Annotated in this window: 41 protein-coding genes and 2 pseudogenes (1 of these 43 running past the window's edge); 24 read left to right on the top strand and 19 right to left on the bottom strand. The window is 68.6% G+C overall.

Features of this window, described 5'->3' with window-relative positions; genetic code table 11:
- The 7 genes and pseudogenes from AC5P09_RS37475 to AC5P09_RS37445 all read left to right on the top strand — a co-directional run.
- A protein-coding gene (locus AC5P09_RS37475; RefSeq protein WP_493878171.1) for a hypothetical protein crosses the window boundary here: on the top strand, window positions 1–698 show its 3' portion. The gene continues 85 nt to the left of window position 1, outside the view; the window shows 698 of its 783 coding nt (coding positions 86–783); the start codon falls outside the window, past its left edge; it ends in the stop codon at window positions 696–698.
- 110 nt (window positions 699–808) lie between these two features.
- Window positions 809–2531: pseudogene (locus AC5P09_RS37470) on the top strand (IS1634 family transposase).
- A 50-nt stretch (window positions 2532–2581) separates the two neighbouring features.
- The gene (locus tag AC5P09_RS37465) at window positions 2582–3211 is read left to right on the top strand and encodes a KAP family P-loop NTPase fold protein (protein WP_493878170.1); all 630 of its coding nucleotides are present in this window, start codon (window positions 2582–2584) and stop codon (window positions 3209–3211) included.
- Window positions 3180–4307, top strand: coding sequence for a P-loop NTPase fold protein (locus tag AC5P09_RS37460; protein WP_493878169.1), 1128 nt, complete (start codon window positions 3180–3182; stop codon window positions 4305–4307). The genes AC5P09_RS37465 and AC5P09_RS37460 overlap by 32 nt, the downstream gene beginning before the upstream one ends.
- On the top strand, window positions 4307–5155 hold the full coding sequence (locus AC5P09_RS37455) for a hypothetical protein (protein WP_493878168.1): 849 nt from the start codon (window positions 4307–4309) through the stop codon (window positions 5153–5155). The genes AC5P09_RS37460 and AC5P09_RS37455 overlap by 1 nt, the downstream gene beginning before the upstream one ends.
- Window positions 5152–6423 carry a hypothetical protein gene (locus tag AC5P09_RS37450; protein WP_493878167.1) on the top strand — a complete coding sequence of 424 codons (1272 nt, stop codon included), beginning with the start codon at window positions 5152–5154 and terminating at the stop codon, window positions 6421–6423. The genes AC5P09_RS37455 and AC5P09_RS37450 overlap by 4 nt, the downstream gene beginning before the upstream one ends.
- Window positions 6407–7171, top strand: a complete 765-nt coding sequence (locus tag AC5P09_RS37445) for a TatD family hydrolase (protein ID WP_493878166.1) — start codon at window positions 6407–6409, stop codon at window positions 7169–7171. The genes AC5P09_RS37450 and AC5P09_RS37445 overlap by 17 nt, the downstream gene beginning before the upstream one ends.
- Window positions 7172–7227: 56 nt before the next feature.
- Here AC5P09_RS37445 and AC5P09_RS37440 read toward each other — a convergent pair whose 3' ends face one another.
- On the bottom strand, window positions 7228–7896 hold the full coding sequence (locus AC5P09_RS37440) for a pentapeptide repeat-containing protein (RefSeq protein WP_493878165.1): 669 nt from the start codon (window positions 7894–7896) through the stop codon (window positions 7228–7230).
- A 511-nt stretch (window positions 7897–8407) separates the two neighbouring features.
- Between AC5P09_RS37440 and AC5P09_RS37435 the strand changes: the two genes are divergently transcribed.
- From AC5P09_RS37435 to AC5P09_RS37420, 4 genes are all read left to right on the top strand, one after another.
- Window positions 8408–9583, top strand: a complete 1176-nt coding sequence (locus AC5P09_RS37435) for a hypothetical protein (RefSeq protein WP_493878164.1) — start codon at window positions 8408–8410, stop codon at window positions 9581–9583.
- Between the two features lie 162 nt (window positions 9584–9745).
- Window positions 9746–10621 (top strand): endopeptidase, encoded by an 876-nt coding sequence (locus tag AC5P09_RS37430; protein WP_493878163.1) that lies wholly within the window; start codon window positions 9746–9748, stop codon window positions 10619–10621.
- Window positions 10618–15138 carry an AAA family ATPase gene (locus AC5P09_RS37425; protein WP_493878162.1) on the top strand — a complete coding sequence of 1507 codons (4521 nt, stop codon included), beginning with the start codon at window positions 10618–10620 and terminating at the stop codon, window positions 15136–15138. Before AC5P09_RS37430 ends, AC5P09_RS37425 begins: the two co-directional genes overlap by 4 nt.
- 370 nt (window positions 15139–15508) lie before the next feature.
- Entirely contained in the window at window positions 15509–16471 is a 963-nt protein-coding gene (locus AC5P09_RS37420; RefSeq protein WP_493878161.1) for a hypothetical protein, read from the top strand.
- Between the two features lie 111 nt (window positions 16472–16582).
- On the opposite strand, the gene AC5P09_RS37415 is transcribed toward AC5P09_RS37420, so the two are convergent.
- The 5 genes from AC5P09_RS37415 to AC5P09_RS37395 all read right to left on the bottom strand — a co-directional run bounded on the left by AC5P09_RS37415 (window position 16583) and on the right by AC5P09_RS37395 (window position 23053).
- Entirely contained in the window at window positions 16583–17647 is a 1065-nt protein-coding gene (locus AC5P09_RS37415) for a hypothetical protein (protein WP_493878160.1), read from the bottom strand.
- 89 nt (window positions 17648–17736) lie between these two features.
- Window positions 17737–18882 (bottom strand): ATP-binding protein, encoded by a 1146-nt coding sequence (locus AC5P09_RS37410; RefSeq protein WP_493878159.1) that lies wholly within the window; start codon window positions 18880–18882, stop codon window positions 17737–17739.
- A 35-nt stretch (window positions 18883–18917) separates the two neighbouring features.
- On the bottom strand, window positions 18918–21143 hold the full coding sequence (locus tag AC5P09_RS37405; protein WP_493878158.1) for a transposase family protein: 2226 nt from the start codon (window positions 21141–21143) through the stop codon (window positions 18918–18920).
- Window positions 21140–21853, bottom strand: coding sequence for a TnsA-like heteromeric transposase endonuclease subunit (locus AC5P09_RS37400; protein ID WP_493878157.1), 714 nt, complete (start codon window positions 21851–21853; stop codon window positions 21140–21142). The genes AC5P09_RS37405 and AC5P09_RS37400 overlap by 4 nt, the downstream gene beginning before the upstream one ends.
- Window positions 21854–22042: 189 nt before the next feature.
- Window positions 22043–23053 carry a TniQ family protein gene (locus tag AC5P09_RS37395; RefSeq protein ID WP_493878156.1) on the bottom strand — a complete coding sequence of 337 codons (1011 nt, stop codon included), beginning with the start codon at window positions 23051–23053 and terminating at the stop codon, window positions 22043–22045.
- Between the two features lie 245 nt (window positions 23054–23298).
- On the opposite strand from AC5P09_RS37395, the gene AC5P09_RS37390 reads away from it, so the two are divergent.
- The 4 genes from AC5P09_RS37390 (at window position 23299) to AC5P09_RS37375 (ending at window position 28752) form a co-directional block, all read left to right on the top strand.
- The gene (locus tag AC5P09_RS37390) at window positions 23299–25614 is read left to right on the top strand and encodes a helicase associated domain-containing protein (RefSeq protein ID WP_493878155.1); all 2316 of its coding nucleotides are present in this window, start codon (window positions 23299–23301) and stop codon (window positions 25612–25614) included.
- Window positions 25615–25872: 258 nt separating this feature from the next.
- Window positions 25873–27186 carry a pentapeptide repeat-containing protein gene (locus AC5P09_RS37385; RefSeq protein WP_493878154.1) on the top strand — a complete coding sequence of 438 codons (1314 nt, stop codon included), beginning with the start codon at window positions 25873–25875 and terminating at the stop codon, window positions 27184–27186.
- 694 nt (window positions 27187–27880) lie between these two features.
- On the top strand, window positions 27881–28153 hold the full coding sequence (locus AC5P09_RS37380) for a hypothetical protein (RefSeq protein WP_493878153.1): 273 nt from the start codon (window positions 27881–27883) through the stop codon (window positions 28151–28153).
- Window positions 28150–28752 (top strand): hypothetical protein, encoded by a 603-nt coding sequence (locus AC5P09_RS37375; protein WP_493878152.1) that lies wholly within the window; start codon window positions 28150–28152, stop codon window positions 28750–28752. Before AC5P09_RS37380 ends, AC5P09_RS37375 begins: the two co-directional genes overlap by 4 nt.
- A 146-nt stretch (window positions 28753–28898) precedes the next feature.
- Here the strand turns inward: AC5P09_RS37375 and AC5P09_RS37370 are convergent, their stop codons facing one another.
- The 6 genes from AC5P09_RS37370 to AC5P09_RS37345 all read right to left on the bottom strand — a co-directional run bounded on the left by AC5P09_RS37370 (window position 28899) and on the right by AC5P09_RS37345 (window position 34258).
- Window positions 28899–29309 carry a hypothetical protein gene (locus tag AC5P09_RS37370; protein WP_493878151.1) on the bottom strand — a complete coding sequence of 137 codons (411 nt, stop codon included), beginning with the start codon at window positions 29307–29309 and terminating at the stop codon, window positions 28899–28901.
- Entirely contained in the window at window positions 29306–30076 is a 771-nt protein-coding gene (locus tag AC5P09_RS37365) for a hypothetical protein (RefSeq protein ID WP_493878150.1), read from the bottom strand. Before AC5P09_RS37365 ends, AC5P09_RS37370 begins: the two co-directional genes overlap by 4 nt.
- Entirely contained in the window at window positions 30073–32103 is a 2031-nt protein-coding gene (locus tag AC5P09_RS37360) for a hypothetical protein (RefSeq protein WP_493878149.1), read from the bottom strand. Before AC5P09_RS37360 ends, AC5P09_RS37365 begins: the two co-directional genes overlap by 4 nt.
- Window positions 32100–32945 carry a hypothetical protein gene (locus tag AC5P09_RS37355; RefSeq protein WP_493878148.1) on the bottom strand — a complete coding sequence of 282 codons (846 nt, stop codon included), beginning with the start codon at window positions 32943–32945 and terminating at the stop codon, window positions 32100–32102. Before AC5P09_RS37355 ends, AC5P09_RS37360 begins: the two co-directional genes overlap by 4 nt.
- Before the next feature lie 102 nt (window positions 32946–33047).
- Window positions 33048–33707, bottom strand: coding sequence for a Crp/Fnr family transcriptional regulator (locus AC5P09_RS37350; RefSeq protein ID WP_493878147.1), 660 nt, complete (start codon window positions 33705–33707; stop codon window positions 33048–33050).
- Window positions 33708–33745: 38 nt separating this feature from the next.
- The gene (locus AC5P09_RS37345; RefSeq protein ID WP_493878146.1) at window positions 33746–34258 is read right to left on the bottom strand and encodes a Pycsar system effector family protein; all 513 of its coding nucleotides are present in this window, start codon (window positions 34256–34258) and stop codon (window positions 33746–33748) included.
- 558 nt (window positions 34259–34816) lie between these two features.
- On the opposite strand from AC5P09_RS37345, the gene tap reads away from it, so the two are divergent.
- Both tap and tpg read left to right on the top strand, forming a co-directional pair.
- Entirely contained in the window at window positions 34817–36919 is a 2103-nt protein-coding gene (tap, locus tag AC5P09_RS37340) for a telomere-associated protein Tap (RefSeq protein WP_493878145.1), read from the top strand.
- 6 nt (window positions 36920–36925) lie between these two features.
- Window positions 36926–37480 carry a telomere-protecting terminal protein Tpg gene (tpg, locus tag AC5P09_RS37335; protein ID WP_493878144.1) on the top strand — a complete coding sequence of 185 codons (555 nt, stop codon included), beginning with the start codon at window positions 36926–36928 and terminating at the stop codon, window positions 37478–37480.
- A gap of 291 nt (window positions 37481–37771) precedes the next feature.
- Here tpg and AC5P09_RS37330 read toward each other — a convergent pair whose 3' ends face one another.
- From AC5P09_RS37330 to AC5P09_RS37315, 4 genes are all read right to left on the bottom strand, one after another.
- Entirely contained in the window at window positions 37772–39241 is a 1470-nt protein-coding gene (locus tag AC5P09_RS37330) for a UvrD-helicase domain-containing protein (protein ID WP_493878143.1), read from the bottom strand.
- 71 nt (window positions 39242–39312) lie between these two features.
- Complete coding sequence (locus AC5P09_RS37325) at window positions 39313–39792, bottom strand: hypothetical protein (protein WP_493878142.1); 480 nt, start codon at window positions 39790–39792, stop codon at window positions 39313–39315.
- Window positions 39789–40655, bottom strand: coding sequence for a DUF6083 domain-containing protein (locus tag AC5P09_RS37320; RefSeq protein ID WP_493878141.1), 867 nt, complete (start codon window positions 40653–40655; stop codon window positions 39789–39791). Before AC5P09_RS37320 ends, AC5P09_RS37325 begins: the two co-directional genes overlap by 4 nt.
- 158 nt (window positions 40656–40813) lie before the next feature.
- Window positions 40814–41077 (bottom strand): helix-turn-helix transcriptional regulator, encoded by a 264-nt coding sequence (locus AC5P09_RS37315; protein WP_493878140.1) that lies wholly within the window; start codon window positions 41075–41077, stop codon window positions 40814–40816.
- Between the two features lie 623 nt (window positions 41078–41700).
- On the opposite strand from AC5P09_RS37315, the gene AC5P09_RS37310 reads away from it, so the two are divergent.
- From AC5P09_RS37310 to AC5P09_RS37285, 6 genes and pseudogenes are all read left to right on the top strand, one after another.
- Entirely contained in the window at window positions 41701–42279 is a 579-nt protein-coding gene (locus AC5P09_RS37310; protein ID WP_493878139.1) for a hypothetical protein, read from the top strand.
- Window positions 42280–42517: 238 nt separating this feature from the next.
- Complete coding sequence (locus AC5P09_RS37305; RefSeq protein WP_493878138.1) at window positions 42518–46651, top strand: hypothetical protein; 4134 nt, start codon at window positions 42518–42520, stop codon at window positions 46649–46651.
- Between the two features lie 165 nt (window positions 46652–46816).
- Window positions 46817–47488, top strand: coding sequence for a hypothetical protein (locus AC5P09_RS37300; RefSeq protein WP_493878137.1), 672 nt, complete (start codon window positions 46817–46819; stop codon window positions 47486–47488).
- Complete coding sequence (locus tag AC5P09_RS37295; protein ID WP_493878136.1) at window positions 47488–49563, top strand: hypothetical protein; 2076 nt, start codon at window positions 47488–47490, stop codon at window positions 49561–49563. Before AC5P09_RS37300 ends, AC5P09_RS37295 begins: the two co-directional genes overlap by 1 nt.
- 43 nt (window positions 49564–49606) lie before the next feature.
- Window positions 49607–51622 (top strand): hypothetical protein, encoded by a 2016-nt coding sequence (locus AC5P09_RS37290; RefSeq protein ID WP_493878135.1) that lies wholly within the window; start codon window positions 49607–49609, stop codon window positions 51620–51622.
- A 155-nt stretch (window positions 51623–51777) separates the two neighbouring features.
- Window positions 51778–52023, top strand: a pseudogene (locus AC5P09_RS37285) (WXG100-like domain-containing protein); the annotation flags it as partial.
- Window positions 52024–52160: 137 nt separating this feature from the next.
- On the opposite strand, the gene AC5P09_RS37280 reads toward AC5P09_RS37285, so the two are convergent.
- Entirely contained in the window at window positions 52161–53552 is a 1392-nt protein-coding gene (locus AC5P09_RS37280; protein ID WP_493878134.1) for an RIP homotypic interaction motif-containing protein, read from the bottom strand.
- Window positions 53553–53811: 259 nt separating this feature from the next.
- Between AC5P09_RS37280 and AC5P09_RS37275 the strand changes: the two genes are divergently transcribed.
- A complete protein-coding gene (locus AC5P09_RS37275) occupies window positions 53812–54195 on the top strand; it encodes a hypothetical protein (RefSeq protein WP_493878133.1) in 384 nt (127 codons plus the stop codon).
- A 185-nt stretch (window positions 54196–54380) separates the two neighbouring features.
- Here the strand turns inward: AC5P09_RS37275 and AC5P09_RS37270 are convergent, their stop codons facing one another.
- Both AC5P09_RS37270 and AC5P09_RS37265 read right to left on the bottom strand, forming a co-directional pair.
- On the bottom strand, window positions 54381–56804 hold the full coding sequence (locus AC5P09_RS37270) for a helicase associated domain-containing protein (protein ID WP_493878132.1): 2424 nt from the start codon (window positions 56802–56804) through the stop codon (window positions 54381–54383).
- 261 nt (window positions 56805–57065) lie between these two features.
- Window positions 57066–57509, bottom strand: coding sequence for a hypothetical protein (locus tag AC5P09_RS37265; protein ID WP_493878131.1), 444 nt, complete (start codon window positions 57507–57509; stop codon window positions 57066–57068).
- Window positions 57510–57671: the final 162 nt, after the last annotated feature.

Here is a 57671-nt window from a genome sequence, read left to right as displayed (position 1 = left end):
CCCACGAGCTGAGCGTCCAACTCGCCGTCGGAGTGTCGCCCTTCATCGAGGCCGGGAAGATCCTCGCCCTTGAGACGGACCTGTTCGGCTTCGACACGACAGGGCAGCGCCACCGGCTCGCCCGGACCACGGCGAACCTGGCGTACACCCCGAAGATCACCGTCCACCGCGTGAACCTGTCCTTCGCGCTGACGTCGCTGCAAGTCCATGCGATCGAGGAAGGCCGCACCGGCGACGTACGGTTCGAGATCGACCTCAACGCGACGCTGCCACAGGCGCCCGGCTACCCGGGGAGCGCTCAGGACACGGTGCACATCACCATCGCCAAGAGCCGGTGGGAACAGCAGCTCGCGCAGCTGGGGCCGTCCGCGGCGTTCGAGATGGCCGTACCGTATCCGCTCGGCGACCCGGAGAGAGACGAGGTCGGCAGGACCCTGCGAGAGGCGCAGCGTCTGCTGACCATGGGCGAGATCCCCGCGTCCATCCTGCAGATCAGGCGGGCACTGGAGTGGGTCCGGGAGAACGCAGGCTGGGACAACCCCGGCAGGAAGGTCCCCAGCCAGTGCAGCCAGACCGAGCGGTGGTGGCGGATCCAGGACGCCCTGTACAGCCAGACGTGCGGCGCGCTGCACAATGACGCGGTCACCAGGGCCTGCGTTCCGCGCAATTCAGGGGTTCTGGAGTCCATGCCGAGGTGAAGGTGCAGGTCAGCAGGCTGGAGTCTGGTGACACGGCCGGATTCGCCTAGAGACGCGATTTTCCGGATTCACCTGCGCTGAACTGGTCTTGCTCCGTATGTTCTGGAGTCGTGTATGTGAAGACGACGAAGCGGGAGAACAAGTCCGGCACGGTCCGGTACCTGCACCTGGCTCACAACGAGTGGGATCCGGTGAAGGGCCGGGCGGTCCCCAAGGTGCTGTTCTCGTTCGGCCGTGAGGACGACCTCGACCGGGACGCGGTGAAGCGCCTGGTCGCGTCTCTATCGCGGCTGCTGGAACCGGGCGAGGCACTGGCGTCGACCGCGGCGGGTGACCTGGAGTTCGTCTCGTCGGTCCCGTTCGGCGGCACCTACGTCCTCGATCATCTGTGGCGGCGGCTGCAGATCGACAAGATCGTCGGGCGGGCAGCCCAAACGGGGCCGACGCCGGGACATGTCGGTGACCGAGCGGGTGCTGTTCTCCATGGTCGCGAACCGGGCCCTGGCCCCGTCGTCGAAGCTGGCCGCCGCGGACTGGGTCACGCACGACGTGCATGTCGACGGCCTGCCGGCCACCGACGACGACGCCTGCTACCGGGCGATGGACTGGCTCCACGATGTCCAGGACGACCTGGAGAAGCGGGTGTTCGACGAGGTCGCGAACCTCCTCAACCTCGAGGTCGACCTGCTGTTCTTCGACACCACCAGCACCTACTTCGAACTGGAGGGACCGGATGAGCCCGTCGCCCGCGACGACAAGGGCCGCCTCCTGACGGACGACCGCCCAACCGCTGAAGAGGACGGCGAGCCCGCCGACCAGGCCGGGTTCCGCACCTTCGGCAAGTCGAAGGACTCCCGCGACGACCTTCCGCAGATCGTGATCGGAATGGCCGTCACCAGGGACGGCATCCCGGTCCGCGTCTGGTCCTGGCCCGGCAACACCGGTGACCAGAAGCTGATCCGGCAGGTCAAGGACGACATGCGGGACTGGACCCTGAGCAAGATCGTGTGGGTCACCGACCGGGGATTCTCCAGCGAACGCAACCGCCGCTACCTCCGCCAGGGCGAGAACGCCTACATCGTCGGCGAGAAACTCCGCTCCGGCAGTCCGGAGGTGAAGGCCGCCCTGTCCCGGCAGGGCCGTTACGGCGAGATCGCCCAGAACATGCGGGTCAAGGAGGTGCGGATCTCCGACACCGAACGGTTCGTGATCTGCCACAACCCCGAAGCCGCCACCCGTGACCAGCACATACGCGAACAACTCGTCGCCCAGCTCACCCTCCTGATCGAAGACACCGACAAGCTCAGCGAGTTCAAGCGCGGCGAACTCCGCGGCAAGATCGCCGACAAGCCCGGCCTCAACCGCTACCTCCGCACCACACCGGCCGGCAAGCTCCGCATCGACACCGCGAAGATCAAGGCCGAGGAGAACCTCGACGGCAAGTACCTGCTGCGATGCTCCGACCCCGACCTGTCCGCCGAGGACATCGCGCTCGGTTACAAGCAACTCCTGGAAGTCGAGCGGGGCTGGCGGGACATGAAGCAGATCATCGACCTGCGGCCCGTCTATCACCGCCTCGAGGAACGCATACGCGCACACGTCGTCCTCTGCTGGCTCGCCCTGTTGCTGATCCGCATCACCGAGACCACCACCGGCGCGACCTGGCCGACCGTCCGCCGCGAACTCGACCGGCTCCACCTCGGCACCTTCACCGGCCCCACCGGCCTGTTCCGGCAGGTCACCGCCCTCACCAAGCCCCAGACCGACCTCCCGGCCAAGCTCGGCATCCCCACACCGAAGCAGATCATCGCCCTCGAACCCACACCCCGCTGACCAGCACGAACACCAACGCCTAGAGAAACGCCTCTCAGGCGCCCTCACCCATGTCCGCGCAGGTCAGGCCCAAGATTCGTGACTCTAGGCCGCTGAATTACGCGGAACGCAGGACAACGGTCGGCCTTCTGGGGTTCACCTCAATCGTCGACACCGTCGCGGCTGCCCTGCAGTCCCGCTCCCTGGACCCCGTCACCATCGGGATCAACGCTCCCTGGGGCGGAGGAAAGTCCACCGTTCTGGGCCTGCTGCAGGACGAGCTTGGCCGTCAGAGCGGCTACCGAGTCATTCGCCTCGATCCGTGGGAGTTTGACGACCAGTTCGATGTGCGCGGCGCCGTTATCGGTGAAGTCCTGCAGGACCTCCTCACGACCTATCCGGATGAAGGACTCGATGACCGGGTCAAAGACCTGTTGGAGCGCATCAGTTGGTCACGTGTCGCCTCCAGCATGGCTCGTGGCAGGCTAGTAGCACAGACCGAAGAGCTCGTCCAAGCACTCACGCCCCGATCGAAGGAGAACGCCAGGAGCCTGGCGGGCTTTCGCAGTGAGTTCGCCAAGCTGCTTCAGGACCTGGCTCCGCTGCAGCGGCTGGTCGTACTGGTGGACGACCTCGACCGGTGCCTACCGGACGCAGGTGATGGCCACGTTGGAGGCCATCAAGCTGTTCCTGTCGGTTGAGAAGGTGGCCTTCGTGCTGGCGGCTGATCAGGAGATGGTGCGGGAGTCCATCGCCGTCAGCCTCGATGCCACAGGCCGCGGTGAACAGTTTGCGCAGCGCTACCTGGAAAAAATCGTCCAACTGCCCCTGTCGCTCCCGCGCATCAGTGCGGACGAGGCGGCCGCGTTCATCACTCTCCTGCTGTCCGAACGGCGCTGTCCGCAGGAAGAGCAGTACACACAGCTGATCGGACACGCGCAACAGCGACGTGCTCAGGGCCTGTCACCCGTCCTGGCCGACATGCAGAGCCTGCCGTGGGAACCCGACGCCGACACCGTGGGGCTGGCCAGCCGTCTCGCCACCGGCCTGTCAGCCCACCGCTCGGGAAGTCCCCGCAGCATCAAGCGGTTCCTCAACGCATGGGCGCTGCGCACCAGGATCGCCGAGCGGCACGGCATCGCCATCGAGGCCTCGGTGATCGCCAAGCTCATGCTGCTGGAAGATAGCCACAGCAAGGACTTCGAGACGCTCGTTGGACTCCAGGACGCCCAGCGCAGCGAACTGCTGCAGCGCTGGCAGGCTTGGGGGCGCGGCGAGCAGCGTGACAAACCCGACGAGGTCAGCGAAGCGAGCAAGGAGTGGGCCGCGTCCGACCCTGACCTCATCAACGCCCCGATCGGCCCGTATCTGAGCCTGGCCGCGTCACTCGTGAGTCTTACTGCCGCGGCCTCCCTGACACAGCAGCAGCTCTCCTGGGTGAGCGACCTGGCCAGCGCTTCGGACCCGCACCGCAATGACGCCCAGACACAGATCGTGGCTGCCCCCGTCGCCGACCAGCAGGCCGTCGTCCAGGCACTGATTCAGCGGGCACGCCGAGAGTCGGAAACCGATCACCTGGTTCAGTCCCTCGTCCACATTGCCATCCACACAGCCGAGCTGCGTCAACTGATCGCGCAGGGTCTGTGGGAGATACGCAAGTACCTCCTGCCCGGGGCCGTCGTCGACATCGACAGCAGCGACGTCGACGAGCTGCGGGCGCTGCTTCCCCGGCTGGCCGAGGCCACCGACATCGAGCCGGCGGTGCAGCAAGCAGCGCAGATGGCGCTGGGGCGCTGATGGGCACCTCCGGCTCCTACGGCGGCAGCGGCACGTCCGACTGGCAGGAAGCCCACGACGCCTTCGACGCCCTGCCCGGGTCTGCTCCTGCCGGCCCCGGCCATGGGGATCCTTCCGATCCCGCGCAGGACCAGCAGCAGCCGCTCGACAATCTCCTCGACGCTCTCGGCGCGGCCCTGCAGAAGGACGACGCGGACCGCGGAAGGCCATCGGCCGCCGGGTACCCGCTCTCCGCCCTGCTCGCCTCTCCCCGAGGCAGCGGCGGCGGCGGGGGAGGGGGCGCCGGAGCAGGAACCCAAACACCCACGGGCAGAGCTGGCGCAGGTTCACGACGGCAGGTCGTCAAAGGCTCCGCCCGTGGGGCCGCTGCCCTTGCCGGCGCCTACGCGCTGCGCAGCGGCGACGCAGCCCGGCTGCAGGAACTCGGCCTCGATCTCGCCGAACTGCGCAGCATGGGCCCACGGGCACAGATCTCCCGCATCCTGCAGGCGGTGCTCGGCGACGCAGGCCACCCCGACGAAGCCGCCCTGAGAAAAGCCGCCACCAGATGGGTCAAGGCCGTGCTCCTCGATCCCCAGCCGCCCGCACCTCAGGAGGGCATGCGAGGACTCGTCACCGAGTGGATTTACGAGCTCTCCCTGGTCGAACTCGGCTCCCAGAAGGCCCAGGGGAACCTGACCGCGCAGGAGGCGATCCGTAAACAACGATGGCTGCGCTCCTGGCTGGAGCGCCGCCTCAAAGGCCTCATCGTCCCCGATACACGACGCATGACCGTACAGGAATTCACCGCTACAGCAGCCAAGGTGACCGGGGAGGCACTGCGCATGCTGCGCGCACGACGCTCATGACCACTGCCATCGAAGTGCTCCCGCACGACACCGATCAGCACGAACCCTCTGCCAGACCCCTGCGCTGGGCCCGTACGCGCGGCGACGGCCCGACCGCCGAAGTCACCGGCACCCTCGGGTGGGATCTGGACCTGATCGGGCGGGCCCCTGTGGCCGCGGCAGATCTGGCCCGTATCGCGGCATCGGCCTATCTCGCCGATCGCACGGCCCGCCGTCCCCTCACGTTCGTCAGGACGATCGAGCTCACCGCCCACACGGTGAACCCCGAACCCTGGAACGGTACGTGCGGCCAGCTCACCGAAGAGCTGCTGCACTGGCTCACCGGTGATGTGTGGCACCTGCACGCCGTACCCGCCCCGCCCACCGACCGCACCCTGACTCCCCTGGAACCGGCCGACGACGTCATGCTCCTCAGCGGCGGCCTCGACTCCCTGTGCGGCGCCGTCGACCACCTGACGGACGGCACCCAACGGATCCATCTGAGCCACTACGACGGCAGCACCGCAGTACGCAGCGCACAGACCAAAGCCCGCTCCTACCTGCAAAGCCGCGCCCCCCAGCCCCTGCGGCATCTCAGCGCCAAGATCTGCCAGACCGGCCCCTCCCCGGAGCCCTCTTCACGCAGCCGGAGCCTGCTGTTTGCCGCCCTGGCTGCCGCGACCGCAGCCAGCGCCGCCAGCCCGCAGATCACGGTGCCCGAGAACGGATTCACCAGCATCAACCCACCACTCACCCCAGCACGCGGCGGCGCCCTGTCCACCCGGTCCACTCATCCCGGAACCTTCAGCCGCCTCAACACCCTTCTGGCCAGCGCAGACATCTCCGTCCAGATCGCCAACCCCTACCTCCACCGCACCAAAGGCGAGCTCCTCGCACGCGCCCACGACCGCGCCGGAGCCACGCTGCTCGCCGCGGCCGCCGAGACCCTCTCCTGCGGCAAACTCGACGGGGCCCGCTATCCGGGCGGCAACGCGAACCTCAACTGCGGCCTGTGCGTAGCCTGCCTGGTACGCCGCGGGTCCTTCACCGCCGGCCCCTACCGCGACCCCACCGTCTACCTCGTTGACCGCCTAGAGGGCACCTCGCACCAGCGGCTGCTCACCAACCGTCGCAAAGACGTCCACGACGTCCAGCAGGCCATCCTCAACGGCATCGACGACACCGATATCCTTGCCGTCGGCGATCTGCCCCCCGAGACCGACTTCGACGCCGTCGTGGACCTGTGCCAGCGAGGCCTCCAGGAACTGAGCCGTGTCCCACTTCCCTGACGAACTACCTGCGCTGGACTGCCACGCCCACATCGCCCCCGACGTCACCAACTCCCAGATCGACGCACTCCACGGAGCGGTCGTGCTCGCCATGACCCGCACGCCGGCAGAGACCACCCACGCCCTGCGCCGGAGGGACACCACGCTGGTCTGGGGCACCGGCGCGCACCCCGCGGTACCGGCCGCGCTCAAGGCCTTCAGCCCACGGCAGTTCCGCACCACCCTGAAGCAGACCTGCCTCATCGGCGAAGTCGGACTCGACCGCCGCGGCAGCCTCGACACGCAGCGCTCCGTGCTCACCCAGATCCTCGACGCCGCCCGCGACGAGCCGGTCATCCTCTCCCTGCACAGCAGCGGGCGCACCGGACCCCTGATGGACCTGCTCACCAGCCACCCGCATCCGGGCATCATCCTGCACTGGTTCCTGGGCAGCCCCGCCGAGCAGAAACAGGCCCTTGACCTGGGCGCCTACTTCTCGGTGAATGCCGCCATGCCAGACGGTGCCCTCACCGCGCTTCCCTTGCACCGCCTGCTTCCCGAGACCGACTTTCCCGCCAGCAGACGGACCACCCGAGCGACCCGCCCCGGAGTCGTCGAGCCGATCGAACAGCGGCTAGCCCAACTACACGCCACGACACCACAGCTGATCAGACGCCGCTTCTGGCAGAACCTGCGTGAACTGACCACCCGAACGCAGGTACTGGACCGCCTGCCGGAGCCCATCGCGGACTGGGCCCTGGAAGCCTGACCCCAAACGGTCCGGCACACGCCACGAGAGACGGCAGAATACGCCCGCCACGGGGTTCACTCACTCACGCCGACGCGATCGACGATCTCCGGGCGGCCGGCCAGCGAACCTGGTAGACGACATCCGCGCAGACTCCCCGCCCGGAGGAGCTGCGCCTCCTTCAGCCCCCGCGCGGTAGACAGGTCGGCGCGGGTGAGATCGGTGTCCGCCAGATCGGCGCCCTTGAGGTTCGCACCGCGCAGATCCGCCTCGGTGAAAGTGGCTCCTTTCAGCAGGGCCCCCTGCAAAGAGGCGTCTTGGAGCTCTGCACCCTTCAGATGGAGGCCAGCCAGGTCTACCGGCCTACGACGGCCGCCCCACCGAGAACGCTTCACCGTCAGCGCACGCAGCGCCTCCAGGACCTGCTCCTTCGGCTTCTTCGGCAGCTGCGCTGCATCCAGCGCCGTTGTCGCAGCGTCCGGTGCATGACGGCGCACGAAGGCATTGAGTACCCGCGCCGCATGCTCGCCCTGATCCGGCGCGTCCTGGACGATCTGCTCCATCGCCAAGACACCCCCGATACGCACATACTCCTCGTCCGAGCTCAGCCGCTCCAACGCCTTGGTGAAGCGATCAGTGACCTGACCCCGGCGACTGAGCCGAAAGGTACGCGCCGTATAGGTCAGGGCGATGCCGGCCCCGACAGCGGCGACCACCTGTACGACCGCCAGACGGAACTGGCCCACGGCCGCTGCACGACCAGGGGCATCCAGAGAAGACCAATCGCTGCTTGTCACCCAGCGCGTCAGACGCCGAGTGAGAGGAGTGAAGACGAGAGCCAATACGCCGGCAAGCAAGGCCGCACCCATGACTGACAGAGCGATCCACCGTGTCCTCCTCCACCACATGCGATCTTTCTACCGTGCCCGGCCGTCATGGTGCACACCGCGCGCTCGGGGCCGTGTGCACCATGACGGCTTCGGCCTGCCGGCCCGACACGTCAATCCGCCCGACAAGGGCGAGTCCTGGCCGTCAGAGTGGGCAACTGGGTGCACGGTCCTGCCCGACTCCTCACACACCGAACAACGCCGTCTGCCCCGGGCGAGTATTCCAGTGCGGCACGCAGTGAGCGCCGCGCCCTACACGTGACTGCTCCTCCCTCGTGACACCTGGGTGGCTGCAGGGCGGGGAGAATCGGACGTGACGGCTTGCGAGACGCCATAACGCGGGTGCACCGCATCGGGGAGGAACACGACGTTGAACACCGTACGGGCCCGGGTGTGGCAGTTCCGGGTGCAAGGGGCGATGGTGACCGCCACACAGGTCGGACAGGGTGACCTGGGGGTGGGGCTGGCCCGGCTCATCCACATCAACGCGCTCGCCTGCGATCTCAACCGGGTCGTCGACTACCGGACCAAGCAGCTCGAGGTCCGCCTTCTGGCCAGCTATCTCGATGCCCCCAGCGCCGGTGCCCCGCTCCAGGTCGATCACCGGGCATTTGTGGCGAGCTCGCGGCATATCCGCGGCTTCGTCACCGAAAGCTCAGGGCTGGGCATGCTGACGGCGGCCAGCGAAGCCCTCTTCGCCTGGGACAACGCGGCGCACGCCCTGCACAGTTTCGACGCATTGCCCGGCGGCATGCTGTCGGGCTATCAAAACGGCGGTGTCAGACCGGACTTGCTGTTCCATCTGCCTGGCGGCCGCGTCGCGGGAGAGGCCCGGGGTCGGCATCGCCGCGCCAAGACTCTCCTGCCGACGCGGCCGCTCGCCGAGCAGAAGAGGCGACTGCAGGAACTCGCTCTCTGGTCGGCGTCCCACCGCGACCACGCCTACTTCATGAGCTGGGTCTGGATCGGTCGCTCCGGCGTCGCCGTGGACATCTTCCTTCCTCAGGACCAACGCTGGGACGGTGCACTGGACGCCCGCTGGAAGCGGCAGAGCGCAGGCGACCAGTGGCGCTTTCCGGTGGAGGACCCCTTGGGGCAGATGCCGGACGGCGATCCCGAACCGCCGCCCGCCACGCCATCCACCACGCCGCTCGACACGCTGCCCACCACGGACGCGCTGCAGCCGGTGATGTCGGTGCCCGTTGCTGCCCCCACACCACCCAGGGCCGACCCGCTCTCACGGACCGGCCGCATGGTACAGCGGCTGTACGACACCGCCCCCGCACTCGACGCGGAACTCGCAGACATTGCCGTCCGCGGCACCTGGGTGCCCGCCGACGCGCTGGGGCCTGCCCAGTACGAGGTGCTGCTGGCCGTCCTGGCCGAACAGCCCCCACCTCAAGCCGGTGTCCGAGAGCGACTCGCACGGGCCGAAGGCCGCTTCGACGCCTGCCTCGACGGACGCCTGCTCACCGTCGTGCGCTCAGCAGCCCAACCGCCTCCAGCCTGGCAGGACTTGGAACAGGTGCTGTTGAGCCCGGCGTGACACACCGGGATACCACTGGTCCATAACCAGGATGGGGCGAGGAGGCAGTGGCCATGCGACGGCCGCCGTAGAGTGGGCTCCTCAATGCCGGTGAAACGGGCGGTTGGGCAGGGACGCAGGCGCAAGTTGGCGGGGGAACGGGTGCAGCAACACATTGTCGGAGTGCATGGGATCAAGCAGGGCCGTACGTCGCGGCGCGAGCTGATCAAAGATTGGACCAAGGCCCTCAACCGCGGTATCACCGCCCTGCACGGGCAGGACGCGGTGCGCACCGACCCCCGGCTGACGCCCACCCTGGAGATTCCGCACTGGTCCTCGCTCCTGGCACGGGGCGCGGACCGGCTGGGCGGCCCGTCCGACTCCTTCCCGGACGACTCCACTGCCCTGACTGACGATGAGGAAGCCTTCATCGTCGAGGCGCTGGACGATCTGCTGACGCCGCAGGAGCGGGCGCTGGCCGAGGAGCTGGACCCGACGACGCTCGGGCTGCCGAAGCTGCCGCCTAGCGTCACCCGTCGCGCCATGGTCTACGACCGGCGCACCCCTGACAGCGTCGTCGGCAAGCTCATCACCCGTCTACGTGAGGTCCGCTTCTATCTCAAGCACCCCAACCTCGCCTCCGAGGTGCAGGAACACGCCGTCAAGGCGTTCAGCGACGACACGGCCACCGTCGTCATCGGCCACTCGCTGGGCAGCGTGATCGCCTATGACCTCATCCGGCAGGAGAAGATCGCTGCTCCCGGCACCGCCGGAACCGCCGTGCACACCTTCGTCACCTGCGGCTCGCCCCTGGGCATCCCCGCGGTGCGGCGCGCCATGAACATTCCGGAGCCGGAGCTGCTCGCCATGCCGGCTCACATCAAATGGCTCAACGTCTACGACCCGGACGATGTCGTCACCGGTGCAGCCGGTCTGGCCCTGGGCGCCCGCAACGTCACCGACGTCGAAGTCGACAACGGCAACATCGATCCCCACGCGGCCCAGGCATACCTGCGCACCCTCCCGGTCGCGCGGGCGGCCACCCGTAGCTGGTCATGACCGAAGAACACGTCCCGTCCACGTTCCACCGGCGCCTGGTCGTCATTGCCGTCAGCGACTACGACAACGGCACCCCGGCCGAACGGGAGGCCTTCCGCGCCGGCATCAGCGCCCAGGTATCGGTCGTAGAAGACTGGTGGGCGGGCGAACGCCTGGAAGCCGAACGGCGCTTCACTCCTGCCGCCCCGCCTAAGCCGCTGCTCAGCGTGCACGATCTGCGGTGCTTTCTGATCGACCAGGACCTGGCCGACGCCGACGACGACGAAGCGCTGGTCATCTACATCACCGGCCACGGTCTCGCCCCCCGCGGACGGCAGCATTTTCTGCAGCTGCCCGACACGGATGAGAACCGCCCCCTGGGCACTGCGTTCCCCACGGCCGAACTCATCGCCACTGCCCTCGACTCCCGCGCCGGGCACGTCCTGGTCATGGTCGACTCCTGCTTCTCCGGGCGCCTGACGGACGAACTCCAAGACACCCTCAAAGCCCTGGACGAGGACCGCCGAGCTTTGGGATCCCTGGTCGTGCTGACCGCCGGCAACGAAGATGCCAGACCGCGACTTCAGGCCTTCACCTCACTGCTGGCCGCGGTCCGCGCGCACTGCGAAGACCAGACCAACGGATACGCGCGCTCCCATCTGAGCTGGGAAGACTTCCATGCGATCCGCGCCGCCATCTGGGACCGCACCACCATGGCGGACATCCACCGCATCTGGCCCCCGGGCGACAGCGTCAGCCTCCAACTCGCCTCCCGCGCCCTGAGTCCCTGCCTGCCCAACCCCGGCTACACCGACACCACCCTCCTTGAGGACGCCCGCAGCCAGGTCGGCTGGAACCGCGCAGACCTGGACGAGTACTGGATCTCCCGGGCCACCGGCCAGATGTCCGGCAGCAGCCCGGGCTGGTACTTCACCGGACGTGCCGCCCTGGTCAGCCGCATGATCGAGTTTCTGGACGGTGACGACGGCGTCCTCATCGTGACCGGGTCCGCCGGCTCCGGGAAGAGCGCCCTACTGGCCCGCCTGGTTACACTCAGCGATCCCCGATTCCGGGCCGACGACGCTTACCGGCCCGTCCTCGACGCCATCCCCGAACACCTTCAAGTTCCTGAAAGAGCCGTAGACGCGGCAGTACTGGCCCGCAACACCGACCCGCACGAACTGTCCGCCGCGCTCTACGAGGCCCTCACCGGCCGCCCGACACCGGCCGGTCATGATCCGATTGAGGAACTGCGCGTCTATGTCCGCGCCTCCGTGCTGAGCAACGGCACACCCCTCACCGTAGTGATTGACGGGATCGACGAAGCCCGCAACCCGCGCCGCATCATCACCGACGTCCTGCGCCCGCTGGCCACCCTGCGCGCCGAGGGCCAGCCCCTCATCCGACTCCTCCTCGGCATCCGCAGCCCCGCCCCCGCCAGCCTCGACTCCTCCAGTGCCACCCCCGCCGACCCGACCGGCAGTGATCTCCTGGCCCTGCTGCAGCGGGCAACCGACGCCGGCCCGGCAGTGCGTACCGACGCCCTCACCGCACAGGACGACATCGCCGCCTACACCGCATCCCTGCTGCACGCCGACCCCCAGGCGGGCTCGCGCCTCCTTGATCGCGACGACGACCGCATCAGCCGTGTCGCCACAGCGGTGGCCGAAGAGGTGGCCCCGTCCTTTCTGGACGCCCGGCTCGCCGCCCAGCAACTGCACGCCCGCACCCTCCTGCCTCAGCCCACCGACCTAGCCTGGCGCCGCCAGCTGAGACAGGGAACGCACGAACTGCTTCGCCAAGACCTCGCCGACGTGGCCCTGCACGGTGACGCAACCTCCGAAGAACTCCTGGCCGTCCTGCGCGCCACCGCCTTCGCCCAGGGGGCGGGCCTGCCGTGGGCCGACATCTGGCCGGCCGCGGTGAACGCCCTGCATCCCCCCTGCGACGACGCGGCAGCCGCTATCCGCCAAGTGGTACGTGACAGCCGGCTGACCGGATACCTGACAACCGCCCAGGAAGACGGCAGAACCGTCTATCGCCCCATCCACGAACGCGTCAGCGAAACACTGCGCACCGCACCCCACACACTCCTGGCCCCCACCGACACCTCCGCCACACCCACCCAGGGCGGCACCGGGACAGCAGACACCACCACCGCTCACCGGCAGCTCACCCAGGCCTTCGCCCGGCTGCTGCCAAGGGCACCCGAGCAACCCCCGCACCCTTACCTGCGACGACACCTGATCACCCACGCCGCACTGGGAAACGCCGTCGACGACGACCACATCCCGGCCCGCTTCCTGCCCTGGGCGACCCGTGACAATGTGCGCGGTTCCCTTGGCCTGCCCATCACCGCCACCGATCGCATCCGGCACCTGGCCGCGTGGGCCCGTATCGAGCCCTTCGTCGGCGACGCACCCCCCGCCTCCCGAGCCGACAGCCTGGCCCTCGCCCAGCACACCGGCAGCGCACGGGCACACACCCCGACGCGGTACCCACAACTACGCCCGCGTTTCAACCACCTTCATCTGCCCACCAACATCCTGGCAGGCACTCCCGCCAACCCCTACGCACTGGCCACCTTCCGCACCACCGACGACTCCCTGGTGCTGGCAGCCACGGACGAGCGGGGCAACCTCACCCTGTGGGACCCCCTCTCCGGCAGCCCCTTCGGCACCGCCCTGGAAGGGCTGGGCTCCCATACCCGCGCGCTCACCGTGCTGGACGACCGCCGCGGGGAGCCCTCCCTCATCGTCGGAAGTGACCAGGGTCTGTGGCGATGCGACCCCCAGACCGGCACGGCCGACCCCCTGCTTGCAGGGCGCATCCGTGCCGTCGCCACTGTCAGCGACGGTGCACGTCGGCGGGGCCGCCGTGGCACACACGGATGGACACTCCTCGCCGTCGCCACCACCGAGGACCTCCTCTTGGTGGACCCCCTCACCGGCCACATCCAGACACAACGGCCCCTGCACAGCATCGGCCGCCTCCAGAGGCAGCAGGATGTCGGCTGGAGGTACCGCAGGCCCCTTGTCCACGCACTCGCCGTCATTCCCGTGCCGGGTGCCGGTCCACTGCTCGCCATTGCCCAGGACGGCAGTTACGTCCCCATCGTGGATGCCCTGACGTTCGACGACGCCAGCGAGCTGCCCTGCACGGGCAGGGGAGCCTCCGCCGTCGTCGGCTTCGCCGCACATAACCACGAACCACGGCTGATCATTGCGTCCCGCTCCGCGAAGTCCGTTCGCATCTGGAACCCGCTGACCCGAGCCCAGCACCCACACCAGCCGATCCGGCAGCCCGTGGCATCCCTGGCCCTGCACCCCGGCCCCTATGGCGAACCCCTGCTGGTCACTGGCAGCAGCGTCGACGGCGCTCTCCACGTCTTCGATACCGACACCGGTGTACTCGTTCGCCAACTCCCCACCGAGCACACCAAGATGATCCGCGGCCTGACGGTCTTCACCGGCCCGCAAGACCAACCCCTCCTGGCCTCCGCATCGTTCGACCGCACTATCCGCCTGTGGGACCTGCAGGCGCCGGCCGCCGACGGCGATACCGATCATCCCTCGGCAGACCATGTCGCCCTCCTGCCGCACCCATCCGGGCCACCCAGCCTCATCAGCGGTGGCCGTGCCGGTGAGATCACCGTGCGCTCCGTACAGACCGGCCAGGCAGCACACGTGCTGACCGCGCCCGACGACCGCCCCTACAAAGACGTCACCGCACTGACCGCTCTCGAACCCACGTGTGACGGCCCCGAACGCATCGCCATCGGGTACGCGGACGGAAGCGTCGAACTCACCACGGAAGCAGGCGCACGGCGTGTCCTGCTTCCCTCGCGCTACTCCAGCAGCAGGGTCAGGGCGCTGGCCCGCTTCCCCCACCCGGAAACCGGGCAGACCGTCCTCGCCGCCGCCATCAGCGACTCCCGTGTCGAGTACCTGCCCATTGACGGCGGCACCCCCCACCTGCCGAGGCTGCGTGTCGAGGCGACCGTGCGGGCGCTAGCCGTGCTGCCCGACACCAGATCACCGGTGCTGGCCATCGCGACCACCCGTGCCGTGCGCCTGCTGCACCCCGGCCACGCTCCGCACATGGGTCTGCCCCAGCGCATCGGTGCCGTGCGCAGCCTGACCGTCGCCGACGGCCGCCTCCTGGCCACCGGCGGATCGGACGGTGTGATCCGGCTGTGGGACCCCTTCGCCCCGCGATCAGAAACCCATGTGCCGCTGACCGGGCACCAAGGCCCCGTCACCGCCCTCGCTGCCCTGCCTCATCCGGACGCCGACCGTGACCTGCTCGTCAGCGCCTGCTCGGACGACACCAGCATCCGTGTGTGGGACTACCAGACGGGCCAGGAGGTTCTCCGCCTGGTCACCGGCGCACCGATCACCTCGCTCGCCGTGCTCCCCACCGGCTCCGCCAACCGCAGCACCGCCCCTGCCGTCATCGTCGGCAGTCCCACGGGAACGGCCGCTGTCACCGTGCACCTCCAAGCCCCAAGCGGCGACACCACACTCAAGGACACCTGAACCGTCCCAACCCTGTGGCGCTGGCAAGGAGGGCCGTAAGGCGCGACGGCTCATCCAGTACTGTCACAAGCCTCGCCCCTTGGCAGCCCACCGCAGCGTCCACCTCGCAGGGGCGTAACCGCACCGGCGTGCACGATCGCCGCTGCCGCAGCGAACGGTGCGAATCAGCCCCCTGGCCCCTATCGCGGGAGTAGCCTCGTTACCGGTCGAGCGCATCGACCCAAGCCGGGGCTGGCCCATGAACAGCCCCACACCGGCAAAGGTGCCCGGGCTTCGTGCACGGCATAGCTGCATCAACTGCGCGCACCACCAAAGCTGTTCAGAAACGATCAGCAGATCCGCATGTGTCCGCCGTCCGCGCACCCGGATCATGGGCCCGGAGCGCAGAACTCGAGGCCATGCCATGAGCAAGGATCACGCCCGAAAACGCCGGGCCCGGCGTACCGCGCAGAACACCGGATCGTCCTACACCTCCGCCAACGCCGGAACCCTGCACACTCACCCCGCCCCCACACTGGTGCCTGTCAGCGGCGCACCGTTCGGCGTGGCCCACACCGCCGACATGGCGGCCGCCTCCGCGGCCATCGGCGCCGGGCTGGCTGACTGTGACCCGTGCCGGGCCTCCGCCATGGCCCGGCTGATGCTGGGGAACTCACTGGTCCTGGCCGTGCTGGCCGCCTCCCTGCCGCTGGTGCCGAACCGGCAGTTCTCCACCGTCACCCACGTCTTCTGGGACGAGGTCCAGCCGCACGCAAACCACCCGTACACCTATGTCTTCACTGCTCGTCTGGGGGCGGTCGAGCGCCAGAACTTCCTTGAGGACCTGATCAGCATCTGGACCATGGTGGTCCCGCATCTGGGCGGGAGCGGCAGGACGTTGGCAGGGGCCGACCCCACCTCCATGATCATTGACCTGGCTCCGGCGCCGCCGCCGGTCTACCGGGCCGGCCTCACTGGCTTCGTCCCCACCCCGCAAGGACCGTTCCCGGCCCTCACCCTCGCGTCGCCGGACATGAGCGGCAGCATCCAGGAACTCGCCGAACGCTATGACTTTCCCTGTTACGTGTGGAACACGTTGCCTGATGTGAGCGCCTGGGTCCTGCAGCATCATTCGGCGACACTGCGCCCCTGGGGTGTACGCCAGGGCGAGGGCAGTCGAAGTCTGACCCTGGGTTCTGCGGAGCATCCTGGTGAGGCGACCAGCGAGTGGATCGACGCGGCCCAACGCGCGGGTTCGGTAGTGGTGTTGGGTCTGTGGACCGGAGACTTCACTTCGCTCATCCATGCCGTGCAGGCACAGGAGATCTTCGCTGTGCGAGCACGACTTGAGTAACCCAGTGTACGCGGGGCCCAGGCCGTTGCTTCCCGCAGCGCGGGGCCCCGCCTGCAAAATCCGGCAGCTGTGCATACAGCGGTCAGGGGCGCCGCGGGCTCTGCGGTGCGGTCAGGGCTCGTCATCGTCGGGATCAGTGAGGAGCCCGAGTTCCGGATCGTAGAGCATGGGGCACCGCACATAGCCGTTGTGGAGCTGCCAGCCCTGACGCAGCACCGCCCTCACCGGCGCGAAGACAAGATTGCCGACTCTTCTTCCGGAGCCGAGCGTCGCTACCGCTGTCTGCCCAGGTTCAAGAGAGGGGCTGTCTACGATCAGGCGGTGCCCGAGACCCGGCAGATAGACGTGCCACGGCGCCAACTGGGCCGGAAGGGGCTGCGGGTAGGGCCGCTCCTCAAAGGCCATGCCGTCCAGCTGAAACTGGCGGCGCAGGATCTGCGCCAGTCCCGGCCGGTCGCCGCCGGCCGGGATCACGCAGTGCACCGGCCGGGACTCCACGCCCGTGCGGCGAAGGTGCGCGCGGATGTCCTGGCTAGGGGCCACGGATTCGCGGTACACCAGCAAGCCGCAGGAGATCGCCATCCACGTGAACAGCAGGGAACGGAACTGCGCGTGCTCCGGCATAGTGGGGTCGTCGGCCTGCACCGGCCAGAAGTCGGGCTCGGTGTGGACTTCCTCGTGGAAGGTCAGCCCTCCGTTAACCATCAGCATGGTCGGCACGGCGATGCCGGCACGCACACAGGCTGCCGTATCCGTCCACCAAGACCACCAGGTGCCGCCATCATGGGCAGGCCCCCAGGAGACGGCCCGCAGTACCACACCCCTTGCGATGTGCACCGGCGGTTCTTCCCACACCATCAGCCCGGATGGCGAGGGCAGGATGCTGGAGATCTCGGCGATGCACGGGATGCCTACGAGCCCCGCGACGCTCGCGGCGGCGTCCCTGGTGATGTAGAACAAGTCCGCTTTGCGTAACCGGCGGCTTTCGGCGTTGGCCAGGGCGACCGTCTGGTCCTGCACCCGCTCGAGTGCCGCCACGGCGGGTGGCATCAAGAAGGTCACCCCTTCCCGCTGCAGCATGTCCGCCCACGTCTGGGGCGCGTTGTAGCGAAGGAAGTCCACTGTCTGCAGCCACAGAGCATGCACGTCCTGGATGCCGGTCCGGTCCACGCTCATAACGGGCTCGATCCTCGAGAAGAGCACAGGCGAAACGGGCCGGCGCGGGCGGGCGGTTGCGGCCCGTGCCGCCCGGTGCTTACGGGTGGTCAGTGCCTGGGCAGAATCTCTTCCCGGCCGACGCGGATGGCCTCCAGATGTTCACGGGTGATGTCCTCGCTGCCGTCGAGGATCCCGGCGACGGCAGCCCCGCAGATGAGCTGGGACAGGTGCAGGAAGTAGCCGCCGGTCCGATCGTGCAGATACCCCGCATGCTGGGTGAGCACGTCCTTGCTCAGCTTACGCATGCGCAGGTTCTTCTCGTAGCCCTTGAGCACGGTCAGGAAGGGGGCCTGGCCCTCGGCGTCGTCGCTCCAGGGCAGCGGGTCTACCCAGGTGACCGGCAGCAGACTGCGCACGTTCTGCTCCTTGGCCAAGGCTGCATTCAACTGGGCGGGGGTGGCCCCCGGCTGCAGCCGCTGGTGGGCGGTCCACAGGGCGTCGTCGCGGCGGTCGCAGCCTTTGCGGGCGGCGTGGACGATGTCGGTCGCGCCGGTGCCGCAGAAGATGGTGGTGATGCCCAGCCGGGTGCGCAGGTAGTCGAAGTAGTGTAGAACCGGGGCGAGTTGACTGGGAGAGACCCGCTGGATGTCGTCGACCAGCAGCAGGCGGGTCTGCTTCCTTTCCATGACGGTGTGCACGGGCAGGGACAGGTCGGGGATGCGGCGCGGCTGACGGGCTTCCGCCTCGCTCTTGGGTTCGGGGGTCAGGGCAAGGAAGGACGCGATCTCCCAGATCCAGTTGAGTTTGTTCTCCGGGTCGTACGGGACGGTGATGTGCACGACCGGAACCCGGTCATCGAAGTGCTTTTCGACCCTGCGCTGCAACTCCCGGCCGATGAGCCGCAGCAGGTACGTCTTGCCGGTGCCGGCCGGGCCGTCGATCACCATGTCCAGCAGGCCCTCATACCGGTTGCCGTTGACGCCGAAGGTGCCTCGGGCCCGCACCAGACAGTCCTTCAGGAACGCGGTGTCGATCATCAGCAGATGGCGGTGGTAGTCCACCCGCGGGTCGTCCTCGTCGACATCCACGTCTGCGGGAGCGCAGTCCAGCAGGTCGGGCGGCTTGAACTCGGTGCGCACATACCGGTCCCAGCCTTCCCAGGAGAAGATCCATGCGGGCAGCGGCGGCGCGGTGCGCACCAGATGGGCGATCTCGGTCCGGGCGGCGGATGAGGCGGGCACGGTGGTCTTCATTCAGCTCTCCTCGGCGGGTGCAGTGCGGGGCGGGTTCATGCGGGCGCAGCGGCGCCGGCCGGTGGCGGGTCGTCCTCGGAGTCGGCCGGGGCAAAAGAGGGCAGGGTGTAGCGGCCGTTGCCGACGTCCCGAGCCGGCACGGGCAGCGAGGGTGCGGCGGGAACAGTGTCGGGGTCCAGAGGCGTGGCCGGCGCCCCGGAGCCGGACGTGTCGCCCGTCTCGAGGCGGAGCACGCCACGGAACGGCAGGCGGGGCTCGGCCGCCTGCCGGGCGGTCGGCCCGCGGCGGGTGCGCCGGTGGCGCTCCTTCACGGCCAGGGTGATGGCCACCTCGTCCTCGCGGCTGCCTCCGCCCAGCGCCCATTCCTCGGCGGCGTCCTGCCAGTGGTAATGCGTCCACGGCAGGTCGGCCAGCATGTGCCGGTAGAGAAACTCCACCGGGATCCACCTGCCGCTCAGCCGGTGGTCGTACAGCCAGGCGACATCGGGATAGTAGGGGTTGTAGCGGGCCTCCCACCGGCCGTTCTTGTGGGAGAGCCCGGAGTCGAGGCCCTCCAGGTCCCGCAGCTGCCCCGGCAGGGACCGGTAGGTACGGTTTTCGATCTGGACACCCTTGTCGGTGACCGTGACCCAGGCCGGCACCAGCAGCTTGCGATTGTCCTCGGCCGTCAGCTGCCTCGGCCAGTAGCCGTAGCCCGCCACCAGCCGGTCGTACATCTGGTTCGGGGACAGCACCATCCCCGGATACAGGGGACTGCGCAGCCCCTCGTGCGGCTGCTGCTGGTAGTCGAGCGCGACCCATTCCTCGGCCGCGGCCTGCATCTGATTGATGCTGAACAGGCGCTGGCGTTCGACCCCGTAGCCGCGCTGCTCGAAGCTGCGGCCGGTCCAGCCCTTCACGTACTGGGCGCAGGTGTCGGCGAAGCTGTGGAAGAAGGCCTCGGCCAGCGGCTTGTCGGTGGGCGTGTCCTTGCGGGCGTATTCGATGCTGATGCCCAGGAAGCTGCACACCATCTTGAAGTGCTCGCTCAGATAGGGGCTGCCCTGGTCGATGACGATGGTCCGCGGGTGGATGACCGGGCGCGCCGCGACGGCCTCAGCGAAGCGGGCATCGGCCGCACACAGTTGGTCGTAGGGCAGGGCCGAGTTGCGGGCCGCGGTCAGCGGGTCCCAGCCGGGCCGCATGGGCAGCGGGGCGAAGCACTGCGCCAGCAGCAGCACCAGATCGAATGCCTTGGTGGCGCGGCCGCCGATACGCCTGCCGGGCGGCCCTTCCCCGGTCACCACGGGAACGATCATGAGGGCTATGCAGGAGCGGGAGGCGACATCGATCGCGGCGGTCAGCTCGGCCGAGATGGCGCGGCCGTCGTCCCCGATCACCTTGATCTTCAGCGGAGAGGTGTCGATCTGCACCAGCTGCCCCGGCCGCAGCGCCACCGACGGCGTGTACGGGCGCTGCGGCTTGCTGTCCTGGCGTGAGCGCCGGCGCGTGGTCTTCTTGAGCTGCTCGGTCAGCCCGAGCTCCTGCATCCGGGTGTAGAACGTCGAGCGGGGCAGCAGCAGCCGCTCCGCCTCCCCCGGATCCTCCAGCTCCCGGCTGTAACGCTGACGGACGAGGGTTTCCACGTCCTCGTACACGCGGTTGACCCGGCCGCCGGACTCGCGGGCGTGGCGGGCGGTGACCTCATGCATCAGCGCGATGACCCGCTTGTCGGTGCGGCCACCCGGGTCGGCGGTGCGGGTCTTGCGGCCGTCGTACAGCAGCACCAGCGGATTCTCGTCGGCGTCCTTCCATACACGGCGCCGATCGTCCAGCGCCCGCCAGCTGAACTCGATGCCCGCGGCGGCGAGTTCGGCCGACTTGGTCTGGCAGCGCTGCTTGAACGTGGTGGTGTCCGGGTCGTAGCCGGGACGTGCCGTCGTGCAGCCGGGCCGCAGCCCGGTGTGGAGTTCCTTCATGTGCTCGTGCCACCACAGAGCCTTCTCCCGCTCGGCGGGGGTGGCGGCCTCCAGCAGCTCGCCCAGCGCAGGCAGCCGCCTGCGGGCCACGTTCTGCCCGTTCTCATCGAGGACGGCGAAGTCCGGGGCGCTTTCCACCTCCCGCCACAGGGTGTCCACCGGCGCCTGGTCGCCCGACAACGCCCGCAGGCTGATCTGCCGCCCCTGAAAAGCAGCGACCTCCCACACGCCACCGCGCCAGCGCACCAGATCCCCCAGGCGGACCCGGTCGGTCTCGAACCAACCCGACACCGTGCCCGTCATCGCCGCCTCCCTGTCGCCCAGACCGGAGAAAAGGGCAGCAGCGGCTGGCCCCAGTCGATGTCCAGACGGCGACGCCAGATCAGCCGGTACACATGGTCGAAGCCGAGGAAGTCAGGCACTCCGCTGGCGGCGACGCCCTCCGCCAGCAGCCGCGGCCGCCGAAACGCAGCCAGCAAGGCCCGCTCATGCGCGTCCTCGCACACGGCCGGCTGCCGATAGTCCGCCACCAGCAGCAGGTTCTCCCGCCGCACCCCATGCGGCACCACTCGCACGCACACGCTCCAGTCGGCCTGAGCGGCGACCTCGCGCAGCGCGGCCAGGCGCTCGCGCCACTGCGGCCCCATCCGGTGCGGTGCGAGCACCACGGCCTGCCGCGTCCCCTCGCGCGTCAGGGCGATGAAGTCCGGCCGCCACCGGTGCCGGACGCAACCCTGCTCCCAATGCAGCTCGACCGGCTCCCCGGCGAACCGGCGAATGGCGGGATCGAAGTCCAACTCGGTGGCCACATACGTGCGCCGCTTGGACCCGCACACCACCAACGTGCCCGTCGTCGCCGACCACCAGTCGCTGAGCTTGCCCTGCCGGCCGTGATAAGCGACCGGATCCGAGGGCGGCTGACGTTCCTCCAACGCCACTCCCCACAGCGCCTCCGGCGCGACGCACACCAAGCGGCCGTCCTCATCGAGATGCCACGCCTTCACATCACGCACCCGCCGCCTCCTGCCCGCGCACCTCCCGGCCGAAGTCGTCGCCCCGCACCGAGCCGTGGCGCCAGCCTGGCCCTCTGGCGTCGGCGACTGACAGCACAGCGAAGCAGGCGTCACTCGAACGAGTGACACCTGCTTGACGAACCCTCCGCCCCAGCCTCGGATCAACTCGCCCTTCACAAGGACCAGTTGTCACACCATGCAGGAGCGATCCCCCAACGAACCGGAAGGCTCGGCGAGTTGACTGTGCCCCACGGCCAGCACCCGCCGACGCCGCCGACGGACACCACCAGCACCGTCGGAGAACGGGACAGCGGCGGGCTGAGCGTGATGATCCAGCCACTGCACCAGCTCGCCCCAGCCGTCCACATCCTCCAGACCCCACCCGGCCATCAGCTGCTGAACCTCCTCCACCCATACCGCCCGTACTGCACGCGTGCGCTCAGCGCACTGCTCAAAGCGCAACATCTCCCGCGCCAACCGGATGGCCTCCGGATAGATCACCAACGGGGCGGTGCGCAGCTCCTGCGCCTCCAAACCCACCCGCCAGGCCCGCTGAGTCCAGCACCACGCGGTGGGCATACGGGCCCACCAGCGCGCCACGACCTGGAAGCCGTCGGCGAACAGCTCCGCTCCCGCCGCGCCGAAACGGCGCTCCAGCCGCAGCCGCTCGCTGTGCGCACGCACCACCTCCTCCAGCCCGTCCAGCCGTACCACGCAGGGGCCCTGGCCACGGTGATCGTCGGTGAACCGCCGATGGCGCAGGCACACCCGCCACTGATCCGGCCACAACAGCCACACCGCCTCATCCACGCCCCGGGCTCGCGCACACAGATCGCAGCACCGCACCACGTGCCCCTCCCGGACCTTGAACGGCCACTGCCAGCGGGCCGCATCATCACCCGACAGCAGAAAACGGCCCTGGAGATTGGTCAGGGCCAGCTGCAACTCATGCGGCGTCCTCCCGGACAGCACCGCCAGGTTGTCCAGCGCCGCCCGGTTGACATCCAGCTCCGCCAGCGCCGGCAGCCGGGGATTGACCGGCTGCCGGCCCGTACCCACCCGATCCAGGAACGCCCCCAGCTCCAGGCCGTGCGTATGCGCCAGACGATTGGCGAACGACCCGGTCGACTCGCCGGCCAGAAACGGCACGACCCCCTTCAGCCGCCTCTGCGGCCCCCACACGCCCGCTCTGTCTGCCATCCCCTTCTCCCACCCGCCAGGCCACCGGCGCATTGTCGGCCCGGCCGCACGCCCGCAGCCCCGCCGGACGCAGCGCGCGACGAAACTTCCGTATCCCAGCCCCCGGTTGTGCATGAGCGCAAGCCCCCCTCACCCGTTCGAGTGAAGCAGCAGCGTCTAGCCGTCACCGACCGTCACACCGTCCTTCCACCATCGAAACAGGTCCTGGCTCCCCCCCCAAATAAGAAGCCGAAAGGAGCACTGTCATGGCCCAACTGCCTCAGCTCCGCACCCCACTTCGCCCCTACCAGCAGCAGGCCGTCGACAACGGCGTCACCGAATTCCTCCTCGGCGCACCCCGCTGCCGCATCGACGCGCCCCCTGGCAGCGGCAAGACCTTCATCGCCCTGCACATCGTCAACCGCATGGCGCCCGCGGGCACGTCCATCGTCGTCGTGCCCACCCTGGACCTCCTGGAGCAGACCGCAGGGGAGTGGCACAAGGAAGGACGCCCCGGCCGCTACCTGGCCCTGAGCGGTGACCGGCACCTGCCCAGGAACCCGGCCCTGCGCGGCATCCTGACCGCCGTCACCGATGCAGCGACACTGGCCGCCGAGGTTTCCCAGGCCGACGGCCCGGTCAACGTCTTCGCGACCTATCACTCGCTGGGTAAGGTCGCCGATGCCCATCGGCTGTTCCACATGCCGCCCTGGGACGTACTCGTCTGCGACGAGGCCCACCGCACGGCAGGCAACCTCCACAAGCCCTGGGCCCAACTGCTGGACAGCCACCGGATCTTCGCCCACCACCGCCTCTTCACCACCGCGACCCCCCGCAACTTCCAGCCCACCCCGGGCCAAGACCTCCCCGTCGACATCGAGGTCGCTTCGATGGACGACTTCAACCTCTACGGGCCCCCCGTCTTCCGCCTCTCCCTGGCCGACGCCATCGACCGGGGGCTGCTCGCCGACTACCGCATCGTCGCCGTCGACGTTGACGACGCCGACCTGCGCACCATCCTCAACCGCAACCCCATGCTCGCCGCCGATTCCGAAGGCCTGCGTGTGGCGGCCGCTCAGGTCGCCCTGCAGCGCGCCATGCACAAACACGACCTACGACGCGTCCTGGTCTTCTGCCCCCGCATCGCCGTCGCCGAGATCTTCGCCGAAACTCTCCCGGAAACGGCCGCCCTGATGCCCAAACGGATGCAGGGCCCGCTCCAGGTCGGCACCGTCAACTGCAAGCAGAGCCGCTACGAACGGCTCAGCCAGATCAGCGCCTTCAAAGAAGCATCCCTGACGTCCAGCGACAAGAAGCCGCTGCGGGCCGTCCTGACCAACTGCATGATTTTCGCCGAAGGCGTCGATGTCCCCGCCATCGACGCCGTGCTGTTCACCAGCCCCAAGAGCAGCACCTACCAGATCGTCCAGGCCGTCGGCCGCGCCCTGCGCCCGCTGCCCGGCCAGGCCAAGGTCGCCCACATCATCGTCCCCATCTACAAGGCCCCCGGCCAAGACCTCGCCGATGCCGCCAAAGGCACCCCCTTCCACATCCTCTACCAGGTTCTGTTCGCCCTTTCGCTCTACGACGAGCACGTCTTCCACCGTGTCTTCCAACTACGCCACTCCATCAGCAACCCCCTGCACCCCGCCGCCCGCCCCGAACGCGCCGACGAACTCATCCCCCTGCTCCGGCCCTACGCTGAAGACCCTCACAACAGCGTCTGGGAAATCGGCCTCGAGTGCGCACGGCGCTATCGCGAACAACACGGCCACCTCAAGGTCCCCAGCACCTACTGCGGCCCCGACCGCTTCTACCTCGGCTGGTGGCTGGGCAACCAGCGATCCCTGCGCATGAACCACAGCCTCAAACCCGAACGCATCGAGGCCCTCGACGCACTGGACATGATCTGGGGCCACCCCCGCACCAGCATCGAGCACCGCCTGAACATCGTCCGCGATTACCACGCCCAGCACGGCCACCTCGCACCCCTCAGCAGGGAACGCTACGGCGGAATCGACATCGGCCACTGGCTCAATACCTGCCGTAAGAAAGCCCTGCGTGGACAACTGCCCTACTGCTACCAGCGCGCCCTCACCGACATCAACCCATGGTGGAACGCCGGATGGGACAAACGCGGAGAATGGAGGCGCAGCTATGCGCGCGCCCTGGCAGCCGCCCGCCGCGGCGAACTCACCTTCCCCGACCTCGCCCCCGACCAGGACGACTCACCACTGGAGTCCTGGCTCGACGAGCAACTGTGGGCCCTGCCAACCCTCAGCCATGACCAGCACAACCTCCTCGGCGCGCTGCCACTGGAGCATCCCCTCGCCCTGCTGTTACGCCCGCCCCGCAGCCAGAGCGAACGCGCCTTCGTCCACGGCCTGCGCTACGCCCACGCTTTCTGGCGAACCCATCAACACCTCAACGTTCCCTACAACCATGTCGTCTGGGACCGCGACAGGTCCTTCCGCCTGGGCGAGTGGATCTCCGACAAACGGCTGCGGCCCTACCGCCTGAGCCGCGAACAACTCGACGCACTCGAGGCTCTGGACATGCGCTGGGCCCGCACATCGGCATAGACCAGCCGAAGCCGAAGGACAGCCCCGGCGCCGGCCCTGCCGACCGGAGCGACCCGGGTGTTTCGCCGCGCCGGGCTCCGGCGGAACCACGCCCGCACCACGGCAGCGCACAGCACCTCCCAGCTCGGCGTAGATGATTTCACCGGACACCATCGGACTGATCCGCCTCACTGCACTTGCCGTCTCAAGGCTCAACTTCACCTCAGGGATGGACTGTTCATACGCGCGCTGCAGCGAGTTCGGTCCATCATGCACAGCATGAAGCCGCAGACCAGGCGCATTGTTCTCGCCGCAGCGAGCACGGCCGCAGCCATCGGGTATGTCCTGCTCCTGTGGCGCGGACCGTGGTGGATCGATGGCGCTCACCTTCGCGAGAAGAACCTCCAGCCAGCCGACGGTGTGGTCATCACCGGCTTCCGGACCATGCTTGTCGCAGTCGGCGCAGGGGCGATCGCCGGCCTCGGCCTCTACTACACCCACCGTAACCATCGGCATGCCGAGAAGCTGTACGAACACAGCCAGGAGCAGTTCACCCACCTGCGTGAGAAGGACCGTGAGCAGGCAGAGCTGACACGGGAGGGACAAGTCACCGAGCGATACGTCGAAGCGATCAAATTGCTCGGATCCGGCAATCTTCACGAACGGCTCGGCGGTATCTACAGCCTCGAACGCATCATGAACGACAGCGAGAAGGACCATCAGACGGTCATCGAGGTCCTGTCGGCATTCGTGCGTACCCCAGCACTGGACACCAACAGGCCGCACCACGGGACAAGAGACGACGCGGATGAGGACTCGGCGCAAAGACCCCGCACGTTTCTCACCCCTGACGTCACTGCCGCCTTGACAGTTCTTGGGCGCCAGCCGCCGCGGCAGGGCCAACTCGTGATAGACCTGCGCGATGCCCGCCTCACCGGAGCCACCGTCCACGACATAGACCTCCAGGACGCGGATCTGCGCGGCGCCGAACTCACGGGTGCCCGTCTGCAAGGCGTCGTCCTGACCGGTGCCTCTCTCGCATCGGCGACGTTGACCGGTGCCACGTTCGAGGAAGGCGATCTCTCCTACGCGATCGCCCCGGATGCCAACTTCACCGCAGTGAACGTCGTGGGCACAAAGTTCACGAACGCAATCCTGACGAGAGCGATTCTGGTGGGGGCGGACCTCTCCCACGTTGACTTCAGCCATGCAGAGTTGTCTTCTGCGACTCTGACGCGCGCACACCTGAGGACGGCAGTCTTGCGTCATGCAAGGCTCGAGCATGCCGATTTGAGCGGGGCGGTCCTGGAGGGAGCGGACTTGAACAGCGCTGACCTTGTCGGCGTGAAACTCCAGGCAGCAGACCTTACCGGGGCCGAACTCGGCGCAGCCGACCTGACACACGCCGACCTCGCGCACGCTGACCTCACTGCTGCCAACCTGAGGACCGCCAGAGGGCTGAGCGTCCGCCAGCTCATCAAGGCACACATCACCCGTGATACGGAGCTTCCCGAGCAGCTGGCCGACCACCCGCAGGTCAAAAAGCGGATGGATGAATGTGAGGCGCCAGGAGCCAAGCGGAGCCCGGCGTAAGAGGTCTTGGCGCTCGCCTAGGCAGCCCTGCTATCAAGCAGTTCGGCAGCTGGTACTCCAGTGCGACCGTCGACCTGGACACCGCCGAAGCCGAACGGGTGCGTCCCGACGGCACAGTGCTCCTCACCATGGACGTCGGCGGCGACACCGAGTTCAAGGCGTGAGCAGCCCCATCACCAACAGCTCCACGCCCGGCGTGCACGTCCCCCCTCGGGAAGATGATGCAACCGCACGGACCGGCGTCTGACGAAGACCGCTGAGCCCGGACCAGACAGAGCAGCACCATGAGGCGGGTTGGACGACGTCCCGTGCCTGCTGGGCGCCGCAGGGAGGTACGGGCAAGGCGGCAGAGCACCGCGGAGTCTCCCGGCGTCGATCGGCGAAAGCGGACGCAGATTACCAGCAACTCTTGGGTTTCTGAGGCGAGTTCGCGACCTCGCTGAGGCGGCTGCGCGTTTCGTGTTCCTCTGGGAGCCCGAGCGCGGCCGTGGGCCTGGACGCCATATCGGCGGACGATGCGGCACAGCCGTCTTTGGCTGGCGGCCTGCCTCTTGGCCCGACCCATGAGGAGAAGACACATGAAGTGCCCGCTGATCCGGCCCTGCACTATGCCGACGAGCGTGCTCTCCCTGTTGCTCGCGGGCGTCCCTGCAGCGCACTGCCACCGCCTGGGTGGGGGAGCGGAGGCGATCGCGTGAGGCTCCCCGTCGCTCCTGCCGAACCAGTCTCCGGCGGGCCTGTTTCTGAGGAGCGGGCTGCCGCGGCTCTCGAGGCCTTGGCCGCCAAGCATTGTCTGACGATCGAGGAACGGGACTTCACGCAGCTCGTCGGCAACATCGGCGACTGCGTTATGGCTCTCCACGACTCCCGGGACGACCGGACCATCGCGGTTGCCGTGAACCAAGATCCCAGCCTGAGGCTTCGGGCCGTCTGCCGGATCCTCGAAGAGATGGGAGTGGAGCAATGACCACCGTCACGCGCTGCCGGCTCAGCCTCGTGCACGTCCGGGTGCGCCGCGGCACGGCGTGGCCTGACAAGCCCGTCGTGCTCCACCACTCCGCAACCGGGGCCATTGTCGAGTACGACCCTGAGAGGGCCTGTCTGGAAACGGCCACGATGCTCACCCGTGTGGGCCTGCGGATGAGGGGCTACACGCTCGGCGAGATCCTCCTCGAAGACCACGATCCGCAGCTGACCGCACTGTACGGTGCCTGCTCCAGACTCCACCTGGACGTGGAACACACCACAGGCCCGCGCGTCACCGAACCGGCCGTCGTCAACCGTGAAGGCGACTGGGCTTACTTGGTGCCTCAACGATGGGACCTGGCCGACGCACTGCAGCGACTGCCTGCCGCATTTGCCGCTGCCCGGCCGGACATCGCCCGAGAACTGGAGCGACTTGAGGAGGCGAAGCGCACCACCCAGGGCACGATCGACCAGGCCATCGACCTGACGGCATCTCTCATTGTGCAGACGGGAGACGTGCAAGGCGTCTACGACGACCTGGTTCGCCTGCTCGATCGACCAGACCTTCCGGTGGGCACGGCTGCATGCCCAGACACCTGACTGGCAGGATCTCCAGGGCCGGGCCTGGCCCACGTCTGCGCAGGGCAGGCCAACTGCCCCTGGCACATCACGGCGCAGCAGTCCGCGACTGGGTGGCTGCTGGCTGGCTCTCGAGGAGCTCACCGCCAGCAGCCCGGGCCGCAGCGTCAGGACTGTGGTGTGTCGTCGGATCGGGGTCGGGAAGCCGGAGTCCACTGCGTGATGCGTTCGGGTGGCAGGCTCCAGTCGAGGACGTGGAGGCCTGTGCTGAGGACGAGGCTGGCTTCGAGGTCCAGGAGTTGGATGGGGGAGCGGTGGTGGCGCTGCAGCCAGGTGCGCCGGCGTTGCTGTTCGTCGTGGCTCAGCTCCTGCCAGTTGTCGTAGTGGATGCCGGGCGGCCCGCCTGAGTTCTCACGGACCCAGATACGCACGACTGCGGCTTCGTCTGGTGCGGCCTGCAAGGTGATCAGTGCCCAGGCGGTGTCGTAGGGCAGGGCCGGTCCGTGCCGGTGCATGAGCAGGCGGGTGCGCAGTTGCCGCCGGGGTGCCAGGAGCCATCGTCGGGTGCGGACGTTCATGTGGGTTCGCTCCTGGGTGCGGGTCGGCTCTGGAAGGCGGCTGCGGCTGCGGTGAGCTCGTCGTGGCCCAGCGCGTGCAAGGTCTGGATGAGGGCGGTCAGGAAGAGGTCGCGTTGCTGGGGTGCGTGCAGGTCGGTCAGGAGCTGGTCGGTAAACCGCCGGATGTCCCTGCGGATGCCGTCTTCCTCTGCTTCGGCGTCGTGTGGTGACGGCAGGTCCTGGAGCGCCTTTTCCAGCGCGTCGCATTCGCTGAAGCGGCCGGGGAACTGGGCGATCCACCACACCCGGCGCAGATCACGGTCGGCGAGGACGGCCTGGAGATGGGTCAGCCGGTGCAGTTCTGCCTCGTGGGCGAGGTCTTCCGCCTGGCGGCGGCGGATGTGTTCTTGGGCTAGGGCACAGTCGTGGGCTGTGGTGCCGAGATGTACGGTGCCGGTGACTTCAAGCCCCTCCATGGGGCAGCTCCAGGTGCCGATGGCCGTGTTGGCGGCGTCTTCGGCGGCTGGCAGGTTCAGTACGCAGTGCTTTCGCAGAACGGCTGCGGTCTGCTGGCGCAGATGGTTGCGCGCCACGGCGGCAGGTTCGTGATGGGCTGGGGCGCTGGCGGGCGTCCTGCGCCAGGCACCGGTGATGCGGACTGAGAACAGGGCGCCGGTGTGGGTACTGGCCATCCGCTCGCCGTGGACGGCGAGCGGATAGGCTGCGGCGGCGTCAGTCCCGACCGGGAGGGGCGGGGCGTCCGCGCGGCGCCACGGCAGCAGACTCACGCCGGCGTGAGGTCGTCGGTACTGCCGGGCCCGGGCTCGAGGGCAGGCGTGGCGGGCAGAGTAGACCTCTGTTCGGTGAGCAACTGGTCGAGCAGCTTCTTGCGCCGTGCACGCCCCAGTGGTGAGGTGTCGGGGGTGCCCACCAGGAGCTCGGCGGCACCGGCCTGGTGGAGATTGCCGCGTAGCACCGCGGCCACTACCGGCAGAACCTGCTCGTCCGACAGCTTGGCCGTGTCCAGCCAGGCGGCGAGCTGCGTATGAGCGGCCACGGTTGTCGTCGCCTCCCGCAGGGCGGCACGCCAGCCACGCACGAACAGGTCACCGGTGCGGACGTCGCCTTCGTGATCAGCGGGTTCCTGCTGCGTGTGCAGCGGGAGGAGATTCTCAGTGCTGATGTCGGTCAGGGCCAAGAATGTGGTCGCTCCGGCCCCGGCCGTGGTGTTGTTGGCGGATTCGGCCCAGCTGACGATCTCCGACAGGATCAGCAGGCGCTGTTCGGGTGCGTCCACCAGGGCCTGCACCGCGTCTGCGACTGCCTTGCGGGCCAGGCCGTCGGCCCGTGAGGCCAGCACCCGCAGCCGGGTCAGAGCGATCCGGGGATACTCGCGGCCGAGCCGGCCGGCACAGATCTCCGCGACGGCTGTGAGCGTTTCCTCGCTGGAGGTCTTTGCCTGCGCCCATGAGTAGAGCAGCTTGCGGGTCCCTACCCCGGTGTCCGGGTGAAGCGCCATTTTCTCCAGCACCTCCACGGCCAGTTGCCGGTGTGCGGTGCCGCCGGTGTCGATCCAGTTGCTCACCACCCCCTGGACGGTCGACCCTCCGGGCAGCAGGGACAGCCGCACCAGGCAGTCGGCGATGCGCCGCAGGTGCCGCACGGCGGCACCGTGCGGTGCGCTGATCTGCGAGGCCCACGTCAACAGGACACTGCGCAGTTGAGGGCGCTCCTGCCAGACATGCCTCAGGACCGCTTCGGACAGGCCGTGTCGGTCGGCATCCAGCGAGATGCGCTCGTCGTCGACGGTGGAGGCTTTGACGGAGTCCAGCCGAAGCCGCAGATCGCGGCCGGCCAGCGCGCCGCCCGCCGGCAGCACGCCGCCGACCTCTGTAAAGAGCCGGTCAGCGGCCTCCAGTACGACGTCGGCGGGAACGTTTTCCAGCAGGGCAGCTGCGATCAGCAGCGCGCGTTCGGAGATGTCCTCAGGGGTGCTGTGCTGCTTGAACCACTGCGTCAGGTGGTCGCTCCAGCCGGTGAACTCCTCCCGGACCGCCCCCTGGCCGCCATCGTCGGCGGCCGCGACGAGCCGGGCGAGACGAGCGGCATCGGCTGGCGAAGCACCGTTGGCCAGCAGCGTGTTCAGCTCCGGACGCGTCAGCCAGTCCACCCGGTCCTCGGCGTGACGGCGCAGGTGGGCCTGGGCAATCTGCACCGCCGGTGGACGGACCAGGGTGACCACGGGCACCGTGGCCATGGGCCCGGGGTTCCAGTTACCGATACCAGCAAGAATGATCAAGAATGCTTCGGTCTCTTCAGCCGCCTTCTGGTAATCGGCGAGCCCGGTGTAGAAGTCCTCGTCCAGTTCCTGGCTGCGGGTCAGATCCAGGATGAAGCCGTGCCCTTTGGTGGTGGGGATCTGCTCGGTGCGGGGCTGGTCCCAGTCCAACGACAGCCAGCGGATCCGCTCGGCCGGTACCCCCGCACCGCGCAGCACATGCAGGGCAGTCGTGCGTCGTCCGACACCGGCCTCGCCCCGCAGTACGACCACTGGACTGCGCCGGAAAGGGCGGGTCAGGGCACTGATGGTCTGCGCCGCCTGTTTGTTGCCGCTGGGGCCGACGACATCGACGAAGGCATGTTCGGCCAACTCCATCTCGGCCGCATCCACGCGGGAACCGCGCAGGTACTGCCAGCCCCGCACATAGCGGTGATGGTGCTCGGTGTAGTCGCGGCCGACCTGTGTCACGCGCGCGTGACCGCTGGCTTCGGCGCTCTGCAAGTGTCCCGTCGCGGGCTCTTCCGCGGCGCTCATGACTGCTGCTCCGGGCCGGTGTTGTAGTCGCGGCCGACCTGGATCAGCCGGGACTTGCCGGTGGCCTTGCCGCGCTGGCGCACAGGCGCCGTTGCCCCGTCCTTGACGGCTGCGGCGCCGGTGCCGCCCGGTGGCGTGCCGGGCCCTTCCTCGCCAGTGGGGAGCGTCTGGCCGGGGCCGGGGCCGGGGCCGGTGTCGAGGTAGGGGTCGAGGACGGACGGAGGGAGCCCGGGAACGTGGAGCCAGCACGTCTCCTCGAATCCGTCCTTGCCCTCGACACGGGCCGTCGCCTGGCGAAGATGGCGTGATGTGAGCGTCTTGGTGCGCTCCGCGCGGACCGTGCGCCGGAACAACGGGTCGGAGACCACCGCGGCGAGATACAGCCCGTTGTCGACGGCAGCGGTCATGGCAGCGCGGACGGCGTCACTCTCGACGAGCCTGCAGGCGTCGTTGGCGGCGTCCCCGCGGTGTTCAGGCGGAGCGAGCGGGCCGACATGGATGCTGGCGCGCAGCCGGATGGTGGGTGAGCTGGCCAGCCGCGTCTGCTCGCGGCGCTCCAGCGCCAGCCTGAGGTGGCCGAGCAGAGGATCGACCAGCCGGGCCGCGTGCCGGGCGGGAAGGACGAAGATGGCCCCGTCGCCACGGTCTTTGACTGCACTGTCGAGCAGTGCGGCATCGCTGATCCCGCACTGGACGAAGACCGTGGACAGGATGTCGTCGAGGTCGGCCCGGGTGGGAGCCATCTTCGCCTCGGGGATCTGGCTGTAGTTCTTCATATCGACCACCAGCAACGCATGCTCCGGCGGAACATCGTCGGCGTCGGGCACAAAGACAGAATTCACGGCACGGCCCTTTCCGGCTCACGACAGCGGGTTGAGCCCTCATGCTGGCTGCGCCCCCTCGGCGGTGGTGCCCAGCAGTGGGCAGCCCACCGGTGCCGTCGGTCACCCCTGGGTCAGGGCGTGCGAACGAATGGAGGCGATGTCCCGCACAACCAGCCCGCCGGCAGCCTCCGTCGCAAGCCACCCCTGCTCGCGCCAGGGCCGCAGAGCCGTCCCCACGGCGTTGCGGGAAGCGCCGATCATCTGCGACAACTCCGTCTGCGTCAGCCGCACGATGTAGCCACTGCCTGCGGCGGAGGCGGCCTGCAGCAGCCGGCTCAGCGCGGACGCCAGGCGCACCGCCACCGGCGCGGTGGCCATCTCCAGGCGTACCGTCTCCGCCTCCCGCACGCGGGTGATGGCATGCCTGAGCAAAACGGTCACCAGGTCGTGTTCCTCTACGAAAGCAAGAAAGTCCGGGGCCGGGATGATGTGCACACAGCAGGTTTCTGCAGCGATCACTGATGCGCTGCGCGGCTGGGCGTCCAGCACCGCCAACTCGCCCAGCAGTTCCCCCGCTCCGCGTACAGCCAGCAGCGTCCGTTCCCCGGCCGTGCCCGTCAGGGTGATGAGAGTGGAACCAGAGTCCAGCAGGATCACATGCGTCCCCGGATCCCCCTGACGCAGCAGCACACTGCGTGCCGGCCGCACTCTCTTCGGTGCCAGATCACGCAGTGCAGACCATAAATGCTCGCCCATCACGGTGATATGCGGCTGATACACAGTCCCCCCCCAAGCGTCCCGTTCCCCTCCGGATGGTCTCAACGTGACATGTAGGTGATCAACAGCCCAATTCCGGCCACCAGTAGCGCAATCGACACCAAATCCGCGGCGAGACGCACGGCCCTGAACTTCCGCCGCGCCAACACAGCAATCACCGCCAGCCGACGCTCCTCCATGCGCCGTTGGCCCTCGCAGTCCAATCCGGCCAGCGACGCCACCAACTGCCCTGCGTCCGCGCCGCGTCCCGCTGCCAGCAGCCCATGTTGTGCACCACGACGAGGCAGCATCGGACGAAGAGCCCGCAACGCTGCCCCCAAAGCTGCGGTCAGCAGCAATGACGCCACCAACAGCGCCAGACCGAGAAAGGGCGAAGCATCAAGAACAGACAACGCCGACACGCCGGCCGCCCAAAGCCCTCCGGCAGCCCCACACAGCGCAGCCGCCTTCGTATCCGCCCGCTGCAACTCCACCGTGATGTCCGCGCTCATGGCTCGCAGCCGCACAACCTGCTGAGCGTTGACTTCCGTCACATCGCTGGCCCCGCTCTCCATGCGAGCTCCTCTTCCTAGCGTCGCAGCCGAATCTGTCCCCTCGTACCGGTGCCTCGACTGTCCTCCGCCTCAGCGCCAGGCGCTGCCCACCAACGGGCAACGTCCAGGCGCCGTAGATCACTTCCAACACCCAGCCAGCTCACGGCCCAGCATGCGCTGCAGACGCTCCGCCGAGGTAGAGAAGGGAACGGTATGGCGGAGCCTGCTCCCACGCGGCGGCTTCAGCTGCACCTCACTCACTCCGGTGACTGCAATGGCCACCTGTGCGGACCCAGAGTGGACTCTCCGGATCCATCGGCGTTGTGATGCCGAGGCCGCGGGCATGCTGCTCGGGAGGTGGCGCACCTTCCCACGCCAATGCTCACCGCGCTCTGGTCTCGCGGCGCCAACGCGGAACGGTCAGACCTGGACGGCAAAGCGCCTGCGATCAGGCATGGAGAGAGGGTTTCGCTGAGTGACGGATGCTGGGCGCCTCCTTCTCAACCATGCACTTTTAATGTGTGTTTGACGTGTGATCCGATGTGCGTTCTGTGTAGTGTGGTGGTGGAGGTGACTCTCGTGTCCAATGAGCAGAACGGGCTCTTCGCATCGGTCGACGCCCTGCTGGAACAGGCAGCGGCACCGGATGCCCTGCCGGCCCCCGCCGAACGCAAGCGGCTGCGCGAGGCTGCGGGCCTGAGCCAGGACCAGGTCGCGAAGGCGCTGAACGTGCGACGCGAGACGGTGACCGGCTGGGAAGCGGGCCGCACCGACCCGCGCCCTCCCACGCGGGCCGCCTACATCCGCCTCCTCGACGGACTCGCTGACCGCTTCCCCGTTTCCCAGCCGCCTCCTGGCTTGGCGTCAGGTACTGGTACCGGCCCGACCGTCATCTCACAGCCGGAAACACCCACGTCGGCCGTCCTGCCCGCGGCAAGCCCGGCTGCCCCCGCCCAGCCGCTCACGGCGTACCCACCGGTGGCCAGGAAGACGGCGGCCGTGCCCGCAGCCGAGGCACGCTTCGTCCATGGCCCGCTCGCCGTCGTGGACGGCGACGCAGCGGCATACTGCGCGGACGGCCAGGTGCTCGCATGCCCGCTCACCGAACTCCCGGCACTGATCAACTGGGCGCTGGGCGAGGCGAAACTGGGCGCTGCGCGTCTGCACCGCTCGGGCAAGGACGCCGACCCGCTGATCGTGCTGACCGTCTCCGCCGTCCAGCGCCTCGGCCTGCCGGCCGTACTGGAGGACCGGCGCGGCCTGCGCCTGCCCGACGACCATCCCGTGCTCAATCAACTCGCCAAAGCGCAGTGGAAGTTGACGAAGCGAGGCTTCGGTCCATGGGCGCGGGTCTACCGCACGGCCGATAGCACACGCCGCCAGTGCGTGCAGTTCGCTGTCGTCCCCTGGGGCGCGCTCGACACCCGCTCCTGGGGGAGTGCGCACCAGCTGCAGCCGGCCGAACTCGCCCGTCTGCTCGGTACGTACGCCACCCGCGTACTCACCCCGTGCGGCTCCACTGCCGTCACCGGCCTGGAATTGATGACCGCGCTGCGCCCGCCGACCCGCGCGGTCAAGGACCCCGCCACCGGTAACTGGGTGTCCGGGGCGATGCCCGGCTCGCTGAGCGAAGCGGTCGAGTGCGCACCGCCCGAGGCCCCCGACGGACACCCGGCCGTCGCCGCCCTGTATCCCCGCTTCCACCAGCGCACCCCCGACCAGGTGCTGGACGAAGAGGCCTACCAGTGGGCCCGGCCACTGACGGACGAGGAATGCATGAAGCCCTACGTGGTCGGCATCGACGTCAACATGGCCTTCGCCGCGGCCGCCAACCGGCTGACCGTCGGCTTGTCCGCCCCCGTCCACGTCCACCGCCCGGTCTTCGACGCGAAAATGCCCGGCTCCTGGCTGGCCGACCTCTCTCACATCACCTTCGACGAACGCCTGCCCAGCCCATTCACCCCCCACGGCGAACGCCCCACAGGCCCGGCCTGGTACGCCACCCCGACCCTCGCCTACGCGGCAGAACTCGGCCACCAGATCACTCCTTTGGAGGCGTACCTGCGCTACGAGCACGGCCCCTACCTCGACGCCTGGTACACCCGGCTGCGGGACGCCTACATCACCACGATGGCCGACCTCGGCATCACCCCGGGCATGCCCGAGGAACAGTTCCTGGCCGCGATGACCGGCCACCAGCACACCGACCCCGTCCTTGCCGCCGTGCTCAGCGCCATCAAGGCCACCGTCAAAGGCGGCCTCGGCAAACTGCGCGAGCGGGCCCGCAGCGGCGGCTGGCGGCCGGGCGAGCCCTGGCCCGCCCTCGCCCGCCCGACCTGGCGCCCCGACATCCGCGCCGCGGTCATCGCCAACGCCCGCGTCAACATGCACCGCAAGATGCTCAAGCTTGCCCACCACGCCGACCTGTACCCGGTCGCGATCCTCTCCGACTGCGCCGTGTACGCCTCCGACGGCCCAAGCCCGCTCGACTTCCTGCCCTACCAGGACGGCAAGCCCCTGCCCGGCGGCTTCCGGCTCGGCGTCTCACCCGGAATGGTCAAACACGAGGGCACCCAGAGTGTGCTGTGGGCCGAAGGCCTGCTGGAAGAACATGGTCCGGACGTGAACATCGCCCGGCACATCAAATCCGGCATCGTCTCCGGCCAGGACGAAGGGGAGTAGGCACCGATGGGCATCATCGCCGACAGCCTCGACCAGGCCGACGCCGCACACTTCACCCGCCCCATCCCGAAGTCGGCCCAGAAACAGATGCAGTTCCTGGTCAAGCAGACCAAGGGCACCAAAGCCGCAGCCCACTTGCTGGGCATCACCCAGCGCACCGTCGAGCGCTACCTCGCAGGGCAGCTCAAGCAACCCCGCCGCCACCTCGCGGACCGGCTCGCGGGCGAGGTCCGTAAGCGATGGCAGCCCCGTGTACGCGACCGGGCCAAAAAGCAGGCCGTCACCACCGGCGGCATCATCATCGACACTCGGGCACGCTTCGGATTCGCCGCCGCCCCGGGCACCACCGACGACCCACGGCAGCGGTCCATCACCCAAGGCTTGCCCCCGGCCTACGCCGCACGGCTCTTCGACGCCCACACTGCTGGAGCCACCGAGCAGCAGCTCCAGGGCATCGTCGCCGAGGGACTCCAGGAGATCTACTTCAAAGACCGCGGACGGCGCGCCCACGGCCTGCTGGTGGACTTCACCGATATCGACTACCTCGACGTCGACTACTGACCGAAGGACGCCGCCAAGGACCCGACCAGACCCTCGAGTACCGAAGGTTTTGGGCTCCGGCTCATGCTGACGTCCTCGGGGAATTTCCAGTGCTCGACCTGGCGGCAGGCCAGCTGCGCCGTGTTGCGGCAGCGCGACCTGCGCTCGCGGCCTCGGGACGACGACCCACTCGATAGCGTCATTCCGCAGGGTCGCAGCCGTGGCCCTGGTCATGACCGGATCGGCGATGGCTGCATCAAGGAGTTGGGGTGAAGTGCTCCGGAGACGCATCGGTGTTTTCCGGCTCGGCGTCTATACCGCGCTGCACGTGGTGGGGTGCGTGTTGATCCAGGAGAGGCCGCCGAGGTCGAGTTGGCGGCGGGCGCGGGTGACAGCGACATAGGCGAGGCGGGCATCGGTGTCGCTGACTGGCTCCGGGATGGGGCGCCCCTGGGCATCGTGCTGGTCTGTGTCCTTGGGCGGGGGGAAGTCGTTGCCGATTTGAACAGTGGGCCATTCTCGGCCCTTTGCGGTGTGGGCGGTGGAAACGGTCACGTCGGCGTGCTCCTCGTCGGTGAGCTGGTCGACTGCGGCGAGGATGGCGTCGGGTCCGTGGGTGTCGACGAGGTCGACGAAGGGCTGGACGTCGCGTCCGGCGGGGTCGTACGCGGCGTAGTCCTGTAGTTCGCCCCATGAGGTGAAGAGGACGAGTTCGGGGTGGGAGGTGCGGCGGCCGTCTTTGAGGTCGCGGGCGGCGAGGGCGAGTGCGGCCAGCTGTTGCCTTCCCCGGGTGAGGGCGACGCGGTGGCCGGTGGTGAGCAGGCTCATGACTTCGGCCATGGCGCCGATGTTGGTGCGGCACAGCACCGCGTCCGGGCGGTTGAGGACGCCGACATCGGTGGCGATGGCTTCGGTACCGGTCAGGCGGATGGGGGCGTCGGCGAGGGTGAGCCACCGGTTGGCCTCATCGGCGATCAGGGGGCCGAAGCGGAAGGATTGGGTCAGGGTGAGGGGGGTGGCGTCGAAGCCGCTCATCACGTCCCGGGCGCCGCGCCAGCCGTAGATGGCCTGGGCGGAGTCACCGACCATGACGAGCTGGGCATGGCCGCGCTGGGCGGCGAAAACCTCCTCCAGGACCGGGTTGGTGTCCTGGGCCTCGTCGAGGAAAAGGAAATCGGCCTCGAGTCTCGGTCCGGTGAGGGCCCACATTTTCAGGTAGTGGTCGTGTTCGAAGCGGACCACGCCCCGCTCGGGGTTGTGCAGGTCGGCCCAGGCTTTGAGCGCGAACGGCATGACCTGGCTGACGAGTTGGGCGTGGTGGTCGGCTGTGTCCAGGCCGCGCATGTGTGGCACGTGGTGGTGGGCCAGGGTGCTGTCGGCGGAGTAGCAGTAGCGGGTCACGGTGCGCAGCACGGTGTGGGAGAGCGCCCTGGGGCCGATCTCGTGATCGCCGATGCGTAGAGGGCGGGTGATGCCGAGCGCCTGGCCGGTCTTCCATGCGGGCTGGCGGGGGCTGTTGAGCCGGTTCGTGTAGCGGTGACCGAGCGCGGCGTAGGCCGTGGCGTGGGCGGTCTTGCACAGCACCGTGCGGGGGAAGCGGGTGGCGGCATCCCGTGCGATGTCCTTGTTGAAGGCGAGGTAGCGGCCGCGGCGCCCGGTGCTGGATGCGAGCAGGCCGAGCGTGCTGGTCTTCCCCGTTCCGGCGCCGGCTTGCAGGACGAGATGGTGGCCGGCCCGGAAGGCGTCGGCGGCGTGGGCCTGTTCGTCGGTGGGCGTGTGCAACAAGGGCTCCGCGAAAGGAAGAAGGGGACGGGACGAGTGGCGTGTGTCTGGCGAGGCCAGCCGTGGGAGGACTACGGCGCCGCCGGTGGGCGGCGCCGGTCCAGCAGGCTGCCAGCGCAGGCCAGGATGTCTTCGGGCGGGTGATGGACGAGCAGGTCCTCGAGCCGGGCTTCCAGCAGCCGCCTTCGGCGCTGTTCGTGTTCGGCGAGGGTGTCGGTCACACACCGGCCGAGGAAATCCTGTGGGCGCTGCCCGCGGTCCGCGGCGGCCTGTCGGATGGCGGCCGCCGCGGTGTGCTTGAGGTCGACGTTGAGCAGGACATGGCCGTGGCGGTTGGGGTAGTGGGTGGTCAGGACGTCGATGGGCAGCAGGGAGCCCAGCCGCCGGCGCAGCATGTGCAGAGCGCCGCCCGGGCTGTGCGCGCGCTGGAGAGCCATCAGCCGGGTGCAGTCGGCGTTCGCCGCCAACGGCACGATGCGGCAGCTGTGCCGGAGTTCGCTGCTGGTGACGGGCCGGGTCAGGATGATCTCCATGGCGTGGTGCCGGTTCACGACTGAACCGCCTTTCGCATCCGGCCTGCACGCCGGGTGTGCCGGGCGGGGGCAGGCAGGCGGTTGTGGATGTGCTCGTGGTGGCGCAACGGGTCAAAGGGCTCCCAGTCGGCCATCACCAGGTCGGCGGCCCCCGGGACGGCGGCGTGCTGCGGGCAGCGCTGGGCACGCCAGCGCAGCTGCGCCGCATAGGGCAGGGCGCTCAGGTCGTACACGGCCATGACATCGGCGGGCAGCGCCAGTTGGCCGCTGGCTGCGGTGGCCGGGACCAGCCTCCAGACGCCGGACGGGGCGGCGGGGGTGAGCAGCGGGCTGGTGCAGCGGCGTCGGCGCCTCGTCTGGGCCACGCACTGGATCTCGTCCACGGGGCGGGCAGCGAGATAGCGGACGTACAGCAACTGCACGATCGGCCGGCCCGGGCGGCACAGTGCTGGCGTCGGGCTGTCCAACGGCGCCGGGGACGGGGTGAAAGCACCGGTGTCGATCAGGCGGCGGGTGTTGACGGCCAGTGTCCGGCGCAGGCCGGTCAGTGTGGGTGGCGTGGAGGACGCGTCGCTGGCGGGGCACACGACGGTGTGCGGCAGCCGACACCAGCCGCTGCCGTCGCCCGCGGGGTGGGCGATGCCGGCACTGACGTGCCAGCGGCAGACGGCGGGCACCCGCGCTGAGGGCAGTTCGTACGGATGGAGGCGGACGGGCTGCTGTGTGCTGCGGTGGTACCACTCGATGCGGTTGCCGCACTCGCGGCAGCGGCCACTCTGACCGCAGCGCAGCAGTCGGCTGCTGCTGTCGGACGCCACGCGCAAGGAGCGGCGCGGGGAAGCGGCCGCGAGCCGGACCGGGGGAGAGGGGGTAGAGCGCATGTGGGCGAACCTGCCAGCCAACGCGCCGCGTGCGCGGCACCCGTGCCGCCGTATCACCCGGTAAGCCGCATGCAAGGTGACTGGTGTGCGAATCTCCGGCCGCACGTTCGATGGGGTGTTGTCGTTCGGGTGATCCGTGTCTGTTGCCTGGCGGGGCGTCAGTCGGATGGCGGGCCGGGCACCTCGTGCCCGCGGCACAGGGTGCTGAAGAGGTCGTCCAGGGGGGTGTTCAGAGCGTGGGCGAGGGCGTGCCAGGTCTTCAGCGTGCCGATGGTGCGGCCCTGCTCGATCTCGATGACGGTGCGCCTGGCCAGCCCGCTGCGGGCGGCGAGCTCGTCGTAGCTCCACCCGCGCACGGCCCGCAGACGCGCGAGCTCCAAGCGCAGCGCATCGAGGTCCGGATCGGGCGGCAAGATCGTCACCCGTCCATCCGACGGTGCAGACCCCTGCCCTGTCAGTGCAGACCTCTGCCCTATTTCCCCAGGTGGCACTGCCCGCGACAGGGCAGAGGTCTGCACTACGGTGGGCCGCCGCCCCACAGCCGAAGACGGGACCGGCGCGCAAGCGACAGGAGGAACACGCGCCTATGAGGCTGCGCACACCATGCTCAGCGATGCCACGCGCCTGGACCGTGGAACTGCGCTCGCACACCAGCGGGCTCCTTCTGGTCTGCCAGCAATGCCCGCAGGAGGGCGGCCAGGTCGCCGCGGTCTCCGCCCGCTCGGCCGCACTCGCCCACCTCGCCCGCCACGCCCGCGGCGACCTCCTCCCGCCTCATCTGAGGATCTGCCAGTGCCATGAACGAGGCTGCCGCTGGCACCCCCGTCACCGGGGCTGCGACGGCCCTATCCGACTCCTCCTGGCCTGCGAACGCGGCGGACGGCTCTGGCGACTCGCCGACGTCTGCAGCGCCTGCGCTGCCGCGACAGCCCAGGCTGCCGTCGTCCCCGACACCGCCCTGCGCGCCACCCTGCGGCAGTCACCGACCGCGCGGCGACGCACACGGCAGCCCAGAGGCCCCGGTGAGCAGATCCGAGTACGCGAAATGCTCAGCTACCTGGCCGCCGCTCTCCCGCCCGATGCCTCGGCCGCGGCACGCCTGCTCGCCCTCCAGTGCACCCTGCGCATGGATGCCGCCATGCATGTCCGTCTGTCCAAAGGCCTGCTGCGCAGCCTTCGCCTCGACACGCCCGGACCGTGGCAAGAGCTTGAACGAGCGCATTGGCTTCGCCCCGCTCCCGCACGCGCCGTCAACGAGTTCGTTGCCGAACTGCTGGATGCCACCCTGCTGGGCCAGGCGCCAGCGCGCAGCGACCGTAGGCATGCAGCCGACTGGGCGCTGCGTGCCGGCTGTCCCTCGAGGGCAGGGACCGCGGAGCCGCTGGTGCAGCTGGCGAGCGTCTACCTCGCAGCCCACACGGATCCCCAAACCGGCAGCGGTTGGAGCGAGCTCGAGCAGATGGCGCGCGCCGGCGGTACCGAGTCTGCCGAACTGCCCCATGTGTTCGACCGACTGGTCGCGACGAGACTGCTCAGATCCTGGAAGGCCGGTCCCGATGCGGAAGACCTGTACTGGACCCTGGAGGACAGAACGCGGCCTCACACCGCACAGAGACCGTCCTGACAACTTTGGATGAGGGAACCGTCCAGGCTGGATGTCCTGCATGCTCGGGACAGGAAGATCTTCTGCCGATGCGATATCTGTTGGCCACAGAGCCGGTGCATGGCACTGACAGCGTCGGCCTGTAGCACTGCAGCAGGTCCGCGAGCCGAGCAAGATCGGACTCAACGCCCTCTCAGAGTTGCTCGTCTTGATACCCCAGGCAGCGGGCCCGGGATGCCCACGGGGTGAGAATGGGCTGATGCGATACGCGTGGCGACGGTCATTGAGGCCGCTGCTGGCCGACAGCGGCCGGCCAGATCCGGGCAACAGCTGGCGGGAGACCGACGATCTGTTGCGGTTGGACGATATGCGGGATGTGCCCGTCGTCGTGGTGCTTGGCGAGCGCGGCGCGGGCAAGTCCGTAGCCCTAGAGCAGGAACAAGCACTGCTGGGCCCGCAGGAAGCGGGAGCCGCCTCGCTGCTGCACCTCGGCCGGGATGTCGCCGATACGGCCTCCGCGGGCGCCGTTCTGCACGAGCATTTGTCCGCAGAACAGGACGGGCCGCTGTATGTCCTCTTGGACGGACTGGACGAGGGCCTGAGCGATATTCCCGGCCTCGACAGAGTTCTCCTGCTGCAACTGCGGGCGTTGCAACTGCGGCAACGTGAAAGGCTGCGGTTGCGGATCACCTGCCGCACCACACGCTGGTCCGAGACGCTGGAGAGCGGGCTGCAACAACTGTGGCCAGATCCGGGACAGGTGGCGCTGATGACGCTTGCACCACTGTCTCGCCAGGACATCCAGAGCGCGGCCGAGCAGCATGGCCTGGACGGGCCAGCGTTCACCGAGCAGGTAGCCAGCCGGGGCCTTGGAGCCTTGGCTCAGCAGCCGGTCACACTCGTTCCGCTGCTGAAGGCCATGGCTCAGGGAGAAGAACTTCCAAAGACAGTGGCCGAGGCCTACGAGCAGGCATGCCACACGTTGTGTACGGAGACCTGGGCGCAAGGGTTCGTACAGCGTCAGGAACGGCCGGCAGCGGACCATCTGCTGGAAGTGGCACGCTGGACGGCAGCCGCTCTCCAATTCGGCCGTACCCCGGCCCTCACCGACCGGGAACCCGTCCTCGAAAATGAACTGCACCTCGACAGCCTGTCCGGCCCTGGGATCCCCGGAGCCGTCCCGCAACTGGAGTGCCGCCGCCATGAACTGCTGCATTTGACCGAGTCCGGTCTGCTGACCCCGGTGGGCCAGCGCCGCTGGGTGTTCGCCCACCGCAGCTACCAGGAGTACCTGGCGGCACAGTACCTGCGCGACCGCATCGCCCCGGCCGTGCGCAGCGAGCTGCTGTGGGCAGGTAGCGGCACGGCACGGCATATCGTGCCGGAGCATGAGGAGATCGCCGCTCGGTTGGCGGTTGACGATCCCGCGCTGTTCGAGGACCTGCTCGCCACCGACCCCCGCGTCTTGCTCCTGGCCGATCTGTCCTGTCTCCCGGACGCATCCCGGCTGCGGACCGTCCAGGCGCTCTTGGAAGCGGCACCCGACGAAGACTTCGACCGCCTCGACTTCACACTCCTTGAGCGGCTGGCCCACCCGGACCTGGCCGGACAGCTGGAACCTTTCCTGACCCGTGATACGGACCAGAACCAGGTGTACCTGGCTTTGTCTATCGCTGCCCAGTGCCGGCCAGCCGAGCTGACGCCCGCTCTGCTGTCGTTTGCGGAGGACACCACGGTGCCGACGCGCCTTCGCTCCTTCGCTCTGTACGCGGTCGCCGAGGAGAGCCTGAAGGACGACGCGGCGGTTGCACGCCTGCGCGCCCTTGCCACCGACGCGAAGACCAGCACTGCGGAGGCCGCACTGGAGCAACTGTGGCCACAGCACCTGCGAGTGGCCGAGTACTTCGACCTGCTCCCTGACCAGCAGCCGTTCACCTACCGGCCGCAGCTGGAGAAGGCCATGGACCTGGTCACACCAGAGCACGTCACCGAGGCACTTGATTGGTGTATCGCTGCACTTGAGACCCAAAGCCCCAAGTCCTTGGCCGCCACTGTGCTGCTGGCCCGGTGTATCCGTCTTATCGGCCACCTCGACCTCGACGGGGGGCCGGCCCCCGGTGAGGAGCAGGCCGGACAGGCGCTCGTCGCCCTGGCAGCGCACACCGAGCTGTCCAGCACCGCCGACGCACGCACGCCGCTGGAGTACCTGCGCGATTCCCTGGACCCCGTGCCCGCTCTGCGCCGCCGTCTCGCCGACTACGTTCTGCGCCACAGCAGCCAGGAGCAGGTCCTGGAACTCACCTTCGACACCCCGGAGGTGGGACTGTTCCCCGAGGAAGACCTTCTGTACTGGGCCGAGCGCTGGACGGACCTTTCGCCCGAGACACGGCACACCGCGAAGCCGCTCTTCAGCCACAGGCAACGGCCGGACGAAGCGCGGCTGCGAGGGGCTTTGGACAAGGCCCGGCAGGCGGATGAGGAACTTCGGGACGCCACCGCCTGGTGGGACGCCCCGCCTTCCGAGTGGCAGCTGCGCAGGCAGGCACGAGAACAAAAGGAGCAGCAACGCAACACCTTCGACGAACAGGCGTTCAGGGCTGCGCTGGAAGCCGTGCACACAGCTGCCCCCGACCAGGTCCGCGCCGCCTGGCGCACGGTCATCGGCCACCTCTACCGCACCAGCGACGGCCAGCCCGTCAAAGAAGGATCCGCCCGCCTCAATGCGGTCGCCGCGGCACCCTCCTACCCGCCTGAAGGCAGTGCTCTGCACACCACGCTGTCCCGGGCCGCCCTGCACGTCCTGGCCACCGCCCCTGCATGGCAAGCACACGACGTCTCGGCCGTGGGCACCGAGTGGATCGACGTACCGGAACTGACCGTGACGGGATGCGTGCCTGCTGACTCCTGGCAAGCCGCACTGCCCGGAATCCGTACCGAGCAGTGGGCAGGCTGGGCACTCGCCCTGGCCACGATGAGCTTGCCGACACAAGAAACAGACCTGCACCACAGCCTGTTCAGGCGGTGCGCCAGCCACGGCGGCCACGCGTTCGAGACTGCGCTGGCGATGTCCCTGGACCGTCTTGATCCCTACCGCCTCGCTGAACTGGTCCGGTTCCTGCACACCCTGGAGGCGGCGGACGCCCTCGCCGTCATGCGGGACTGGGCTCTCAAGCCCGATCGCAGTGCCGCAGCCTGGGCCGCCGTGACGGTCACCTTGTCGCGCCTCGGCGACAGTCCTGCCCGGGACCAGGTGAAGCGGACTGTGGCAGCCGGTCCGCTCCCCGACCAAGCCAGTTCCGATCCGGAACGCTGGCGCACCGCGGCTCATGCGGTGATGGCCGACACGGACCTGCCGGAGAGCTGGCCTCACATCCGCCGGGCGTTCGATGACGCCGAGCTGTGCCGTGCCGTGATCGACGGATTGACCACTGCTGGCCCGGGCCGCTGGCCGGCGGGCGTGGCGGAACTCGAGGAAGCTGATCTTGCTGACCTCTACGAGCGGTTGTGCAGTTGGGAGGAACTGAGGAAGCCCCGCCCCGAGCGTGAGCCAGGTGTCGCCTACTGGACCACGCCGCAGGAAACCCTCCACGATCTTGCCGATGCCCTGCCACAACAGATCGCCCGCAAGGCAACCTTCCAGGCGGCCGACCAGCTCAGCCGACTGGCCGCTGTCACGTCCCGCCACCCGACCTGGTTGCGGCGCCTGGCCCGCGCCACCGCTCGCCAGGCTGCCCAGCAGCAGAGCCGGCCGCTGCCCGCACACCAGCTGCGGAAACTGGCCTCCGACCACAGCCTGCGCGTGATCACCAATGAGGCCCAGCTCCTGGACGTCACGATGGAAGCCCTCGACCGCATTCAAGAGGCACTTTCGGGCCCCAACGGGATGGCCATCCTGCTGTGGAACCGCACCGCGGCAGCCGCCTACAGCACGATGTGGCCGACATGGGAGGAGGACTTCAGCGACCTCGTCATGGGTCTGCTGAAGACCCACCTCGGCGGACGGCGCATCATCCTCAACCGCGAAGTCCAAATCGACCGCCCGGGAGCCCAAGGAGGCCGTACCGACATTCACATCCAGGCGGCTGACCCCTCGCACAACGCTGAGCCTTTCACCGTAGTCATCGAAGCCAAAGGCTGCTGGAACCCAGTCCTGTCCACCGCACTCGCCAAGCAACTGGTCGCCCGCTACCTGCGCCACCCCCGCACTGCCGGCATCTTCCTCGTCGGCTTCTTCGACTGCGCCCAGTGGCACTCCAAGCACCGGAAGCCCTGCTCGCCCAGCCACACCCGGCAGCAGATCGAGGCCAAACAGCAGGCACTGGCCGCACAGCAAGATGTTGCGGTCCGCGCACGAGTCCTCGACTGCCGGCCGCCCGGAGCTCAAACCGCCTAGCTGCTCACGCAACACCATCCCGGTGGCCGGGCGTCGGCCCATTCCAAGGTGGGAGTCCCGGACACGCCAACCCGGCCTGAGGACGCAGATCGTGCCCGGTGTTCTCACTCCTGCGGGTGACGGCAGTTGGACATCACACTCGGCCGCACGGTTGGCTGGCTCGCCATGGAGCCAGCCGGACCACGGCGAGCCAGCCGGTGGCAGAACGCTGTACGGCTGCTCCTGCTGATCGCTACCGCAGCCGAACCCGTCACCGCAGACGGCCGCGCGCCCAAAGACGCGGTCAGTGTGGTCCGCACCCAAGTGCTCCTGCAGAAACTCGACTTCTGGGTGCGCTGCCCGGATTTCCTCGCCTGGGAGCTGCTGACCGAGTTCGAAACCTACCCCGACGACCCAGCCCTGTGGCACCTGGCCGCAGACATTCTGTCCTCCGACGAGCCAGATGTGCGCCGCTATCCGATGCTCCGTCACCGCTTCGGCGCCTTCGAGCAGATGCACGAGGCTCTGGGCATGCTGATCGAAAGGAGCATGGTGACCAAACGGCACATCCCGCGCGGCGACCAGGTGGGCCAGCACGATTACTACCTGCGCGAACGCGGCCGTGAGGTGGCCGACACCATCGTGCGCGAGGTGCCCGACCTGCACTGGTACGTCGACCGCACCACAACGGTGGTTGGCCTGGTCAAGGGGCTCGGCCCCAGCGCGGTCAAGGCCCGTCAGTACCTCCAGCGCGACTACGCCGACACCCCCATCGGCTCCTACATCGCCTCCATCACGGACCAGGCCCGCCAGCGCCTGGAACAGCTACGGCCCTCCGGGCCGGTCAGGGGCCGGTGATGGACCAGCAACAGCTCTTCGCACCGCACCAACTGACCGGCCCCGCCGCCGTCGTGCCCCTGCCACGCCAACAGCAGTGGGCGGCCGCTCTGGCCGCTGGGGTGCCCGCCCCCGGTGAGATCATCACTGCAGCCGCCGAATCCACCGGCCACAGCGCCGACACGGTGGAGAGCGTGCTACGCGAGAGCGGGGTGCAACTGTCCAGCCCGCTGGCCGCCAGCCGTCACCTGCAACTGGCCCGCGTCCGCGTCGACGGCGTCAAACCCGGCGGTGAAATCCTCACCTGGCAGCAGGAATTCACCCCCGGCGTGTGGGCGATCACCTACCCCGGCAACAACGTCGGCAAGACCAGCTGCCTGGAGTTCGCGGTCTGGCCCCTACGCGGAGCCCCGCGCCAACTGCCCAAAGACGTCCGCACCTGGATCCACCGCATCGAAGCCGACGTCAGCACCGGACATCGAGCACTGCGCATCGTGCTGGACACCGCCGAAGCCCGCCGCCCCCGCTGCACCATCCGCACCTGCGCCACCTTGGAGGAACTCGACGACCTGCCCGACAGCGCCCAGCACCTGCTCGGCAGTGCAACCGGCCAGACGGACATCAGCGCACTCGTCGATGTGGTGATGCGCGGCGACCTGGGCCTGGAGCAGGCCATGATGTGGGGCGAGAGCGCAGGCCAGGACGGTGAAGGCGCGGCCCAGACCCACGGCTGGACCTCCTACTTCGGCGCCATGTACCTCAACCTGGGCGGCGCCAACCTCCTCTTCGGCGACGTCGCCACCGCCGGACTTCCCGGCCAGCTGCTGGAACTGTTCATCGACGTCCCCTACACCGCCACCCTCTCCCGGGTGGAGGTGGCCATCCAGCAGCGGGGAAAGCAGGACCGGCTGGCACGGCGCCGGGCCGAGGAGGCGGCACGTGCCCGCAGCGCGGAACGGGCCCAGTGGGCGAAAGAGCTGCGGGCACAGCGGCGCGCAGCCGCTCAGATGCGCAGCCAGGACCCCGTCACACAGCTCACCGACCGCCGGGCCAAGGAGCAGGACGCCACCCAGGAATGGAAGGCCGCCATCCGCCAGGTCGCGCGCGCCACCGAAGCCGCCGAGCTGGCCAAAGAAGCCCGCATCCAGGCCAAGCAACGCCACCTGGACGCCGTGGAGACACACCGCGCCCAGCAGGTCATGGGCCTGGCAGAGATCGACTGCTGTGGCCGCTGCCAGCGCGACCTGGGGCCCGAGCGCAAGAAGAACGAGCTGGCCGACGGTCTCTGCCGCTCCTGCACACGGCCGCTGCCCACACCCGAGACCACCGACCCCCGCGCCATCGAGATGGAACTGGCCGAACTGGCCCGGCAGCTCGGCCGCGCCGAAGAGGACGAAAAACAAGTCGGCAACGCTCTCCGACAGGCTAGGCGCAAAGAGCACAACGCCCACCAGACCTACCTCAAGGCCAGCCGGCTCGTGGAGCAGACCGCCAGCGCCTCGCAGATCCACGCCCAGCTCGCCGAGGCCGAGAAGACGATCGCCTCACTGGAAGGCAAACTCGAAGCCACCAGCCCCCAGCCCGCCACCACAGGACAACGCAGCCCCGACACCGCCATCCTGCAGGCCGTCCGCACCCAGCTGCTGAACTGCGTCGAGCACTCCGGCCACGCCCTGTTCGCCGAACTGGACCAAGAAATCCGTGACCTGGCCGCACGCTTCGGCGTGGCCAACCTGGACTCAGTCCATCTGCAGCGCACCGGGCGCATCACCGCAGTCAAGGCCGGCGTACCGATGCCCTTCAACGGTCTCCCCCCAGGCGACCGGCTACGCATGCGGATCGCCACCGTCATCGCGCTCCTGCGCATCGGCAGCCGACGCGGCACGATCGGCCACCCCGGACTCCTGCTTGTCGACTCCATCGGCACCGCGGAGACCACCGTCGACGACGGGCGCCGACTCGTGCAGGAACTGCACGCAGTGGCCCAGGAGATGACCAGACTGCAGATCGTGTTGACCACCGCTCAGCCCGCCATGGTCGACGGCATTCTCCCCGCCGAAAAGATCATCACCTCCTCCCAGTCCCACCTCTTCTGACCCCAGCCACAGGACCGCAGGACACCCCCGGGAAGGAACCACCGTGCCGACCGTGGAGAACACCCTGGCCTCCTGGAGCCGCACGGCCACCGACACCCAGCTGGACAACGGGCCCAGCCTCGACGACCTCGGCGGCCCGGCCACCGTCGCCGCCGAAGCCCCCCGCCTGGCCACCGGCCCCCTGCTCGGCATCCTGGCCACAGCCACCGCACACTCACTCACCACCCACCCCGCCCACACCCTCACCCCCATCACCCAGGCCCTCCAGCACGGCCTGACCTACCCCCACAGCGCGTGGACCCTGGCCGAAGCCCTCGACACCGTCTGCAGCCATCCGGCCCTGCTCCAGGCATTGGAGCCCAAACAGCTCAGCCGCCTCCTCGCCAGCCACGCAGACGCCGCGCTGGCGGGCGAGGCCAGGCCTCACCTCGCCCGCCCCACGCTGGCAGCGCTGCTCCACCTGGCCATCACCGACCGCTGCAACCCCCACCAGCTGCTGCTGATCCTGACCGACCTGGACGCAACCGAACCTCCCGACGCCCTGGAGATGCTCCCCGTCCTCCTCGGCATCGCTCACAGCCACTTCGGCGACCCGGCCCTGCTCACCGCCCTGACCCGGTTCGAACACCACCTACAGCTGGCCGACCCGGTACGCACCGACGCCTGCTTCGAACTCGCCCTCGCACAGATCAGACACGCCGCCGAAGCAAGCGACAGCAGCCAGGCCCGCACCTGCCTCGACCACGCCGCCCTGCGCCTGCACCACGTGATCGACCACTGGGAAGCCCGGCCCGACGCCCACGCCTGGCTCGCCGCCGTCCAGGCCGTCCTCGCCTTCACCCCCACCCCTGGCACCCCGCTCGACACCGCCCTCCACCGCCTGCGCCACGCCACCGCCCACCACCAGGCATGGAACGCCCGCCTCGGCGACATTCCCTGGCTCACCGCCCGCGGCAGCGCCCAGGCCGCCTGGCACCGACTGGCCACCCGCCTCCACCACGCCGCGGCCCACCTTGCCGAGCCCAGCTGGTACGAAGCTGCCCGCACCCTGGCCGACGTCCTCGACATCTACCGCGCCACCCACGCCGTGCACGCCACCGGCCCGGCCCCCGGCCTGCATGCCCTCATCCACCCCGTTGTCGTGGACGCCTTCACCCACAACGCCGCCCTGCTCCACCACCTACGCCAGGCCCTCCGACACGACTTCGCCGACCACCCGGACGCCACCGCCCTCCACCAAGCCACCGAGGACAGCATCACCAGCTTCGGAGACCAGCCCCACCTCCCAGCCCCCGAACCCAGACAGGACACCCTTCTGGCCGCCTACCCCCACTTGCACAGCCTGCTCACCCGCACCGACGAGCCCGCCCCCACCAACCCGCTGCTACTCGATAGCCTCGAACGCCACCTCGCCCAACGCCACCAAGCAGCCGCCTGCTACGGCAGCGCCCGCTTCGACCAGCACCTCAGAACCCTGCTAGGCCAGCTTGAGCAGCACCCCGGCTACATCCCTCCCGTCGACGGATACCTGGCCGGCCTCGTCGAGCACTTCCTGAAATTCCTCTACCTGCGCTTCGATGGCCAGCCCAGCCTCTACGGCGACCGCACCGCCTACCTCGGCCCCCCACCGCCCAACGGCAGCACCAGCATTTGGCCTGAGAAAGCACTGCAAGACGACTACCATCGCGATCTCATCGGCGCCTTCCCCCACGGGACCATCCACCGTGAACACCCCGACCGCGGCGGCGGACGCAGCGACCTGGAATACGAACCCCAGCCCGGCATCCGCTTCCCCATCGAAGTCAAACGCCGCACCGCCCGCTCCACACGCACCGACCTGCAGACCGCCCACCTCGCCCAGGCCGCCAACTACACGGCCACCAGCGTCCCCTTTGCCCTGCTCCTGGTCGGAGACCACAGCGAACACTCCGGCGGCTACTCAGACATCGACGACCGCGTCTGGACAGCGCTGCATGCGCGCAGCCCCACCGAGATCCCCCGTCTGATCATCATCGGCGTGCTGCCCATCGGACGCCCTACACCCTCCCGCACCCGCTGACGCGCGGGCGCGTACGGACCATACGCAACAGACGGCTTCGTGCCTTGTGTGGAGAGGGTGATCCGAAGAAGGACCCTCCGGTTAGGGTGGCGGGGGCGTGTGCTTCGGGTTGGTGTGCGTGAAGTGGCTGTTGTTTTGAGGGGGGTTGACGGGGGATGGGCTACGTCCTGCCTGGCTGGATGGACGAGATCCTGGACTTCATCGGGATCAACTGGCCGAACGTCGACGAGGACGACTACCGCGAAATGGCCGATGCCATGCGGGAGTTCGCCGACCAGTTCGAGGGCCACGGAGCCGAGGCGCATGCGGCGGTCAGCCGCATCCTGGCCTCCAGCGAGGGCGCCGCGGTCGATGCCCTGCAGGAGCACTGGGACCTGGTGAAGTCCGGGCGATCGGATAGACGGGCCGGACCGGACCGGGAAGGGGGTGAAGATCCACCGGTTCGTGTTCCGGCTGGGGTATTGGGGCCGGGCCGTGCACTGACTCTGCCGCTCCTGCGGGCAGCAGGCATCGGGCCCGCACGCCCTGCCTGGGTGCTTCAGGGAAAGCTGATACCCCCGATGCCGCGGTCGGAGGGGTCTGGCATGTCAGCTTGCGGCGTCTCTGCCTGAGGTGAATAGGTTGGCGCGCTAGACCGGTATGGGGCGTCGATATCCGGTGCAGCCATTTGCTCACGCTCCGCGGCCTGTCGTCGCCGCCGGGCGGCACTAACGCGACGCGCCTGGTCCTTGACCTCGTTGGTCAGCCTTCTGCCGTTCAGCGCGGGAGAGACCTCATGGGTGGCCTTCACCGTGTTGCGGCGGCCATGGGTGACCCCGTCGGCGGCCGTGACCGTCTTCACGCCGTTTGCATGCTCGATGCGCCCGGCACTCGGGCGCTTGAACGCAGTTGTCTGCAGTGCGCTGTCGACTAGGCTGCGCAGCTTGTCCCGGTTGGGGGCCTCAAGGCCGACGACCGCGTCGATGAGGGCTTCGGCCAGTGCAGGATGCTCTTGAAGCAGCGCCGGTTCGTTCACCTGAGGCCGCTTGCAGGTGTAGGCGAATTCGTTGGTCTGCACATTGTGGTCCCCGATCTGCACACCCTGGCAGTGTCGGATCAAGATCGTCGCGTCCTCCCCGTGCACTAGCCGCAGGGCATCGCTGTCCGGGGAAGTCCTCGAGCCAGCTGGCCGAGCCGCCTGACGCTCGAGTTTTCCCAGATCCAGCGTGTCTTTGTGCAGCAGAGAGAATTGGGTCGCGCACAGTTCCTTCATTGCCCGGTCGCGGAGCGTTTTATTTGCAGGATCCAGTGCCAGCTCGGCTAGTGCCTCCCGTACCCCGTTGCGGCTGAGTACAGCCGCGAAGTCCGGTTCTTTGGTGCGCAGATGGTAGACGTAGCGGTTGTACTGCTGGTTGTCATCTCCCACCTGCACCCCGCGGCAACCAATGATCAGGACGGTCTCCTGCGGCAGAGCTATTTCGAGAGCCGGCTCAGCCGGAGCAGACGATGCCATCTCTGGGATGTCGGTGGTGCTGGGCCTGGGTGGTGTGGGGGTCCAGGCCAGCAGCGGTTCGAACGTAGGAGGTCCAGACGAAGCGCGTTGCGGCGACTGGGCAAGGACAGTCACAATCGTTTCGTCGCTCACTGGATCGTGCCGCTGGGAGATGTACTGCAGCGGAGGCGGGCTCAGCGGTAGTGGTCCTGCAACCTTCCTGCCGCCGTTCTGCGCGGCTTGCGTCCTCACCGAGACTGGAGCGGGCCTGTTCGTGGCGGCCATGGCCCGAGCCGGGACGGACCCCGCATGCGGCGCATGCCGTTGGCTCCATGTGTCGGAGATGACGACCGCGATCCAGAGCACGATGCCCCCTGCGATCAGCAGCCCAAGCAGGATGCCGAGGAACACGCCACACATGATCAGACCATTGACCGTGTGGACCGCAACAGAGCTCATGAAACTTCGTGTCCGATGCACTCCGGATCCGAAGGCTGGCCCCGCCCACGTGGCGATGCGGATAGCAAGAATCACAGCAATCACAAGGCCTATTTTGCGCAACACCGCCTCCCTGGATGCGAGTTATGGAACCCTGCAGGCTCCCCATACACGGTATACAGGGTCGAAATAGGGGACGAAACCCACTCAGTTCTATGGGAAAGTGGATACCTTCCTGAAGCGGCAAAAGATGTGGCAGTAGGAGGGATTTGTGACAGGTGTGGAGCTGATCCTGGCCGCACTCGCGGCCGGTGCGAGCGCGGGGATCACGGAGACCACCAGCGGTGCCATCGGCGACGCGTACAGAGGCCTTCGCGACGGCCTGCGGGACCGGATTGCCGCACGGGAGGAACGCGCCGCGCCAGACTTGGACGGTCCCGCTCCCGACACCAGCGCGGATACGGAACTGTGGCGGGTCCGGCTCAGTGCCGCGCTCGTCGGCTCCGGTGCGGATCAGGACGAAGCCGTGCTCGCTGACGCGGATCGGCTGCTCAAGCTCCTTGAGCTGTCAGGTATCCGCAGCGACCGCTACGTTGTCGACGCGAGAGACGCGAAGGGTATTCAGGTCGGCGACCGCAACACCCAGACCAACCACTTTTCCTGAAGCCGCCCCTTCCGAAAGGGGCACCGGTCTTCCGGCCGGCGCCCTGGCAGCTGATGAAGGTCCTTTGACGTGTCGGTCGACCGGAGAGCCACGAACTTGGCCTCGAAGAGGTCCGATCGGGCAGGCCCCTGACCGCTCGGTACCCCAGGCCGTCTGATCTCTTGAAGGCACGCGGATCCGTCCATTCAGTCCCAGCGCATACCGAGAGCCGACAGTTCCTCGACGCGTTCCACCGCGAGCATGCCTTTACGCGCACGGGAGTTGGCGACGAACACACCAAGCATCAGCTCGGCCCCGTCAACGGTTTCGATGTGCGATCGGGGTACGTTCAGATGCCCTTCTCGGGTGCGGTACTGGCGGGCCGCCGCCAGATTCGCTTCCCACTTCTGGGCCCGGCTGCGCCGAGGAACGACCGCAGACGCAGCCAGCTTCTCCGCACGGGGTTCGATGCGCAACACCTCGCGGAGCAGCCACTGCTGCACGCCACTCAGCGCATTCCACTCCTGCACCTGCACCTGCACCCAGCGCCCGATGTCCTCGCCCTGCACCAACAGCACACCCTCCCGCTCCGGCAGTGAACCTCCGCCCTGCCGGTGCATGCGGGCGAGGTGAAAGCACCGCTGCCACGCCACCGGCCACGCCGGACACCACGCGGGATCGATCTCCCCCAGCGACCGGCGCCGCTCCCGGCTCAGCCCACCCGCCCCAGAGCCGGCCCGCGACCCCTGCGCCAGTTGGTCCTCGGCCCGCCGGGCAGCGGCACGCTGATTCTTCAGCCAGATCCCGACCGGGTAGTTCTCCCAGGTGGCCTCCGTGGGGGCCACCAGGTGGCCGTGCTCGGCTGCCCAGCCGCGGGCCGCGGCCAGGCCCTCGTCGAAGGCGACCGTGAAGTGGGACCACACCATCCCGAGCTCGTCCAACTGCGCCACCCGCTCCGGCCCAAGACCGCCCTGACGATTCAGGCGCCGCTGATTGGAGATCCACACCCCCAGCGGAAAACCATCAGGCGCCGTGTGCCCGTAGGGGACCCGCAGATGCCCGTGGTCACCGTGGAACGCGAGCGCCGCCTGCAGACCCCGCCGCCAGAACTCGCCCTCCGGCCGCAGCACCCGCGCACTGATGAACGCCGCCAACTGGGCCGGATCCCGCCGCGACGAGAACGACAAGAGCCCCTGCGCCGCAGCGCCGGCCCCGCCTCCCGGGCTTGAACCGCCAGAGGTCGCCTCGGACCGGCTGGCGGCCTGCGGGACGGCGAGCTGCTCGACCGCCTCCGCGTCGTGCGCCCGCAGCGCGGTCAGCAGCTTCACCAGATCCTCATACGCCTTGGAGGCGAGCATCTCGTCCGGCTCCTCGCCCGGCCCCAGGAACACCGGCACCACCAGAGAGGCGATCTTGCCCTCACCCGGCTGCATCCGCAGCGCACGCCCCACCGCCTGGACCACATCGGGCACCGAACCCCGCACGTCCGCGAAGACCACCGCGTCACAGCCCGGCGTGTCCACCCCCTCGCCCAAGACCCGCACCGACGACAGCACACACCGCTCCCACACCGCACCGTCCACCGCACACCCCGACGAGAACTCCTCCAACACCTCCCGCCGGTACGCCACCTTGTGCTCTCCACAAAGCCACTGCGCCCACACCGCCCCCGGCTCCGGATAGCCCCCCTCGCCGCTCTCCCACAGCGCCTTCGCCACCGCGCCCAGCCCACTCGCGAAGGCCTCCGCCTCACTCGTACGCGAGTGGAACGTCAACAACCGCCTCAACTTCTGCTCGGCCGCCGTCTTCAGCACCGCCGTCTGCAACGCCGCCAACCGCCGCCCCCGCACCGCATCACTGCGCGCATCCGACCCCACCAACTGCAGCGCCTGCACCTGCGGATCAGCGATGTCCACACACACCACCTGATACCGCGCGACCAACCCCCGCTCGATCGCCTCCGACAGCGGCAATCGGTACACCACCGGCCCAAACACACTCTCGTCATCCATCGACGCCACCAGCGCCGCCGACCCGCCCTCACCCCCCGACGACGCATCCCACAACCGCGGCGTCGCCGTCATGTACAAGCGCCGCGCCGCCGGCACCTTCCCCTGGTCATGCACCGCCGCCCACGGCTTGCCCAACACCCCCGACGTCCGGTGCGCCTCATCCACCACGACCAAATCCCACCGGCCCAGACCAGCCGCATGCGCCCGCTCCAACACCCCCAGCCCCAGCGCCGCATACGTGGCGAACACCGTCACCCGCTCACGGCCGGCCAGCCACGCCACCAACTGCCCGGCATCGGTCGTGCACGGCACCTCCAACGCCCCACCCTCGCGCGGCGAGCACACCCCGAACATCGGCCCCGCACGCCCGGCCGCCCGCCACACCCCCACCATCTGCCCCAGCAGGTCGAGCGTGGGCACCAAGATCAGCACGCGCCCTGCACGCAGCTCCAGCGCCGCGTGCACCCCCACCAGGCTCTTGCCTGCCCCCGTGGCAGCAACTACCTGAGCCCGCAGTCCCCTCTCAGGCCATACTCCATCCGGCGGCTGAGCCAGCGCCCGTACCACCGCATCCACGGCCTCGATCTGATGGGGACGAAGCCGATGCCGACCCGACACGATCTTCCGCCTTCCACGCCGCACCAACGGGGGCAGTAGCCCCTCACTACAGACTCTATCCCGAGTCATTTTGATTCAATCGCCCTGTCGGGCGACAGCAGCGGCACGCTCGCGAGGGCCGCACTCATCACCGTCCCACCCAGACTGCACCCCTCGCTGGAACTGCCCGGCCCCCGCGTGCGGGCGGGTGCGGGGTGGGACAATGCCCCGCACCCGCCCGCACTGCAACCGTCCTCAATCAGCAAACAGACTGAAGGATCGTCAGGACGGGGGAGAGGGAGGTGACTCGGGAAGCTTCTCCACCCCGAGCTTCGCCAGACGCGACCGGATCGCGCTCGGCTGCCGAGCAAACCGCTCGGCCAGCTCGTCAACACCACTCCCAGAAGCGTGGAGCCGCAGCAACAGCTGGTCATCCTCCGGCGCCCACCGCTCGTAAGCCTTCGGATGCTGCTTGCGCACCTCATCCACCGAGTACACGCGTGAGGCCGGCTCCGACCTCACCGGCAGCTCCACCCCGCTCAACACGGAAGTGGGGAATCTGCACACCTCAACACCCTGCAAAGAGAAGGTGATTGAGCCACCCTCGAACGTCAGCAGATCCGCCTCAACCTCCAGCACCCGCCGCATGACATCTGCATCCGAAGGATCAACCACGAACTCCGAGAAACGTAATCGGATCTTCCCCTGACGAACAGCACCAGACATGCCAACCACCCTGCCCAACACGGCGTCTCAGCAAGCCGGGCAGCCCCTTCTTGTAGCCAGCCAGGCCCGCAGCGCGGGCCCAGGGCAGGGGAGCGGAGCGGACCTGCCCGCGAGCCGCGGAGCGGATCGCTCCCGGGCGTTCACGCCCGGGCATTTTCTCGT

Source organism: Streptomyces sp. a15, from assembly GCF_059026085.1.
Note: the sequence above shows the minus strand (reverse complement) of the source record. Positions and strands in the feature narration are given on the sequence as shown.

Excerpts from the sequence above, each read along its gene's own strand:
- AC5P09_RS37465 (WP_493878170.1), top strand. The coding sequence starts at position 2,582 with ATGTCCGCGCAGGTCAGGCCCAAGATTCGTGACTCTAGGCCGCTGAAT.
- AC5P09_RS37455 (WP_493878168.1), top strand. The coding sequence starts at position 4,307 with ATGGGCACCTCCGGCTCCTACGGCGGCAGCGGCACGTCCGACTGGCAG.
- AC5P09_RS37450 (WP_493878167.1), top strand. The coding sequence starts at position 5,152 with ATGACCACTGCCATCGAAGTGCTCCCGCACGACACCGATCAGCACGAA.
- AC5P09_RS37425 (WP_493878162.1), top strand. The coding sequence starts at position 10,618 with ATGACCGAAGAACACGTCCCGTCCACGTTCCACCGGCGCCTGGTCGTC.
- AC5P09_RS37420 (WP_493878161.1), top strand. The coding sequence starts at position 15,509 with ATGGGCCCGGAGCGCAGAACTCGAGGCCATGCCATGAGCAAGGATCAC.
- AC5P09_RS37415 (WP_493878160.1), bottom strand. The coding sequence starts at position 17,647 with ATGAGCGTGGACCGGACCGGCATCCAGGACGTGCATGCTCTGTGGCTG.
- AC5P09_RS37410 (WP_493878159.1), bottom strand. The coding sequence starts at position 18,882 with ATGAAGACCACCGTGCCCGCCTCATCCGCCGCCCGGACCGAGATCGCC.
- AC5P09_RS37405 (WP_493878158.1), bottom strand. The coding sequence starts at position 21,143 with ATGACGGGCACGGTGTCGGGTTGGTTCGAGACCGACCGGGTCCGCCTG.
- AC5P09_RS37395 (WP_493878156.1), bottom strand. The coding sequence starts at position 23,053 with ATGGCAGACAGAGCGGGCGTGTGGGGGCCGCAGAGGCGGCTGAAGGGG.
- AC5P09_RS37390 (WP_493878155.1), top strand. The coding sequence starts at position 23,299 with ATGGCCCAACTGCCTCAGCTCCGCACCCCACTTCGCCCCTACCAGCAG.
- AC5P09_RS37385 (WP_493878154.1), top strand. The coding sequence starts at position 25,873 with ATGAAGCCGCAGACCAGGCGCATTGTTCTCGCCGCAGCGAGCACGGCC.
- AC5P09_RS37375 (WP_493878152.1), top strand. The coding sequence starts at position 28,150 with ATGACCACCGTCACGCGCTGCCGGCTCAGCCTCGTGCACGTCCGGGTG.
- AC5P09_RS37370 (WP_493878151.1), bottom strand. The coding sequence starts at position 29,309 with ATGAACGTCCGCACCCGACGATGGCTCCTGGCACCCCGGCGGCAACTG.
- AC5P09_RS37360 (WP_493878149.1), bottom strand. The coding sequence starts at position 32,103 with ATGAGCGCCGCGGAAGAGCCCGCGACGGGACACTTGCAGAGCGCCGAA.
- AC5P09_RS37345 (WP_493878146.1), bottom strand. The coding sequence starts at position 34,258 with ATGGAGAGCGGGGCCAGCGATGTGACGGAAGTCAACGCTCAGCAGGTT.
- tpg (WP_493878144.1), top strand. The coding sequence starts at position 36,926 with ATGGGCATCATCGCCGACAGCCTCGACCAGGCCGACGCCGCACACTTC.
- AC5P09_RS37320 (WP_493878141.1), bottom strand. The coding sequence starts at position 40,655 with ATGCGCTCTACCCCCTCTCCCCCGGTCCGGCTCGCGGCCGCTTCCCCG.
- AC5P09_RS37310 (WP_493878139.1), top strand. The coding sequence starts at position 41,701 with ATGCTCAGCTACCTGGCCGCCGCTCTCCCGCCCGATGCCTCGGCCGCG.
- AC5P09_RS37305 (WP_493878138.1), top strand. The coding sequence starts at position 42,518 with ATGCGATACGCGTGGCGACGGTCATTGAGGCCGCTGCTGGCCGACAGC.
- AC5P09_RS37300 (WP_493878137.1), top strand. The coding sequence starts at position 46,817 with ATGGAGCCAGCCGGACCACGGCGAGCCAGCCGGTGGCAGAACGCTGTA.
- AC5P09_RS37295 (WP_493878136.1), top strand. The coding sequence starts at position 47,488 with ATGGACCAGCAACAGCTCTTCGCACCGCACCAACTGACCGGCCCCGCC.
- AC5P09_RS37280 (WP_493878134.1), bottom strand. The coding sequence starts at position 53,552 with ATGAGCTCTGTTGCGGTCCACACGGTCAATGGTCTGATCATGTGTGGC.
- AC5P09_RS37265 (WP_493878131.1), bottom strand. The coding sequence starts at position 57,509 with ATGTCTGGTGCTGTTCGTCAGGGGAAGATCCGATTACGTTTCTCGGAG.